This window comes from Streptomyces sp. NPDC014870 (assembly GCF_043081505.1).
Lineage (GTDB): Bacteria > Actinomycetota > Actinomycetes > Streptomycetales > Streptomycetaceae > Streptomyces.
In genome coordinates this window covers 168,183-223,279 of record NZ_JBIBWQ010000009.1, presented here as the reverse complement: position 1 = coordinate 223,279, position 55,097 = coordinate 168,183, and the positions used below count along the sequence as shown (strand labels likewise).

The 55,097-nt window shown below is 71.3% G+C and carries 54 protein-coding genes and 1 pseudogene (1 of these 55 only partly in view); 27 read left to right on the top strand and 28 right to left on the bottom strand.

What is annotated here, in order from left to right:
• Positions 1–180 carry the end of an esterase/lipase family protein gene (locus ACF09C_RS25765; RefSeq protein WP_392094693.1) on the top strand. 582 nt of this gene lie to the left of the window's left edge, so only the last 180 of its 762 coding nucleotides appear in the window; its start codon lies beyond the left edge, outside the window; the stop codon is at positions 178–180.
• A 6-nt stretch (positions 181–186) separates the two neighbouring features.
• On the opposite strand, the gene ACF09C_RS25760 is transcribed toward ACF09C_RS25765, so the two are convergent.
• On the bottom strand, positions 187–2,241 hold the full coding sequence (locus ACF09C_RS25760; protein WP_392094691.1) for a HelD family protein: 2,055 nt from the start codon (positions 2,239–2,241) through the stop codon (positions 187–189).
• A gap of 247 nt (positions 2,242–2,488) precedes the next feature.
• Here ACF09C_RS25760 and ACF09C_RS25755 point away from each other — a divergent pair, with 247 nt between their 5' ends.
• Positions 2,489–2,680 (top strand): hypothetical protein, encoded by a 192-nt coding sequence (locus ACF09C_RS25755; RefSeq protein WP_392094690.1) that lies wholly within the window; start codon positions 2,489–2,491, stop codon positions 2,678–2,680.
• Between the two features lie 136 nt (positions 2,681–2,816).
• Positions 2,817–4,157 (top strand): hypothetical protein, encoded by a 1,341-nt coding sequence (locus ACF09C_RS25750; protein WP_392094688.1) that lies wholly within the window; start codon positions 2,817–2,819, stop codon positions 4,155–4,157.
• 72 nt (positions 4,158–4,229) lie between these two features.
• On the opposite strand, the gene ACF09C_RS25745 is transcribed toward ACF09C_RS25750, so the two are convergent.
• The gene (locus tag ACF09C_RS25745) at positions 4,230–5,870 is read right to left on the bottom strand and encodes a DNA repair helicase XPB (protein ID WP_392094686.1); all 1,641 of its coding nucleotides are present in this window, start codon (positions 5,868–5,870) and stop codon (positions 4,230–4,232) included.
• A 27-nt stretch (positions 5,871–5,897) separates the two neighbouring features.
• Between ACF09C_RS25745 and ACF09C_RS25740 the strand changes: the two genes are divergently transcribed.
• Together ACF09C_RS25740 and ACF09C_RS25735 are read left to right on the top strand one after the other, a co-directional pair.
• Positions 5,898–7,538, top strand: a complete 1,641-nt coding sequence (locus tag ACF09C_RS25740) for a recombinase family protein (RefSeq protein WP_392094685.1) — start codon at positions 5,898–5,900, stop codon at positions 7,536–7,538.
• A gap of 494 nt (positions 7,539–8,032) precedes the next feature.
• Positions 8,033–8,173: a hypothetical protein gene (locus ACF09C_RS25735; RefSeq protein ID WP_392094683.1), complete on the top strand. Its 141-nt coding sequence runs from the start codon at positions 8,033–8,035 to the stop codon at positions 8,171–8,173.
• A 60-nt stretch (positions 8,174–8,233) separates the two neighbouring features.
• Here ACF09C_RS25735 and ACF09C_RS25730 read toward each other — a convergent pair whose 3' ends face one another.
• Both ACF09C_RS25730 and ACF09C_RS25725 read right to left on the bottom strand, forming a co-directional pair.
• Positions 8,234–8,704, bottom strand: coding sequence for an NUDIX domain-containing protein (locus ACF09C_RS25730; RefSeq protein WP_392094681.1), 471 nt, complete (start codon positions 8,702–8,704; stop codon positions 8,234–8,236).
• Between the two features lie 5 nt (positions 8,705–8,709).
• Positions 8,710–9,450: a helix-turn-helix domain-containing protein gene (locus ACF09C_RS25725; RefSeq protein ID WP_392094679.1), complete on the bottom strand. Its 741-nt coding sequence runs from the start codon at positions 9,448–9,450 to the stop codon at positions 8,710–8,712.
• 115 nt (positions 9,451–9,565) lie between these two features.
• Here ACF09C_RS25725 and ACF09C_RS25720 point away from each other — a divergent pair, with 115 nt between their 5' ends.
• Complete coding sequence (locus tag ACF09C_RS25720; protein WP_031132883.1) at positions 9,566–9,760, top strand: hypothetical protein; 195 nt, start codon at positions 9,566–9,568, stop codon at positions 9,758–9,760.
• A 416-nt stretch (positions 9,761–10,176) separates the two neighbouring features.
• Here ACF09C_RS25720 and ACF09C_RS25715 read toward each other — a convergent pair whose 3' ends face one another.
• Complete coding sequence (locus tag ACF09C_RS25715) at positions 10,177–12,789, bottom strand: helicase-associated domain-containing protein (protein ID WP_392094678.1); 2,613 nt, start codon at positions 12,787–12,789, stop codon at positions 10,177–10,179.
• A gap of 62 nt (positions 12,790–12,851) precedes the next feature.
• Between ACF09C_RS25715 and ACF09C_RS25710 the strand changes: the two genes are divergently transcribed.
• On the top strand, positions 12,852–13,859 hold the full coding sequence (locus ACF09C_RS25710) for a hypothetical protein (RefSeq protein ID WP_392094676.1): 1,008 nt from the start codon (positions 12,852–12,854) through the stop codon (positions 13,857–13,859).
• A 102-nt stretch (positions 13,860–13,961) separates the two neighbouring features.
• Here ACF09C_RS25710 and ACF09C_RS25705 read toward each other — a convergent pair whose 3' ends face one another.
• From ACF09C_RS25705 to ACF09C_RS25695, 3 genes are read right to left on the bottom strand one after another with little or no spacing between them, the layout of a single operon-like run.
• Positions 13,962–14,765: an ABC transporter ATP-binding protein gene (locus ACF09C_RS25705; RefSeq protein ID WP_392094674.1), complete on the bottom strand. Its 804-nt coding sequence runs from the start codon at positions 14,763–14,765 to the stop codon at positions 13,962–13,964.
• Complete coding sequence (locus ACF09C_RS25700; protein WP_392094672.1) at positions 14,762–15,853, bottom strand: FecCD family ABC transporter permease; 1,092 nt, start codon at positions 15,851–15,853, stop codon at positions 14,762–14,764. Before ACF09C_RS25700 ends, ACF09C_RS25705 begins: the two co-directional genes overlap by 4 nt.
• Positions 15,850–16,854 carry a FecCD family ABC transporter permease gene (locus tag ACF09C_RS25695; RefSeq protein ID WP_392094671.1) on the bottom strand — a complete coding sequence of 335 codons (1,005 nt, stop codon included), beginning with the start codon at positions 16,852–16,854 and terminating at the stop codon, positions 15,850–15,852. The genes ACF09C_RS25700 and ACF09C_RS25695 overlap by 4 nt, the downstream gene beginning before the upstream one ends.
• Positions 16,855–17,016: 162 nt before the next feature.
• Here ACF09C_RS25695 and ACF09C_RS25690 point away from each other — a divergent pair, with 162 nt between their 5' ends.
• Positions 17,017–17,643 carry an HAD family hydrolase gene (locus ACF09C_RS25690; protein WP_392094669.1) on the top strand — a complete coding sequence of 209 codons (627 nt, stop codon included), beginning with the start codon at positions 17,017–17,019 and terminating at the stop codon, positions 17,641–17,643.
• Between the two features lie 30 nt (positions 17,644–17,673).
• Here ACF09C_RS25690 and ACF09C_RS25685 read toward each other — a convergent pair whose 3' ends face one another.
• Entirely contained in the window at positions 17,674–17,943 is a 270-nt protein-coding gene (locus ACF09C_RS25685; RefSeq protein WP_392094667.1) for a hypothetical protein, read from the bottom strand.
• 163 nt (positions 17,944–18,106) lie between these two features.
• Here ACF09C_RS25685 and ACF09C_RS25680 point away from each other — a divergent pair, with 163 nt between their 5' ends.
• Positions 18,107–18,490, top strand: a complete 384-nt coding sequence (locus ACF09C_RS25680) for a cold-shock protein (RefSeq protein ID WP_308354918.1) — start codon at positions 18,107–18,109, stop codon at positions 18,488–18,490.
• Positions 18,491–18,522: 32 nt separating this feature from the next.
• On the opposite strand, the gene ACF09C_RS25675 is transcribed toward ACF09C_RS25680, so the two are convergent.
• The 4 genes from ACF09C_RS25675 to ACF09C_RS25660 form a co-directional block, all read right to left on the bottom strand.
• Positions 18,523–19,374, bottom strand: coding sequence for a 1,4-dihydroxy-6-naphthoate synthase (locus tag ACF09C_RS25675; RefSeq protein ID WP_392094665.1), 852 nt, complete (start codon positions 19,372–19,374; stop codon positions 18,523–18,525).
• Positions 19,371–20,180, bottom strand: coding sequence for a futalosine hydrolase (locus ACF09C_RS25670; protein WP_392094663.1), 810 nt, complete (start codon positions 20,178–20,180; stop codon positions 19,371–19,373). The genes ACF09C_RS25675 and ACF09C_RS25670 overlap by 4 nt, the downstream gene beginning before the upstream one ends.
• Before the next feature lie 7 nt (positions 20,181–20,187).
• Positions 20,188–20,670, bottom strand: coding sequence for a DUF2771 domain-containing protein (locus ACF09C_RS25665; RefSeq protein WP_362411493.1), 483 nt, complete (start codon positions 20,668–20,670; stop codon positions 20,188–20,190).
• A gap of 137 nt (positions 20,671–20,807) precedes the next feature.
• Complete coding sequence (locus ACF09C_RS25660; RefSeq protein ID WP_392094661.1) at positions 20,808–22,235, bottom strand: MFS transporter; 1,428 nt, start codon at positions 22,233–22,235, stop codon at positions 20,808–20,810.
• Positions 22,236–22,562: 327 nt separating this feature from the next.
• Between ACF09C_RS25660 and ACF09C_RS25655 the strand changes: the two genes are divergently transcribed.
• A complete protein-coding gene (locus tag ACF09C_RS25655) occupies positions 22,563–23,483 on the top strand; it encodes a DUF3027 domain-containing protein (protein WP_392094660.1) in 921 nt (306 codons plus the stop codon).
• Positions 23,484–23,749: 266 nt separating this feature from the next.
• Entirely contained in the window at positions 23,750–26,905 is a 3,156-nt protein-coding gene (locus ACF09C_RS25650; protein ID WP_392094658.1) for a sacsin N-terminal ATP-binding-like domain-containing protein, read from the top strand.
• Between the two features lie 37 nt (positions 26,906–26,942).
• On the opposite strand, the gene ACF09C_RS25645 is transcribed toward ACF09C_RS25650, so the two are convergent.
• Together ACF09C_RS25645 and ACF09C_RS25640 are read right to left on the bottom strand one after the other, a co-directional pair.
• Positions 26,943–27,515: a dihydrofolate reductase family protein gene (locus ACF09C_RS25645; protein ID WP_392094656.1), complete on the bottom strand. Its 573-nt coding sequence runs from the start codon at positions 27,513–27,515 to the stop codon at positions 26,943–26,945.
• A 198-nt stretch (positions 27,516–27,713) separates the two neighbouring features.
• Complete coding sequence (locus ACF09C_RS25640; RefSeq protein WP_392094654.1) at positions 27,714–28,268, bottom strand: dihydrofolate reductase family protein; 555 nt, start codon at positions 28,266–28,268, stop codon at positions 27,714–27,716.
• Between the two features lie 119 nt (positions 28,269–28,387).
• On the opposite strand from ACF09C_RS25640, the gene ACF09C_RS25635 reads away from it, so the two are divergent.
• The 3 genes from ACF09C_RS25635 to ACF09C_RS25625 are packed head-to-tail and all read left to right on the top strand — an operon-like array spanning position 28,388 to position 32,419.
• Positions 28,388–29,344: a LysR family transcriptional regulator gene (locus ACF09C_RS25635; RefSeq protein WP_392094652.1), complete on the top strand. Its 957-nt coding sequence runs from the start codon at positions 28,388–28,390 to the stop codon at positions 29,342–29,344.
• Positions 29,345–29,393: 49 nt separating this feature from the next.
• Positions 29,394–30,683: a glycosyltransferase 87 family protein gene (locus ACF09C_RS25630; RefSeq protein ID WP_392094650.1), complete on the top strand. Its 1,290-nt coding sequence runs from the start codon at positions 29,394–29,396 to the stop codon at positions 30,681–30,683.
• Positions 30,684–30,718: 35 nt separating this feature from the next.
• On the top strand, positions 30,719–32,419 hold the full coding sequence (locus ACF09C_RS25625; RefSeq protein WP_392094649.1) for an FG-GAP repeat domain-containing protein: 1,701 nt from the start codon (positions 30,719–30,721) through the stop codon (positions 32,417–32,419).
• A 57-nt stretch (positions 32,420–32,476) separates the two neighbouring features.
• Here the strand turns inward: ACF09C_RS25625 and ACF09C_RS25620 are convergent, their stop codons facing one another.
• Positions 32,477–34,891 carry an HAD-IC family P-type ATPase gene (locus ACF09C_RS25620; RefSeq protein ID WP_392094647.1) on the bottom strand — a complete coding sequence of 805 codons (2,415 nt, stop codon included), beginning with the start codon at positions 34,889–34,891 and terminating at the stop codon, positions 32,477–32,479.
• A 124-nt stretch (positions 34,892–35,015) separates the two neighbouring features.
• Positions 35,016–35,297 carry a DUF2530 domain-containing protein gene (locus ACF09C_RS25615; RefSeq protein ID WP_392094645.1) on the bottom strand — a complete coding sequence of 94 codons (282 nt, stop codon included), beginning with the start codon at positions 35,295–35,297 and terminating at the stop codon, positions 35,016–35,018.
• Positions 35,298–35,437: 140 nt separating this feature from the next.
• On the opposite strand from ACF09C_RS25615, the gene ACF09C_RS25610 reads away from it, so the two are divergent.
• The gene (locus ACF09C_RS25610; RefSeq protein WP_392094643.1) at positions 35,438–36,889 is read left to right on the top strand and encodes an NCS2 family permease; all 1,452 of its coding nucleotides are present in this window, start codon (positions 35,438–35,440) and stop codon (positions 36,887–36,889) included.
• A gap of 3 nt (positions 36,890–36,892) precedes the next feature.
• Here ACF09C_RS25610 and ACF09C_RS25605 read toward each other — a convergent pair whose 3' ends face one another.
• A complete protein-coding gene (locus ACF09C_RS25605; RefSeq protein WP_392094642.1) occupies positions 36,893–37,102 on the bottom strand; it encodes a ribbon-helix-helix protein, CopG family in 210 nt (69 codons plus the stop codon).
• A 132-nt stretch (positions 37,103–37,234) separates the two neighbouring features.
• Here ACF09C_RS25605 and ACF09C_RS25600 point away from each other — a divergent pair, with 132 nt between their 5' ends.
• Positions 37,235–37,678 carry a MarR family winged helix-turn-helix transcriptional regulator gene (locus ACF09C_RS25600; RefSeq protein WP_392094640.1) on the top strand — a complete coding sequence of 148 codons (444 nt, stop codon included), beginning with the start codon at positions 37,235–37,237 and terminating at the stop codon, positions 37,676–37,678.
• A gap of 27 nt (positions 37,679–37,705) precedes the next feature.
• Positions 37,706–39,043 carry an MFS transporter gene (locus tag ACF09C_RS25595; RefSeq protein WP_392094639.1) on the top strand — a complete coding sequence of 446 codons (1,338 nt, stop codon included), beginning with the start codon at positions 37,706–37,708 and terminating at the stop codon, positions 39,041–39,043.
• A 137-nt stretch (positions 39,044–39,180) separates the two neighbouring features.
• Here ACF09C_RS25595 and ACF09C_RS25590 read toward each other — a convergent pair whose 3' ends face one another.
• Positions 39,181–39,690 (bottom strand): GNAT family N-acetyltransferase, encoded by a 510-nt coding sequence (locus tag ACF09C_RS25590; protein WP_392094637.1) that lies wholly within the window; start codon positions 39,688–39,690, stop codon positions 39,181–39,183.
• Positions 39,691–39,847: 157 nt separating this feature from the next.
• Here ACF09C_RS25590 and ACF09C_RS25585 point away from each other — a divergent pair, with 157 nt between their 5' ends.
• Together ACF09C_RS25585 and thpR are read left to right on the top strand one after the other, a co-directional pair.
• Positions 39,848–42,007 carry a hypothetical protein gene (locus ACF09C_RS25585; RefSeq protein ID WP_392094636.1) on the top strand — a complete coding sequence of 720 codons (2,160 nt, stop codon included), beginning with the start codon at positions 39,848–39,850 and terminating at the stop codon, positions 42,005–42,007.
• A 71-nt stretch (positions 42,008–42,078) separates the two neighbouring features.
• A complete protein-coding gene (thpR, locus tag ACF09C_RS25580) occupies positions 42,079–42,660 on the top strand; it encodes an RNA 2',3'-cyclic phosphodiesterase (RefSeq protein WP_392094634.1) in 582 nt (193 codons plus the stop codon).
• Positions 42,661–42,807: 147 nt separating this feature from the next.
• Here the strand turns inward: thpR and ACF09C_RS25575 are convergent, their stop codons facing one another.
• A complete protein-coding gene (locus ACF09C_RS25575) occupies positions 42,808–43,716 on the bottom strand; it encodes an aldo/keto reductase (protein ID WP_392094970.1) in 909 nt (302 codons plus the stop codon).
• Between the two features lie 16 nt (positions 43,717–43,732).
• On the opposite strand from ACF09C_RS25575, the gene ACF09C_RS25570 reads away from it, so the two are divergent.
• Positions 43,733–45,382 (top strand): recombinase family protein, encoded by a 1,650-nt coding sequence (locus ACF09C_RS25570; protein WP_392094632.1) that lies wholly within the window; start codon positions 43,733–43,735, stop codon positions 45,380–45,382.
• A gap of 998 nt (positions 45,383–46,380) precedes the next feature.
• On the opposite strand, the gene ACF09C_RS25565 is transcribed toward ACF09C_RS25570, so the two are convergent.
• Positions 46,381–46,842 carry a DUF2199 domain-containing protein gene (locus ACF09C_RS25565; RefSeq protein WP_392094968.1) on the bottom strand — a complete coding sequence of 154 codons (462 nt, stop codon included), beginning with the start codon at positions 46,840–46,842 and terminating at the stop codon, positions 46,381–46,383.
• A gap of 236 nt (positions 46,843–47,078) precedes the next feature.
• Here ACF09C_RS25565 and ACF09C_RS25560 point away from each other — a divergent pair, with 236 nt between their 5' ends.
• Entirely contained in the window at positions 47,079–47,666 is a 588-nt protein-coding gene (locus ACF09C_RS25560; protein WP_392094631.1) for a recombinase family protein, read from the top strand.
• Between the two features lie 300 nt (positions 47,667–47,966).
• Here the strand turns inward: ACF09C_RS25560 and ACF09C_RS25555 are convergent, their stop codons facing one another.
• The 4 genes from ACF09C_RS25555 to ACF09C_RS25540 form a co-directional block, all read right to left on the bottom strand.
• Positions 47,967–48,170, bottom strand: coding sequence for a hypothetical protein (locus tag ACF09C_RS25555; RefSeq protein WP_351974893.1), 204 nt, complete (start codon positions 48,168–48,170; stop codon positions 47,967–47,969).
• 88 nt (positions 48,171–48,258) lie between these two features.
• Complete coding sequence (locus ACF09C_RS25550) at positions 48,259–49,092, bottom strand: helix-turn-helix domain-containing protein (RefSeq protein ID WP_392094629.1); 834 nt, start codon at positions 49,090–49,092, stop codon at positions 48,259–48,261.
• A complete protein-coding gene (locus ACF09C_RS25545) occupies positions 49,089–49,613 on the bottom strand; it encodes a DUF6879 family protein (protein WP_361095792.1) in 525 nt (174 codons plus the stop codon). Before ACF09C_RS25545 ends, ACF09C_RS25550 begins: the two co-directional genes overlap by 4 nt.
• Positions 49,597–49,803, bottom strand: coding sequence for a hypothetical protein (locus ACF09C_RS25540; RefSeq protein ID WP_392094628.1), 207 nt, complete (start codon positions 49,801–49,803; stop codon positions 49,597–49,599). The genes ACF09C_RS25545 and ACF09C_RS25540 overlap by 17 nt, the downstream gene beginning before the upstream one ends.
• Positions 49,804–49,972: 169 nt before the next feature.
• On the opposite strand from ACF09C_RS25540, the gene ACF09C_RS25535 reads away from it, so the two are divergent.
• The gene (locus ACF09C_RS25535) at positions 49,973–50,962 is read left to right on the top strand and encodes an aldo/keto reductase (protein ID WP_392094626.1); all 990 of its coding nucleotides are present in this window, start codon (positions 49,973–49,975) and stop codon (positions 50,960–50,962) included.
• Between the two features lie 84 nt (positions 50,963–51,046).
• Here ACF09C_RS25535 and ACF09C_RS25530 read toward each other — a convergent pair.
• A pseudogene (locus ACF09C_RS25530) lies at positions 51,047–51,196 on the bottom strand (aldo/keto reductase); the annotation flags it as partial.
• A 166-nt stretch (positions 51,197–51,362) separates the two neighbouring features.
• On the opposite strand from ACF09C_RS25530, the gene ACF09C_RS25525 reads away from it, so the two are divergent.
• The 4 genes from ACF09C_RS25525 to ACF09C_RS25510 all read left to right on the top strand — a co-directional run bounded on the left by ACF09C_RS25525 (position 51,363) and on the right by ACF09C_RS25510 (position 53,161).
• Positions 51,363–51,569, top strand: a complete 207-nt coding sequence (locus ACF09C_RS25525) for a hypothetical protein (protein ID WP_392094624.1) — start codon at positions 51,363–51,365, stop codon at positions 51,567–51,569.
• The gene (locus ACF09C_RS25520; protein WP_392094622.1) at positions 51,553–52,065 is read left to right on the top strand and encodes a DUF6879 family protein; all 513 of its coding nucleotides are present in this window, start codon (positions 51,553–51,555) and stop codon (positions 52,063–52,065) included. The genes ACF09C_RS25525 and ACF09C_RS25520 overlap by 17 nt, the downstream gene beginning before the upstream one ends.
• Positions 52,062–52,895: a helix-turn-helix domain-containing protein gene (locus ACF09C_RS25515; RefSeq protein ID WP_392094620.1), complete on the top strand. Its 834-nt coding sequence runs from the start codon at positions 52,062–52,064 to the stop codon at positions 52,893–52,895. Before ACF09C_RS25520 ends, ACF09C_RS25515 begins: the two co-directional genes overlap by 4 nt.
• 62 nt (positions 52,896–52,957) lie before the next feature.
• Complete coding sequence (locus tag ACF09C_RS25510; RefSeq protein WP_392094618.1) at positions 52,958–53,161, top strand: hypothetical protein; 204 nt, start codon at positions 52,958–52,960, stop codon at positions 53,159–53,161.
• Positions 53,162–53,413: 252 nt separating this feature from the next.
• Here ACF09C_RS25510 and ACF09C_RS25505 read toward each other — a convergent pair whose 3' ends face one another.
• The gene (locus tag ACF09C_RS25505; protein WP_392094616.1) at positions 53,414–54,046 is read right to left on the bottom strand and encodes a MarR family winged helix-turn-helix transcriptional regulator; all 633 of its coding nucleotides are present in this window, start codon (positions 54,044–54,046) and stop codon (positions 53,414–53,416) included.
• A 25-nt stretch (positions 54,047–54,071) separates the two neighbouring features.
• On the opposite strand from ACF09C_RS25505, the gene ACF09C_RS25500 reads away from it, so the two are divergent.
• Complete coding sequence (locus ACF09C_RS25500) at positions 54,072–54,542, top strand: carboxymuconolactone decarboxylase family protein (RefSeq protein ID WP_392094614.1); 471 nt, start codon at positions 54,072–54,074, stop codon at positions 54,540–54,542.
• 3 nt (positions 54,543–54,545) lie between these two features.
• Here ACF09C_RS25500 and ACF09C_RS25495 read toward each other — a convergent pair whose 3' ends face one another.
• Positions 54,546–55,073 carry a hypothetical protein gene (locus ACF09C_RS25495; RefSeq protein ID WP_392094612.1) on the bottom strand — a complete coding sequence of 176 codons (528 nt, stop codon included), beginning with the start codon at positions 55,071–55,073 and terminating at the stop codon, positions 54,546–54,548.
• Positions 55,074–55,097 lie beyond the last annotated feature (24 nt).

Here is a 55,097-nt window from a genome sequence, read left to right as displayed (position 1 = left end):
GAGACCCCGGGCGCCGTGCGGTACGCCACGTGGTGGTCGAACTGCGACGAGGTCATCAACCCCGACAACAGCGTCCCGCTGACCGGCGCCGCCAACAACGCCGCCGGCTGCCTCGACCACAACGCGCTGCTCGGCGACGACGGGGTGTCCCAGGGCGTCAGGGCCTTCCTCGCGTCGTAGGTTCCGCTAGCCGGCCAACTGCTGCGGCAGCGGCGAGGAGTGAAGGACGGTCAGGCCGGACACCGCGCGCGTCAGCGCCACGTACAACCGCCGCAGCCCCGTCCGCTCGTCCGGCTCGCCGTCCACGACGGCCGCCGGGTCGTCCAGGACCACGTAGTCGTATTCGAGGCCCTTGGCGAGCGAGGCGGGGACGAGGGTCAGGCGGGACTCGGCCGTCGTCTCCTCGCCGGGCGAGAGGTAGGCGTGACCGGCGGCGGTCAGCGCCTCGGCGAGCGGCGCGATCCGGGCGTCGGCGGCGATCAGGCCGATGGACCCCTCGTGTTCCAGGGCCTCCCCGCAGGCCGCGACGACCGCCGCGTCCAGGGCCTCGGGGGTGGCGGCCTCCCGGATCGACAGCGACCCGGGGTTCTCCCGTACGGACTCCACGGCCGCGAGCCCCGGCGACATGTGCGGCAGCAGCCGCGACGCGTACGCGATGACCTCGCGCGGCACGCGGAAACCGGCGGTCAGCTCCTCCACCACGGCCTCCGGCTTGCCCAGGTGGCCGAGGGCCTGCGCCCAACTCCCGGTCGCCCAGGGCGTAGTGCCCTGCGCCAGGTCGCCCAGGACGGTCGCCGAACCGGTCGTGCAGCGGCGGCCGACGGCCCGGTACTGCATCGGCGACAGGTCCTGCGCCTCGTCCAGGACCACGTGCCCGAGCGAGTGCGTCCGCTCCACCAGGTCCTTCGCCTCGTCGATCAGGACCGCGTCGGCCGCCGACCACTTCGCCGACTTCACGCTCCGGGCGGGCTTCGCCCACAGGAGCAGCTTCTGCTCGTCCTCGCTCAGGACGCCCTCGGCGTGCGCCGCCAGGAACTCGGGGTCGCTCAGCAGGCGCAGCACCAACTTCGCCGGGTCGACCGCCGGCCAGCACTCCTTCACGACCGCCTTGACCGCCGCGTTGCGGGCGACGGCGTTCTGCACCCGGTCGTCGGGGGCCTCGCCGGCCTCCTCCATGCGCACCAGGACCGCGTGCGCGATGCGCTGCGGCAGGGCCTCGCGGGCCGCCCCGTACCGGATGTCCCGGTCGAGCAACTCCCGGACCATCTCATCAAGTTCGTACGCGGGCACCCGCCAGCGCCGGGAGCCGCGGACCACCATCAGCGGCTCGGTGGGGAGGCTGACGTGTGAGCGGACCGCCCGGCGCAGCACCTCCGCCATCCGGGCGTCGCCCTTCACGACGGCGGTGGCCGCCTCGTCCGTGCCGCGCACCTCGACGTGCGCGACGAGGTCGTCGACGGTCGCCTGCTGCACCTCCAGCTCGCCGAGGGCGGGCAGCACCTGCTCGATGTAGTGGAGGAAGGAGCGGTTCGGCCCGATGACGAGGGTGCCGGTGCGGGCGAGCCGCTCCCGGTGGGCGTACAGCAGGTACGCGACCCGGTGCAGGCCCACGGCGGTCTTTCCGGTGCCGGGGCCGCCCTGGACGCAGACGGTGCCGGACAGGTCGGAGCGGACGATCTCGTCCTGCTCGGGCTGGATGGTCGCGACGATGTCCCGCATCGGGCCGACACGCGGGCGCTCGATCTCCGCCTGGAGCAGGCGGCTGGTGTGCTCCAGCTCGGCCGGGTCGGACAGGTGCTCGTCCTCGTACGCGGTGAGCTCGCCGCCCGTGTACCCGAAGCGCCGGCGCAGCCCGACGTCCTGCGGGTTCTTCTTGGAGGCCTGGTAGTACGGCTGGGAGACGGGCGCACGCCAGTCGATCACCATCGGGTCACCGGCGGCGTCGTGGACGTGGCGGCGGCCGATGTAGAAACGCTGCCCCTCCTGCGTGGTGTGCAGGTAGTCGAGCCGCCCGAAGAAGAGCGGGGTGTGGGACAGGTCGGCGAGCGCCTTGATCCGGTCCTCGATCTGGCGGCCGAGGACGACGGCGTTGACCCAGTTCGCTGTGACGTCCTTGATGTCGAGCGCCTCGACGTCCTCGCGCATCGCGCGCAGCGCGGCGCGCGAGTCGGCGAGGTGGGCGCGCTCGCGCGCGAGCGGGTCGACGGGCGCGGGCGGGTCGACGGGCGCGGGCGTGGACATGCGGAAGCCTCCGGGTGTGCGTGAGCGGGTGCGTGAGCGTGACGGGGCGGCCGCCGGTTTCCGACCGGCTGGCAGCGCGCTCCACGGAGGGAGGCGGGGAAGTCGGAGATTGTAGCTCCGTGGGGCGGGCGGGGCGACCGAATATTCCGGGGGCGGGGGCCCGTAGGGGTGGTGTCCGACCTGAGGGGGACGAGGGTTCCATCCCCAGCCTGATGTGTTCGGAATGTCCGGATTCCATCATGGAGACATGACCACCGCGACCTTCACCCCAGACCGCACGATCCCCCGCTCCCGCCGTCTCGGCCTCGCGCTGCGGGCGATACGCGCCTACGGCTCGGCGGCCGTCGGCGTGGTCGTCCTCGGCGACCACGGCCCGTACGGAGAGCGCACGGGCGTCCGCGACCCCCGGCCGCGCTTCGTCGGCCGGACGCAGGACTGAGACGCCCGTCCCGACGATCTTCTGACGCGCCCGTCCCGACGATCTTCCCGGCCCCCGGAGCACAACCCTTCCCCGCACTCGCAGGTCTCCTCATCGCACCGCCGTCTCCCCACGGAGCAGAGGAACAGAGGAGATCATGGGAATGCCTTTCGCCGGCCGCGTCGCGCGGCTCGGTGCGTGCCTCACCGCCGCCGGCCTTGTCACGGTCGGCCTGACCGCCACCCCGGCCGCCGCCGACAGCGACCAGCTCTGGATCGTGGCGCCGTGGGAAGTGGCCCTGCCCAAGGCCGTCGCGGGCGGGCAGGCCCCGGCCGCGACCGTCGCCCTCGGCCTCTACCACGACAACGCCGAGTACCGCGTGACCGACGGCCGGCTCACCGTCGACGCCTCCGAGCTGACCGGCATCGCCGACATCACCTGGCCCGAGAACTGCGCGCCGACCGGCGTCACCGCCGTCTGCTCGATCCCCGAGGTCCCGCTCACGGGCGAGTCCCCGGTGCAGCTGAAGCTGCACGCGGCCACCGGCGCCGAGAACGGCGTCAGCGGCCGGATCAACTTCGCCGCGACGGCCACGACGACCTCCGCGGAGGGCACCCTCAGGGCCGAGAACTGGAGCACCGTCCGGGTCGCCTCCGGCCCCGACCTCGTCCTGAGCCGGATCCCCGCCGTCACCGGCGTCGCCCCGGGCTCCACCGTGGCCGTGCCGTTCTCCGTGGTCAACAACGGCAACGAGGCCGCGAACGGCGTCCAGGTCACCCTGTACGCCACGCGCGGCCTCGACATCGGCGCCGTCGCCCCGCAGTGCACGAGCACGCCCGAGGGCGGGAGCCTGCCGGCGCCGATCACCAAGGTGGACTGCCTCTTCGACGACGTCGTCGAGCCGGGCGGCGCCTTCACCCTGCCGGCCCCGCTGCACGCGAAGGTCGCCCGGTACGCCCTCGCCGAGCGGGTCGACATCGGCGTCACGGCCCGCGGCGGCTCCGAGGACCTGGCGCCCGAGAACAACGGCGAGGTCGCCTCGATCGGCGTCACCAACACGGCCGACTTCGCCGTCCCCGGCGTCCGGGCGAGCGCCGCCGCGGGCGAGACGGTGACCGCCGCGCTGACCTTCCGCAACCGCGGCCCGGCCTGGGTCGCCAACCTGGGCTCCGGCGACCCCGTCGGCGCGGTCGACCTGACCGTGCCCAGGGGCGCCACCGTCACCTCCGTACCGGAGGGCTGCGACCCCCGCACGGCGGACGGCGGCTGGTGGGAGGCCGAGACCCGGACCGGCGCCCCGCGCTACGTCTGCAACCTGCCGATCTGGGTGGCCGAGAAGCAGGTGGTGACCTTCCCGTTCCAGCTGCGGATCGACACGGTGATCACGGGCGCCAAGGGCGCGATCACGCTCAAGCCGCCGTACGGCGACGGGCCGCTGCCGTTCGACCCGAACGTGCGGAACAACCAGTCGAAGCTGGTCCTCAACCCGTCCGTCTGACACACGACAACCAGGCGGTCCGACACACGCCGAAGGGGCCCCGTCCGACCCGGACGGGGCCCCGCTCCGTTCTCAGCCGCCCGCGAGCAACTCGTCCGCGTCGACGATCCGGTACGCGTACCCCTGCTCGGCCAGGAAGCGCTGGCGGTGCGCCGCGAAGTCCTGGTCGATCGTGTCGCGCGCGACGACCGAGTAGAAGTGCGCCTGGTGGCCGTCGGCCTTCGGGCGCAGCACCCGCCCGAGCCGCTGCGCCTCCTCCTGCCGGGACCCGAAGGTGCCGGAGACCTGGATGGCGACGGTGGCCTCGGGCAGGTCGATGGAGAAGTTGGCGACCTTCGAGACGACGAGGACGCTGATCTCGCCCTCCCGGAAGGCGTCGAAGAGCTTCTCGCGCTGAGCGTTCGGCGTCTCGCCCTTGATGACGGGCGCGCCGAGATGCTCGCCGAGCTCGTCGAGCTGGTCGATGTACTGGCCGATGACGAGGATCTGCTGCCCGGCGAACTTCCGCACCAGCGCCTCGGTCACCTTCCGCTTGGTGGCCGTGGTGGCGCAGAAGCGGTACTTCTCCTCCTGCTCGGCGGTCGCGTAGGCGAGCCGCTCGGAGTCCGTGAGGTTGACGCGGACCTCGACGCAGTCGGCGGGCGCGATGTACCCCTGCGCCTCGATCTCCTTCCAGGGCGCGTCGAAGCGCTTGGGCCCGATGAGGGAGAAGACGTCCGACTCGCGTCCGTCCTCGCGCACGAGCGTCGCGGTGAGCCCGAGCCGCCGCCGCGCCTGCAGGTCGGCGGTGAACTTGAAGACGGGCGCGGGCAGCAGGTGCACCTCGTCGTAGACGATGAGGCCCCAGTCGCGGGAGTCGAAGAGCTCCAGGTGCGGATAGATGCCCTTCCGCTTCGTCGTCAGCACCTGGTACGTGGCGATGGTGACCGGCCGGATCTCCTTCTTCGTACCGGAGTACTCACCGATCTCGTCCTCGGTGAGCGAGGTCCGCTTCACCAGCTCGTGCTTCCACTGCCGCGCGGAGACGGTGTTGGTGACGAGGATGAGCGTCGTGGCCTTCGCCTGGGCCATGGCCCCGGCCCCGACCAGCGTCTTCCCCGCGCCGCAGGGCAGCACGACGACCCCGGAGCCGCCGTGCCAGAAGCCCTCGACGGCCTGCTTCTGGTACGGGCGCAGGGCCCAGCCGTCCTCGGCGAGGTCGATCCGGTGGGCCTCGCCGTCGACGTACCCGGCGAGGTCCTCGGCCGGCCAGCCCAGCTTCAGCAGCGTCTGCTTGATCTGCCCGCGCTCGGAGGGGTGCACGGCGACGGTGTCGTCGTCGATGCGCGCGCCGACGAGCGGCTGCACCTTCTTGGACCGGAGGATCTCCTCCAGGACGGGCCGGTCGGTGCTGGTCAGGACGAGCCCGTGGGTGGGGTGCTTGGAGAGCGTGAGCCGCCCGTACCGGGCCATCGTCTCGGCGACGTCCACGAGCAGCGCGTGCGGCACGGGGTACCGCGAGAACTCCACGAGCGCGTCGACGACCTGCTCGGCGTCGTGCCCGGCCGCCCGGGCGTTCCACAGCCCGAGCGGGGTGACGCGGTACGTGTGGATGTGCTCGGGCGCCCGCTCCAGCTCCGCGAACGGCGCGATGGCCCGCCGACAGGCATCGGCCTGCTCGTGGTCGACCTCCAGCAGGAGCGTCTTGTCGCTCTGGACGATCAGGCAGGACACACATACCTCCAGGGATAGGATCGCGTTGTGACAGGCACCACATCTGCGCCTGCCACGGCAAGGGCCATGCCCCGTGCCCGTCGCCCGAAGGGCGTCCCGGCCAACGCGTCGGGAATGCGCGCGGCCATCTATGTCCGCCTTTCGCGGGAAACAGAAAACTCTACCTCGCCCGAGCGTCAGCGCGCGGCCTGTGAGGCTCTGTGCGCGGCCCGTGGCTGGCAGGTCATAGCCGTGGACGAGGACATCGACGTCTCGGGCTACTCGCGCGGCCTGGACCGTCCCGGGCTTCAGCGGATCCTGGCCCGTCTCGCCGAGTTCGACGTGATCGTGTTTTTCAAGATCGACCGCCTGGCCCGCTCCACGGTGGACTTCGCGGAGATCATGAAGGTCACCCAGGCGGAGAGCGTGGCTCTCGCGTCCGCCAGTGAGCCGCTGGACCTCACGTCGTCCATGGGCCGTGCCATGGCCAAGGTGATCGCGGTCTTCGCGGAGCTGGAGTCCGACACGATCGGCATGCGTGTCTCCAGCGCCCACGAGCACCTACGCCGGGAGGGCCGCTATACGGGCGGCAGAGTGCCGTACGGGTACCGGGTGGCCCCCAACCCCGATGGTGCGGGGAAGGTCCTGGAGATCAACCCCGAGGAAGCGAAGACGATTCACGAGATCGTGGAACGGGTCCTCAGCAAGGACTCGCTACTCAAGATCGCGGTGGATCTCTCGGAGTCCGACAAGCCGTCGCCTGGCCACTCCTCGCGGCAGACCACGGGCAAGCGCAGCGACTCCAAGCGGTGGTACCCATCCACCTTGCGAAGCCTCCTCGGCAACCCTCAGTTGCTGGGGCAGGTGATCGAGGACGGCAAGCCGATCCTGATGACGGACGGGCTGCCGCTGGTCAACCGCACGCCGATCCTGGACATGGACACCTGGCAGGCGTTGCAGGACGAACTGAGCCGGCGAGCCAATCCGGGCGACCGGCGACGCGAGGGAACGGCGCTGCTGCGGGGGATCGTCTACTGCGCGGTGTGCCACAACCGCATGTACACGTACGTCGCCAAGGGCCGCATCCGCTATCGGTGCATCGGCCGGCTGAAGGCCCGGCAGGCAGGCGCGGAGCTGACTTGCTACGGCGTGAGCATCGCCGGTGAGGGCATGGAACAGCACGTCACGGCGCTGTTCCTGGAGAAGTTCGGTGCCTTCCCCGTGGTGCGCATGGTGGAGCACGTGGGCGAGGACTTCCGCCCGCAGATCCGGCAGGCCAGGGAAGCGCTGGAGGACCTGGAGAAGGACCGGTACGACCGTGGCCTGTTCAAGGGTGAGGAGGGTGCCACGAGGTATGCGGCTCAGCACGCCAAGCTGGAGGAACGCTTGGCTTCGCTGAACGAGAAGCAGCGCACCGCGAAGCCTGCAGGCGTGGAGGCGGTTCCGACCGGCCGGACTCACGCACAGCTCTGGAAGGACGCGGACACGGCGGGCAAGCGCGATCTGCTGCTGAACGCGGGGGCGTACGTCGAGGTCGGCATGTCCCGCAAGGGCGGCCCGAGACTGGACACTTCCCGCCTCGCGGTCTACTTCGGCGAGGACGGCGAGATCCGCCGGGCGGACGCCGACGGCAAGGACGTCGAAGCGGTCGTACAGCGCGCAGCGGCTCAGACGCTTGAGCTGTTCTGAGCTCTCCTGGCGACTGTTCGCGGCCCGTTGCTGGGGAAGCCCTGGCGGCGGGCCGTCCGCGCTCCCAGGGGGTGCCGCCGGTTTGCTGCTCTCTCAGCGGCAGGATGATGACGGAATGACGGTTCTCCCTACTTTTTTGATTGCACATAGAAAAATAAGAGAAAAACAGACCAAGGGCTCGATCCGTCATGGCGCCATCGCAGCCCTGCGCCGCTGAGGGTGAGCCACGAACGCTGCGCGTGTGGGAGTGGGCGGTCGGAAGCCAGAGCCGCATCCGTTTGCGTGCGAGGGGGGTGGGCGGTGGCCCCCTTCAACCCTTGACCAGCGCATGTGGGAGCGGAAACTCTCGCGTGGCTGATCAGGGGGTTTCCGTGGGCAGTTATCCCCTGCCCCGGGGGTTGGGCATCCGTGCCGGGTAGGGTCACGGCACCAGGGAGAATCTGCCCGAGAGTCTGGACCGCGACATCCTGGAGCAAAGGATCATCTCTGCGCTCATGACGATCCGCGAAGCATTGGACTGCACGCTTCATGAAGCGATCGACATCTTCGCGCAGCGATACGAGGAGCTTCGTCGTGATCGTCCGGACTACTTCACTCTGAGGCGGGAGGACTACGGCCAGGGCTTCTACTCCTGATGAACTGCTGGCCGGTGCACGTAGTCGGCTGGGGGAGTGACGCCACCGCGACCGGTAGCCCTATCCCAGGTGCGGGGCGGCGCGGTGCTCCAGGAAGTGCCGGATACGCAGCCGTTGCGTGTGATGCATCGGAAGCGAATCGAGTTCTTCTGGCGCCACGAAGCGGAGTTCCGTGCTCTCGTCGGAGATGGCCAGGGTGCCGCCGACGACCCGGGCGGTGAAGCAGACGTTGAACTGCCGGCGTACCTCTCCGTCGCTGTACGCGATGACATGGCGGGGATCGGTGTATGTGCCGATGAGTCCCGTGATCTCGACGTCCAGGCCGGTCTCTTCCTTGACCTCTCGCACGGCCGCGCCGGGCAGGGAATCGTCCATGTCCATGGCTCCGCCCGGCAACGCCCACAAGTCGTTGTCCCGGCGCCGTTGGAGAAGTACGCGGCCGTCCTCATCGGTGACGACGGCAGAGGCTGCCACGACCAGGCTGTTCGGCCGGGGGGCATTGGGATCGTCGTAGTACTCGGTTCGGGCCACGGTGCTCAGCCTTCCACGGGGTGGGCCGTTTCCCATACGGCGTCGAAGCTCCCCGCGTAGGTGTCGAACATGCCCCCGTCGCCGTGGCGCCGGAGGTGCCACACGGGCGCACCGTAGGCGTTGACGCCCCACACGTGCGCGTTGACCAGCATCTGATCGTCGGCGCGGTACAGGCTGTTGTAGAGGGTCGTTCCATGGGTGCGCAGCTCGATTCCCGGTACGTCCGCGAGAGGCCGGTAATGCAGGAGCGCGAGTCGGCAGCGGGACTCGATGCCGTGGCCGAACTTCTCTTCCCGTCCGCGCTGCTGGACGTTGGGGTCGTCGGCGTCACCCACCGCGATGCGGATCGTGCAGCCTTCGTCGGCCCGTTCACGCAGGAGGTCGCTGAGGCGGGGGTATGCCTCGTGCAGGAAGACGGCCGCGTACACCAGCACGTCGATCCGCTGCCGCGCCTGGGAGAGGAGATCGACGAAGACCGACACGGGGAGATCCGCCCGCTGTCCGTACAGAGCGACGAGTTCGGGGCTGACAGCACGTGCGGCACGCGCCTGCCGCAGTGCCGGCCACAGGGCATGCACGTCTTCCCCGAGCGCTTCCGCTGCCGCCAGCGCCGTTGCCCGGCGCGGAGTACGCCCGAGATTGACCCACCGTTCCACGGACTTGGGGTCGACACCTGTGACGCCAGCCAAGGCCGCATGTGTCCAGCCACCTGCCTCCATGACGGTTCGAAGTCGCTCGTTGGACATGCTGCGCCCCTCGGATTTCGGACGTTCCCAGGGACGTTCTACACGTGGTAGGACGTCCCAAAGTGGGAAACGTACGAGGTTCCTTCGTCCTGACGACCGGCGCGACCATCGCGCCATGAGTGAGCCCACGCGATACAGCGCTACGCCTGTCGAACTGCCGCTGAACCTGGATCGGGAACCGGACCCTGTCGACGGGTGCGCGGGATGCATCGAGCTGGCCAACGTGCGCTCCCGCGCCCGTGCCGGGGGCGACATGGCCACGGTGTCCGACTGCAACGTCTTCATGCGGCGGCACCCCGAGGGGCACTGATGGTCACCGCAGAGGACATCGGGCGACGCGTGGAAGATGGCGCGGGACGGGTCGGCATCCTGCGCGACGTGATTCCGGACTACGAGGACCCCGCCGGCCTGCCGGGCGAGCGCCGGAAGCGCCCTACAGCGTTCCTGTGGCCAGAGGGCGGGGGCTGTGAGTGGCTGGTCCCGCCCGAGAGCGTGAAGCGCGCTTAGCGCGCTCTTTTCCAGGTGGGCCTATCCGCTACCTGCCCCAACGTGCTAGGTATGTGCACCCAGCTTGATCGTATGGACGATGAGTGGACCGTTCACGGACGTGCATCCCCTTCCGCGTGGCCGAACATCCAGTGTGCCTGACGTCGGACGGGTCCGGAGGAGCTCGGTCCGACGGCCTTTCGGCCGGTTTTTGTCGGCTCGAGGGCCCGGCGGCGCTTCCTAGACCTGGTCCTCCGCCAGTTCCGCGACGCCCGTGATGCGGTGCAGGGGGTACGTGCGGACCTCGTCCGCCGTGTGGTCGTAGCCCGTCACGAAGCCGCCCTCGACGCGGACGGGGGCGATCACGCGCTGGCTGGCGGCGCCCTCGGCGTTGACGTAGCCGATCCAGACGGCCGTGCCGGTCAGCGCGGCGGCCTGGACCGTGGCCAGGGTCTCGGCGGGGGAGGTGCGGGGCAGTTCGCCGGGGGCGCGGGGCGGGGCTCCGGCGGGCCCGGGGGTTTCCGGGCGTTCCTTGCGGACGGCCGTCGCGGCCAGGTCGCCCGCCCGGATCGCGCGGACCGCCGCGCCGAGCAGGGTCGCGTCGGGGGACGGCGGGCCGTCGGGGACGGGGGCGGGGGCGGTGCGGGCGCCGGTGCGGTACGCGTCGGCCCGGGTGATCAGGACGTCCCCGGCGGCGGACTCGGCGGCCGGGGCGTACCCCATCGATCGCAGCCCGTCGAGCAGCGCCGCCGGGTCCGTCTGCGCCGCGAGGACCGTCGGCGCGAGGCGGCGCAGCCGCAGGGACGCGGAGCGCTTGTCGGCCAGGATCTCGCCGAGGACGGTGTCGTCGTCGCACCGCACGTACGCGGACGCGGCGCCGATCCGGAGGTGGCCGTGCCTGCGCGCCACGTCGTCGATCAGATACGAGAGCGGCTGCGGCACCGGCGTCCGGGAGTGGGCGGTCAGGAAGTCGTGCAGGTCGGACGCGCCGCGCCCGGCGTCGAGCGCGCGCCGCACCGAGCCGGGCGTGAACCGGTAGACCGTCGCGCCGCCCTTCGACTCGACGTCCGCGAGCACGGAGAGCGTGTCGGCGAGCGCTCGACGCAGCGGGCCCGGCGCGACCGCGGTGAGGTCGGCCTGCAGGAGGACGTGGTCGACGGCCTCCGGGAGCAGCGGCGCCAGCAGCGTCGCCGCGCGCGAGGCGGCCACGGACAGCTCGACCCCGTGCTCGGCCACCGGCTCCGGCGCGGCCTCGGCGAGCGGCAGGTTGAGCAGGGCTCGCGCGGGCGAGGCGAGCGCCCCCCGTCCGGTGATCCCGAGCATCTCGGCCTCGGTGAGGGTCCAGTGCGCGAGGCGGGAGCGGAGGTCGCCGACGGAGCCGGTGGCGTTCGACGGAGCGGTCGCCCCCGCCGAGCCTCCCACGCCCCCCGCGCCCGCCGCGCTCGTCGTCCCCGCCGCGCCGCGCAGCGGGCGCTCCCACCGCAGCCGGGTCAGCAGCGCCTCCGGGTCCGCCGCCGCGCCCGGCGGCAGGGTCGCCTGCAGGGTGAGGACCCGGCGCCGCACCTCGGGCGCGGGGCCCCGGTCGAGGTCCGGGCCGAGCGCCGAGAGGGTGCGGCCCTTCGCGTCCTGGCCGCCGACCAGGCCCGCCGTCCTCGTCCCCATGAGCCATGCCGTGGCGAGCCGGGCCCAGCGCTCGGCGGGCGGCAGGTCGAGCCAGTCGTCGTACGCGGGCGTCGGCGCGTACCGCTCGTCCGCCTCGCCGTCCGAGGCGAGCAGCCCCGCTCCGTACGCCAGCTCCAGCCAGAACGCCGCGACCGGCTCGGTCACGTCGAGGGCGGCGGCGGTCCGCTTGAGGTCCCGTACGGACATCCCGCCCGCCCGGAGCACCGCAGGGCCGCCCTGGTCCCAGCTCTTCAGCAGCTCCTCGACCGTCGACAGCGCCGCGTACGCCTGCCCGGCCGCCGCGTTGTCCACAACCTGGGGACGGTATTCGCGCAGGACCGTGAGTTCGGGCGCGTCCGGCTCCGGCGCGCGGTGCGCCCGGCCGCCGCGCAGATGGAGCGCCGCCTCGCGGGGCAGCACGACCGTCCGCGGCGAGGCGGGCAGCAGCAGACCCCGGTCGCGCAGCCACCGCACCGGCGGCGCCGGGTTCGCCGTCACCTCGCCGTACGGCGGACCCCACACGAGCCGGTCGAGGACGGCGAGCGCCTCGGGCGGCGCGGTGTCGAGCAGCGCGCTCATCCGGTCCCGGTCGGTGAACAGGCCGGTGAGCGCCGCCACGGCCGAGACCGGGTCGTGCGTCGCGGGCAGCCCGGCGGCGGCGATGATCTCCTGGATCCGGCCCGGGGACATGCCGGCCGTCGCCTCCGAGACGGTCGGCCCGAGACCGGTCGGCGACGGGTGCTGCGCGGAGGGCGCGAGCAGCTCGCGGGCGGTCCGTACGAGCCGCAGCCGGTCGTCCTCGCCCCAGACCAGGGCCTGGTCCCGCAGCACCCGCATGGCACGCGGCAGGGCCTTCTCGATGCCCGGGTCGCCGTCGTCGCCGGAGAGCAGGGCGAGGAGCACGTCGTACGGAGCGGGGTCCGGGGCGACGGCGAGCGCCTCCGCGGTCTGCAGGGTGAACCGGTCGAGCCGTTCGAGCGCGCGGACCACGGAGCCGCGGGTGCCGGCCCGGGTGGCGAGCTGGGTCAGGTCGTTCGGCACCGGGGAGAGTAGATCCGGGCGGGCGCGCAGCAGCGCGGCGAGCCCCTCGTCGCCCCGCGCGCGCAGCGCCTCCGCGAGCGTGCGCGGCGCGGCGGCGGCGTCAGTTCCTCCGGGCACGTGCGCCTCCCGATCGAGCTCACCGATCCCCATCCGGACCACGTTAGCCCCTGCGCGGGCGCTAACGTCGGGGCGTACCGGCTGTGGAGGGGACTGTGGGGATCGAGAGCGACCAGTTGGTCTTCGACTATCTGAGCCGGGTGGGCGATCTGGCGCAGCGGCGTCAGCTGCCGTCGGGGGACCGGATGAGGCTCGTGTCGTCGCTGCGGGGCGAGATCGACCGCCGGCGTGCCACGTTCGGCCAGGAGAGTCCGGCGGCGATACGAAGCCTCCTCGACGAACTGGGCTCACCGGACGAGGTCGTGGACCGGGCGGCGGGCCTGCCGGCGCAGCAGGCCGGGGGAGGAGCCGGGGCAGCCACCGCCGGACGCCTGCGGAAGCGCAGACCACCGGTCCCGAAACCGCGCCCAGAGCCGGAGCCGGAATCCGGGCCCGGACTCGGCCGCGAGGCGTGGCCGACGCCTCCGCACCTGGCGGGCATGGACGAGATCGGTACGGCGGACACGGCCACGGACCCGGACTGGTGGCGCCTGGACGACCTCGACGCCGAGGAGCCGCTGCCGGGGGACGACCTGGTGCCCGGGTTCCGCGGCGGGGTGGAGATCCCGGACCTGCTGAAGCCGCCGCCGGGCGAGGACGACGAGGACGACGAGGACGCCTTCGACGAGACGGAGGAGGCCGAGGAGGAGGGAACGAAGCGCCCCCTGTGGCGCCGGGTCCTCCGCCCGCGACGCCCCGCGGAGGGGGAGGCGACCACCGGCTTCCGCCCCGGCAGCCCGGGCCTGGTCCTGGCCGCGCTCCTCCTCCTGGGCGGCGCGATCTTCGGCAACCTGATCGCCCTCGCCCTCGGCTGGCTCCTGGCCTACGCCTCACGCCGCCTCTCCCGTACGGAGAGCCAGTGGGCGGTCGTCATCCTCCCCGGCCTGGCGGCAGCGGCCGGCGTGGTCTGGCTCTGGGGCCGCGTGGAAGGCCGCTGGGGCACCCCGGTCGCCGAAGGCGGCGAGGCGATGGGCGCCGCGATCTCGGAAACCTGGCCCTGGACCCTGAAGGCGGCGGCGATCGCCTCGGCGGCCTACCTCCTCTGGCGGGCCCGCCGCCACTGACCCGGCCCGGGTCCGGGGCTCTGCACCGCGCCCACGGAGGTGGTGGCGGGCGCCCGGCGCGGAGCTATGCCCGGCACCCCCGCCGCGCCGACCCCGACTCCGTCACACCCGCTCCGTCACCGCTCCCCACGGCGCCCCCGGCACCACCAGTGGTGAGCCCGTCACCGGGTCCGGGACGACGACCGAGTCGAGGCCGAAGACGTCGCGGACCAGGTCCGCCGTGACGATCTGCGACGGCGGGCCCTCCGCCACGACCGCGCCCGACTTCATCGCGACCAGGTGGTCGGCGTAGCGGGCCGCCTGGTTCAGGTCGTGCAGGACGACGACGACCGTCCGGCCGCGGGTCACGTTCAGACGCCGCACCAGGTCGAGGACCTCGACCTGGTGGGCGATGTCCAGGTACGTCGTCGGCTCGTCGAGCAGCAGCAGCTCCGTCTCCTGCGCGAGGGCCATCGCGATCCAGACCCGCTGCCGCTGACCGCCCGACAGCTCGTCCACCGAACGGTCGGCCAACGTGGCGACGTCCGTCGAGGCCATCGCCTCCACGACCGCCCGCTCGTCCTCCTCCGACCACTGCTTCCACCACGCCTGGTGCGGCTGCCGCCCCCGCGACACCAGGTCGGCGACCGTGATCGCCTCCGGTGCGACCGGCGTCTGCGGCAGCAAGCCGATCGACTGCGCGATCCGCTTCGTCGGCAGCTTCGCGAGCGACTCCCCGTCGAGCAGCACCGCCCCGCCCGCCGGCTTCAGGAGCCGCCCGAGCGCCCGCAGCGTCGTCGACTTCCCGCACGCGTTCGGGCCGACGATCACGGTCACCTTGCCGTCCGGTACGGCGAGGTCCAGCTCCTTCACGACCGTGCGGTCCTCGTACGCGAGCGTCAGCTCACGCGCGGTCAGCCGGCTCACGATGTCGTTCCTCCTACGCTTCGGCTCCGGATGATGAGCCAGATCAGGTACGGGGCGCCCACCGCCGCCGTCAGGACGCCCACGGGCAGTTCCACCGGTGCGAACAGGCGACGGCCCAGAAGGTCCGCGAGGACCACCACGAACGCGCCCGTCAGCGCCGAGGACAGCAGCGGGATCTGGGCGATGGGGGTCCCCCCTGCTCGAGCGGAGCCGAGAGCTTGGGGGAGCGTCATCCGCCGGGCGATCTGCGGCGCGAGCAGCGCCACGAAGTCCACCGGCCCCGCCACCCCCGTCGCCACCGACGCGAGGACGACGCCCACCACGACCAGGCCCAGCCGGACCCGCCCCAGCGAGACGCCCAGCGCCGTCGCCGTGTCGTCGTCCAGGGACACCGTGCGCTGGGCCCGCGCCGCCCACAGGATCGCGGGGAGCAGCAGGAGCAGCGTCCAGCGGATCGGGGCCGCCTCGTCCCAGCCGCGCCCGTTGAGCGAGCCGGTCATCCAGACCTGGGCCTGCTGGGCGACCAGGTAGTCGCCCTTGGTCATGAACAGGGTGATCAGCGACCGCAGCGCGATGGCGAAGCCGATCCCGATGAGCACGAACCGCGTCGCGTGCAGCCCGCCGCGCCAGGCGACGACGTACACCAGCGCCGCGGCCGCGATCCCGCCGGCGATCGAGAGGTAGGGCAGGACGGTGTACGAGGTGAGGCCGAACGTCATCGCGCCGACCGTCACCGCGCCCGCGCCCTGGCTGATGCCGATGATGTCGGGGCTGGCGAGCGGGTTGCGGGCGACGGTCTGGATGAGGGCGCCCGCGATCCCGAACGCGGCGCCGACCATCAGCCCGACCGCGAGCCGCGGCATCCGCAGCTCCTCGACGACGAACGCGGACCGGGAGTCCTGCCCGACGAGCACCTTCAGGACCTCGCCCGGTGCCACGAACTTCTCGCCTACGCAGAGGTAGGCGACCGCGACGGCCGCCAGCAGCACCGCGAGGCCCACGGCGACGGCCGCCGAGCGCCGGTGCAGCAGGAACGAGCCGCGCCCGGCGCGCACGACCCCGTATCCCGAAGGAACCACCGCCGTCATGCCGGCACCGCCTTCCGGCGTACGAGCGTCACCAGGAACGGCACCCCGATGAGCGCCGTCATCACCCCTGCGGGCACCTCGCCCGGCGGGAAGAGCACCCGGCCGATCACATCCGCCACCAGCAGCATCACGGGCCCCACGAGCGCCGCCATCGGCAGCACCCAGCGGTGGTCGCCGCCCACGATCGCGCGGGCGATGTGCGGGACCGCGAGGCCGACGAACGCGATCGGTCCGGCCGCCGCGACCGCCGCGCCGGTCAGCACGGTAGCCCCGACACCGCCCACGATCCGTACCGTCGCGACCCGCTGGCCGAGCCCCTTCGCCACGTCCTCGCCGAGCGCGAGCGCGTCCAGGCCCCGGGCGACGCAGAGCACGAGCACCGCGCCGAGCAGCAGGAAGGGCCAGATCTGGCCGACGACCTCGGCGTCCCGCCCGTCGAGTGAGCCGATCTGCCAGAACCGGAACTCGTCGAGCGCCGAGGCCCGGGTGGTGAGCACCCCGGTCGTCACGGAGAGCAGCAGCGCGTTGATCGCGGCGCCGCCCAGCGCGAGCTTTACCGGGGTCGCCCCGCCGCGCCCGCTGGAGGCGATCGCGTACACCGCGACCGAGGCGAGCGCGGCGCCGACGAAGGCGAAGCCCACGTACCCGGAGAGCGAGTGCACGCCCGCGAAGGCGATCGCGAGGACCACGCCCACCGAGGCGCCCTGGCTGATGCCGAGGATGCCGGGGTCGGCGATCGGGTTGCGGGTGATGCCCTGCAGGGCCGTGCCGGCCAGCGCGAGCGCGGCGCCGACCATGAGGCCGATGAGCGTCCTCGGCACCCGCATCTGCCGTACGACCTCGGCGTCGGCGCTCGTCCCGCCGTGCAGCAGCGCGTCGAGCACCGTGGACGGCGCGATGGCCCGGGCGCCCACGGCAAGGCTCAGCAGGACGGCGACGAGGAGCGCGGCGACGGCGACGGCGACGGCCAGAACCCGTCTGGAGCGGAAGGCGGCGGTCATCGAGGCCCATCAGGAGGTGCGAGGTGCGAGCGAGCCCTGCCCGGGGAGGGCGCGGCTTCAGTGGTTCGGCGGTTCAGCGGTGGTTGAGCGGCTCAGCAGCTCAGCAGCTCAGCGGCTCAGTCTAAGCAGCAGCCCGAAGCCCGATTCGAACGTGTGGGCACAATGTCCTCCATGGCTACCCCTGGCATCCCCACCGTCGGCTTCGACCTCGACATGACCCTGATCGACTCCCGCCCCGGCATCAAGGCCACCTACCAGGCCTTCTCCGCGCAGGTCGGGGTGGCGATCGACGCCGACCTCGCCGTGTCGCGGCTCGGCCCGCCGCTGGAGCACGAGCTGGCGCACTGGTTCCCCGCGGCGGAGATCCCGGAGCGGGTCACCCAGTACCGCGCGCTCTACCCGACGTACGCGATCGAGCCCTCGCTCGCGCTGCCCGGTGCCAGGGATGCGATTCAAGCCGTTCGTGAGGTGGGCGGCCGGGCCATCGTCGTCACGGCCAAGAACGAGCCGCACGCCAAGCTGCACCTCTCCCACCTCGGCATCGACCCCGACGCCGTCATCGGCGGGCTCTGGGCCGAGGGGAAGGCCGAGGCCCTGCGCGAGTTCGGCGCGGGGGTGTACGTCGGCGACCACACCGGCGACGTGCGCGGCGCGGCGCACGCGGGCGCCCTGTCGGTGGCCGTGGCCACCGGACCCTGCGACGCGAACGAGCTGCGTGCGGCCGGCGCGGACGTCGTCCTGACCGATCTGACGGAGTTCCGTGCCTGGTGGGAGGCGTACCGGGGCTGACCGGGGAGTGAGGGGGAACCCGCCCCCGGGCTAGCTGCCGGCCGCGCCCGCCGCCTTCGCCTGGCGGCGCTGGGCGGCGATCGAGCGCAGCACACCGGCGCCCGCCACGAGGAATCCGACGCCCATCAGCATGCACACGCCGTACGCGATCGGCGGGAACGGGTCGGTGCCGAGGAAGAGCGGCGCGACCGTGACCAGGGTGGCCACCGCACCGATGATGAAGACGATCGCACCGGCGCGGACGAGACCGTCACCGGGCGCGCGGTCGTCCGAGGGGGCCGCGGGGGTTTCACTACGCATTCGGCCAGGGTAGTTCCCAGGCCGTATGAACAAACCGGCGACGTCTTGTCACCAGCCGGAAGCCCATTAGCCTTGGTCCCGGCGGGTCCGCAGACCCGCCGTACTGCTATCTCAGAGCCGGATTCCCGGCGCATTCCCATCGAGTACGAGGACGAGGACAGACGTGCCTACCGGCAAGGTCAAATGGTTCAACAGCGAGAAGGGCTTCGGCTTTCTCTCCCGGGACGACGGCGGCGACGTCTTCGTCCACTCGTCGGTGCTCCCTGCCGGAGTCGACGCCCTCAAGCCGGGGCAGCGTGTGGAGTTCGGGGTGGTCGCGGGCCAGCGCGGCGACCAGGCGCTCTCCGTGACGGTCCTCGATCCGACCCCTTCCGTCGCCGCGGCGCAGCGCCGTAAGCCCGACGAACTGGCGTCCATCGTCCAGGACCTGACGACGCTCCTGGAGAACATCACGCCCATGCTGGAGCGGGGCCGCTACCCCGACAAGGCACAGGGAGCGAAGATCGCGGGCCTCCTGCGCGCGGTCGCGGACCAGCTCGACGTCTAGGAACCCCCGCCAGGGGAGCGGCCAGGACCCCGTCAGGGGAACGACAGCGCGTCCGGGCCGAGGGGCGGCACCAGCCCCTCGGCCGCCGCGCGCGTGAGCAGGCCGCGCACGGCCGCGTAGCCGGCCTCGCCTAGATCGGCCGTGAACTCGTTGACGTAGAGCCCGATGTGCTGATCGGCCACCTTCGGGTCCATCTCCTGCGCGTGCTCGCGTACGTACGGCCGGGAGACCTCCGGGTCGTCCCAGGCCATCCGGACCGACGCACGGGCCGCGTCGGCGAGGCTCCGGAGCACGTCGGGGCCGAGCGAGCGGCGGGCGATGATCGCGCCGAGCGGGATCGGGAGGCCGGTGGTGTCCTCCCAGTGCGCGCCCATGTCGGCGAGGGCGTGCAGACCGTAGTTCTGGTACGTGAACCGGGCCTCGTGGATGACGAGCCCCGCGTCGACCTTCCCGTCCCGCACGGCGGGCATGATCTCGTGGAACGGCATGACGACGACGTCGCCGACCTCGCCCGTCACGACGTCCGCCGCCCACAGCCGGAACAGCAGGTACGCGGTCGAGCGCTCGCTCGGCACCGCGACCGTCTTCCCGGTGAGGTCCACGCCCGGCTCCCGGGTCAGCACCAGCGGGCCGCAGCCGCGCCCGAGCGCGCCGCCGCAGGGCAGCAGGGCGTACTCGTCGAGGACCCACGGCAGGACGGCGTACGAGACCTTCAGGACGTCGTAGTCGCCCGTGCCGCGCTCCGCCCAGCCGTTGGTGAGGTCGATGTCGGCGAAGGTCACGTCGAGGCGCGGCGCGCCGGGGACGCGGCCGTGGGCCCAGGCGTCGAAGACGAAGGTGTCGTTCGGGCAGGGCGAGTACGCGATCTTCAGCTTGGGGGTCATCGGAGGGGCTCCACGAGGACGGAGTGGCTGAGCAGCTGGAACGTGCACCGCAGCGCCTCCAGGGCCTCGCCGATGCGCCAGGCGGCGCGGTCGCGGGGGCCGACGGCGTTGGAGACCGCCCGGATCTCGACGACGGGCACGCCGTGGGCGGCGGCGGCCTCGGCCACGCCGAAGCCCTCCATCGCCTCGGCGGCGGCGCCGGGGTGGAGGGCGGCGAGCTCGGCGGCGCGCCCGGCGGTGCCGGTGACGGTGGAGACGGTCAGGACCGGGGCGACGGTGTGCGGCGGCCGGCCCGGCTCGCCGGGCGCGAGGGCGCCGGAGACGCGCCGGGTGAGGGCCTGGGCGACCGGGTGGGAGGACCGCCCGAAGCCGAGTTCCTCGACGGTCAGATAGCCGTCGGGAGTCCGCGCGCCCAGGTCGGCGGCGACGATCGCGTCGGAGACGACGACGGAGCCGATCGGCGCGAGGGGCTGGAACCCGCCGGCGATCCCGGCGGAGACGACGAGCCCGTACGGCTCGCCCGTGCTCGCCGCCGTCGCGAGCGCGGTGGCGGTGGCGGCGGCGACCGAGGCGGGCCCGACACCGCCGACGAGGACGTCGACGACGGCCCCCGCCGGGTGGCGCCGACGGCGGAGCGCGTACCCGCCGGGGAGCGCCGGGTCGAGCGGTCCGGGTCCTGGCCGTGGCCCGGGAACCGGTCCGGATTCCGGGTGCGGCCCGGGTTCCGGGCCGCCGAAGGGAAGGCCGCGTACGACGGAGTCCGCCTCCGCCGCCACGGCCGTCACGATCAGGGTCCGGAGGGTCACCGGAGGATCAGGAGTCCTTCTTCAGCTCGAAGTGCCAGATGCCGGTCAGCTTCTTGCCGTCGTTCTCGACGATGGTGACCTGGGTCTGGTCGGTCGCCTCGCCGGTCTGGGAGGAGAAGAAGGCGCTGGCCGGGATGGTCCGGTACGTCTTCTTGTACGGCTCCGGCTCGGCGTTCTGGCCGCCGAGGAAGATGGTCCAGCCGTTCTCCGCGATCGACGGGTCGACGCCGAAGCGGACCTTGTCGTCCGTGGCGACCGTGATGGACTTCTCGGCCTTCCGGTTGAGGCACTCCTGGATCTGCGACTCCTTGATGGCGTCGCCGTCGTTGTAGCAGGCGGCCTCGGAGTGGATCGACTTGGTCCCCACCGTCAGCGTCGCGAGCGGAGTCGGCTTTTCGCCGCAGGCGGTGAGGGTGAGGAGCCCGACGGAGACGGCCCCGAGGGCGGCGGCGGCCCGGCGGCGCGAGCCGGTGAAGAACGCTACGGTCATGGCCCGAAGGCTATCGGGCCCACCGAACTCCGCCACGCGGGGGTGCGGCGCGCCGCGTTTTCCGCCCCAAGGGAGGGCGACGAGCGCACACCGGGCCGCCGCCTCACGCATCCGCGCCCGGCCCGGGACGCCGCGTCTCACGTATCCGCGCCCGGCCCGGGCCCGGGGGCAGGCGGCCCCGCTTCCGTCTCGGGGCCCGCCCCCGCCTCCGCCGTCTTCCGGGGCTCCGTCCTCGCCGCTGTCACGAGGCCGCGGACCGCGAGCAGCGCGCCCAGGCCCAGGATGCCCGCGGCCACCGACATGCCCACCGGGCCGCTCAGCGGCAGCGAGATGCCGATCGCGCCGCCCACCACCCACGACATCTGCAGCAGGGTCTCCGAACGGGCGAACGCCGAGGTCCGCACCACCTCCGGCACGTCCCGCTGGATCAGCGCGTCGAGGGACAGCTTCGACAGGGCCTGCGTCAGGCCCGCCACCGCGCCCAGCACGGCGACCATCAGCCCGCTGAAGAAGACCGCCGCGAGGATCGCCGCCCCGCACACCGTCATGATCATCGTGGCGATGATCACCTCCGGCGCGTGCCCGCGCTCCTTCAGGAGCGAGCCGACCGCCGTCCCGCACGCGTTGCCCACCCCCGCCGCCACCGCCACCATCGCGAGCGACACCGCCGCGCTCTGCCCGGAGAGCGGGTGCTCGCGCAGCAGGAACGCCAGGAAGAAGATCAGGAACCCGGAGAGCATCCGCTGCGCCGCGTTCGCCTGGAGCCCGTGCAGCACCGAGGGGCCCACCGTCCGCAGGCTCGGTTTCTTCTCGCCGTGGGTCAGCAGGTGCGCCCGCCGTTCACCCTTCGCCGAGTCGACCTTGTGCGGCATCCGGAACGCCCAGTACCCGCCGAGCAGGAACAGCGCGCACGCCCCGTACAGCGGGTACGGCGGCCCGATCTGCTGGAGCCCCGCGCCGATCGGCGCCGCGATCCCGGTCGCGAGCAAGCCCGCGAGGGTGACCCGGGAGTTCGCCTTGACCAGCGAGAACCCGTGCGGCAGGAGCCGGGGCACGACCGCGCTGCGGACGACTCCGTACGCCTTCGACGCCACCAGGACGCCCAGCGCCGCCGGGTACAGCTCCAGGCCGCCGGTGGCCACCGCGCCCGACATGGTGATCGCGAGGACGGCCCGGGCCCACATCGCCGCCGCCATCGCGGCGCGCCGCCCGTGCGGCAGCCGGTCCAGGATCGGGCCGACCACGGGGGCCAGCAGGGTGAACGGGAGCATCGTGATGCCCAGGTACAGCGCGACCCGGCCGCGGGCCTCGTCCGTCGGCACGGAGAAGAACACCGTGGAGGCGAGCGCGACCGTGATCATGACATCGCCGGCCCCGTTCACGGCGTGCAGCTCGATCAGTTTCCCGAGCCCCGACTCGCCCGCGCCGTGCGCGTGGGTCGCCTTGCGGATCCCGCGCGCCGTGCCGGTGAACGGCAGATGAAGGGCGCGCCCGACCGTCCGGCCCACTCGGCGGAGCGGCCCGGCAAGATCGTGGGATCGTGCGGACGACCGTGCGGCTGCCACTCCGTCATAGTGCCCCACGCCCCTGACTTGTGAACCGTGGCACGGCGGTCGGCGGTCCACGATCCGGGCCACTTGGGGCGGGCAGGTGGGCGGCGGGCGGCGGAGGGGGTAGCGTGCGTAGCGCGCCACCGGCGGAAGATCTCGGCCGCGCGCCTCTTCGGCATCCCGCAGAATGGATGACGATAGGTGTGCCCGAGAGACGCGAGACGAGGTCGGGCGCGGACGTCGATGCGGCCCTCTGGTCCGCTCCGCCCGCCGCCCGGGGCTCTTCGCTCCCGCTCCTCGGCCGGCGCACCCGTGAGACGGCGTAGGAGAGAAGCGAGACCTGTGAGTGCTGCGACGACGCGAAGCCGTACCCCGCGTACCCCGCGTACCCCCGACCGCCTGTGCGCCGAGGCGGTAGACCTGGCGAGGGAGGCCGCCGAAGAGGCCGCCGCCCCCGGCATCGTCGGTGCCCATGTGGAGACCGTCGCCGAGGGCGACCGGGTCGTCACGCACTTCTTCGAGTGCAAGGAGCCCGGCTACCGGGGCTGGCGCTGGGCCGTGACGGTCACCCGGGCCTCCCGGGCAAAGAACGTCACCCTTGACGAAACCGTCCTGCTGCCCGGCTCCGACGCGCTCCTCGCCCCCGAGTGGGTGCCGTGGAGCGAGCGGCTCCGGCCGGGCGACATGGGCCCGGGGGACCTGCTGCCGACGGAGCAGGACGACCTGCGGCTCGAACCCGGGTACTCGGGCGAGGACGCGCCGCCGCCGAACTCGCCGGTCTCGGACGAGATGGTGGACCACCTCGACGTCGAGGACGCCGAGATCACCTCCCGTACGCCGTCCCGTGGCGCGATCTCGTCGGTCGCCGAGGAACTCGGCATGCGGCGCGCGCGGGTGCTTTCGCGGTACGGGCTGCACGTGGCGGCGGACCGCTGGGACGAGGCGTTCGGGGCGAAGACCCCGATGGCGCAGGCCGCGCCCGCGGCGTGCGACACCTGCGCGTTCCTGGTGCCGCTGGCCGGCTCCCTGAAGCAGGCGTTCGGCGTCTGCGCGAACGAGTTCTCGCCGGCCGACGGGCGCGTGGTGTCGCTCTCGTACGGCTGCGGCGGGCACTCGGAGGCGGCGATCATGCCGAAGCCGCCGCGTCCGGCGCCGCCGGTCCTGGACTCGATGGGCGCCGACGCGTTCCCGCTCCGGCCGGCGAAGGACTCCGGCTCGACGACGGAACCGGACGGCACGTCCGAGGACCTCGGCCACTCGTAGCCTCCGGGGCGCCACCCAGGGACGCCTCCGGTTGGCGCCGTCCGGTGACCCCTGCCCGCGCGCGGCCCAGGGACCCTTTCACGGGCGCCACCCACTGACGGCGCCCCCGCGAGACACCGCTCACCTGGGGCGATTACGGACAGCCGGGGCGGGAAGGCGCACGGGCCGAGGGTCACGTCCACGTGGGCGGGCCCACAGGGAGGCGCGGCGCGTCGGCACCCGGGCGCGCGGTACCTTCGGGCACCCGGCATCATCCCGCCCGCAGAGTGGAGTCAGACGTGAGCGTCAGCGTCAGGACGTCGACCGACGGAGCCGACCCCTTCGGCACCGCCCGGCTGCGGAGAGGCGTGCTCGATGCCTGGGGGGCCGGGCCGGCCCGGTTCCGGGAGGACGCCAACGCAGAGGAGGACCTCGCCCTCGGCGGCTACCGCGACCGTCTCGTCGTCGAGCTCGCCCAGAACGCCGCCGACGCCGCCCACCGCGCGGGTGTCACCGGACGGCTCCGGCTCACGCTCCACGACGCGGGACCGGACGCGCCCGCCGTCCTCGCCGCCGCCAACACCGGCGCCCCGCTCGACGCGACCGGCGTCGAGTCGCTCTCCACCCTCCGCGCCTCCGCCAAGCGGAGCGAGTACGACACGAACGCCGTCGGCCGCTTCGGCGTCGGCTTCGCCGCCGTCCTCGCCGTCTCCGACGAGCCCGCTGTCCTCGGCCGGCACGGCGGCGTCCGCTGGTCCCTCGCGGAGGCCCGCGAACTGGCCGCCGACGCCGCCCGGCACAGCCCCGGTCTCGGGGACGAACTGCGCCGCCGCGACGGCCACGTACCGCTGCTGCGCCTCCCCCTGCCCGCCGAGGGCACCGCCCCCGACGGTTACGACACCGTCGTCGTCCTCCCGCTCCGGGACTCCGCCGCCGTCGGTCTCGCCACGCGGCTCCTCGCCTCCATCGACGACGCGCTGCTGCTCACCCTCCCCGGTCTCGCCGAGGTCGTCGTCGACACCCCGGAGGGGGTCAGGACGCTGCGCCGCTCCGAGGCGGACGGCTACGTCCACATCGACGACTCCGCGACCGGCACCCACCGCTGGCGGACCGTCACCCAGGGCGGACCCCTCGACCCCGCGCTCCTGAAGGGCCGGCCGGTCGAGGAGCGGCTGCGTCCGCACTGGTCGGTGACCTGGGCCGCGCCCGTGGACGCCGAGGGCGCCCCGCTGTTCCCCCGTACCGCGCCGGTCGTGCACGCCCCCACGCCCACCGACGAGCCGCTCGGGCTGCCCGCCCTGCTCATCGCCTCCCTCCCGCTGGACACCGCACGGCGCCACCCGGCCCCCGGCCCGCTCACCGACTTCCTGGTCGAGCGCGCCGCCGAGGCGTACGCCGAACTCCTCGCCGACTGGCAGCCGGTGGGGACCGCCACCATCGACCTCGTGCCCGGGCCGCTCGGCAAGGGCACCCTCGACGGGGCGCTGCGCGAGGCGATCCTCCAGCGGCTGCCGCGCGTCGCGTTCCTGGCGCCCGAGGCGCCCTCGGAGGAGGTGCCCGCGCTGCGGGCGGTCGAGGCGGAGGTCGTGGAGGGCGCGGGGCACGAGACCGTCGCCGTCCTCGCGGAGGTCTTCCCGACCCTGCTGCCCGCCGGTCTCGAACGGCGGGTGGAGCTGCGCACGCTGGGCGTCGGCCGGGTCCCGCTGACCGAGGCGATCGACCGGCTCGCCGGGGTGGACCGGGCGCCGTCGTGGTGGTGGCGTCTTTACGACTCGCTGGCCGGCGTGGACCCCGACCGGCTCACCGGACTTCCCGTGCCCCTGGCCGTCCCCGCCGACGCCCCCGAGGACGCCAGGATCCGTACGACCATCGGCCCCCGGCACGTCCTGCTGCCCCAGGAGGGCACCTCCGCCGACCTCACCCGCCTCGGTCTCAAGGTCGCCCACCCGGACGCCGCCCACCCTCTTCTGGAGAAGCTGGGCGCGCTCCCGGCCACGCCCCGCGCGGTCCTGACGACCCCCCAGGTGCGGGCGGCGGTCGCCGGTTCGCTCGACGCGGGGGAGATCTGGGACGAGGACGCGGACGCGCTGGACGCCGACGAGCTGGCCGAGACGGTGCTCGCGCTCGTCCGGGACGCGGAGCTGAAGCCGGGCGACGAGCCGTGGCTCGGCGCGCTCGCCCTCCCGGACGAGGACGGGGAGCTGGCGCCCGCCGGTGAACTGGTCCTGCCCGGCAGCCCCTTCGCCGCCGTGATGCGCGAGGACGAACTCGCCCTCTGCGACGCCGAGCTGGCCGAGCGCTGGGGCGAGCAGCCGCTCGCCGCGTGCGGGGTGCTCGCCGGCTTCGCCCTGGTCCGGGCCACCGACCTGGTCCTCGACCCGGACGAGCTGGAGCCCCGCGACGGGGACTTCGCCGAGCCCGACGACGCCGGGCTGCTCGACGCCGTCGACGTCTGGTGCGAGGACGTCCTCGACCGCCTCGTGGAGACGCCGGTGCCGCCGGTGGCGACCGAGATCGTGGCCGTACGGGACCTGGACCTGGTCGACGACGACGCCTGGCCGCAGGCGCTCGCGCTGCTCGCCCAGCCGCCGCTGCGGGACGCGCTCACCCAGCCCGTACGGGTCCTGATGCCGGACGGCACGACCGAGACCGTGCGGTCGTACACCGCCTGGTGGCTGCGCGACCACCCGGTCCTGGACGGCCGCCGCCCGGCCGGTCTGCGGGCCGCGGGCACGGACCCGCTCCTGATCGGCCTGTACGACTCCGCCGACGCGACCGGCTTCGAGGACGAGCAGGTCCTGCGGGCCCTGGGCGTCCGCACCTCGGTGCCGGCGCTCCTCGACGAGCCGGGCGGCGCCGCCGAACTCCTCGGCCGGCTGGCCGACCCGGACCGGGAGGTCTCGGGCGCCCAGCTCCACGCCCTCTACACGGCCCTCGCCGACCTGGACCCCGAGCAGGTCACCCTCCCCGACGAGCTGCGCGCGGTCGTGGACGGCGAACTCGTCGTGGTCGACGCGGCCGAGGCCCTGGTCGCCGACGCCCCCGACCTGCTGCCCCTGGCGGGCGGCCTGCCCCTGCTCCCGGTCGCCCCGTCCCGCGCGGCGGAGCTCGCGGAGCTGTTCCAGGTCCGGCGGCTGAGCGAGTCCGTCGAGGCGGAGGTGACGACGGTCGGCGAGGAGCACGAGGTCCCGGCCTCGGTCCACGCCCTCCTCGGCCCGTCGACCCCGGACGCGTACGTCGAGCACGAGGAGCTCCGCGCGGCGGGCGTCGAACTGGACTGGCGCCGGACCCCGGACGGCACGATCCACGCCGCCACCCTGGAGGGCGTCGCCGCAGGCCTCGCCTGGGCGGCGGGCCAGTGGCCCCGCCGCTTCGAGGTGGCGGCCCTCCTGGAGGACCCGTCGAGGACGGCGGAGCTGGCGAGGGACCGGTGGTTCGACTAGAGCCCGTCCGTCAGGCCCGTCAGGCCCCTCAGGCCCTTCAGCGGACGACGTCGAGGATCTGCTTCTGCAGGCCGTTGGCGTAGACCTCGTGCTCGACGAGCTTCAGCTGCTGGGTGTCCTTGTCGGTGGTGCTGAAGAGGCGCTTGCCCGCGCCGAGCAGGAGCGGGAAGACGAGCAGGTGGTAGCGGTCGATCAGGCCGGCGTCCGAGAGGGCCTGGTTGAGGGTCGCGCTGCCGTGGACGATGATCGGGCCGCCCTCGGTCTCCTTGAGGGCGGCGACCTCGTCGAGCGAGCGCAGGATGGTGGTCTCGCTCCAGTTGGTGACGAGGTCGTCGTCGGTGAGGGTGGTGGAGACGACGTACTTCGGCATCACCTTGTAGTCGGCGAACTCCGCCATGTCGGGCCACACCCCGCTGAAGGCCTCGTAGCTGGTCCGGCCGAGGAGGATCGCGGTGGCCTCCTTCTGCTCGTCGCCCTTGAGGGCGTAGGCCTCGGGGACGAAGTCGATGTCCTTGAACGTCCATCCGGAGTTGCGGTAGCCGGGCTCGCCGCCGGGGCCCTCCACGACGCCGTCGAGGGAGATGAAGGCGGAGCTGATCAGGGTGCGCATGGTGGGTTCCTCGGTGTCTCGTGGCCGGTCGGCTGAAGGAGCTGCTGTCTCTGACGTGGTGCCTGAACTGCCTGTGTGAACTGTCTATCTGAATGACTGTCGGTGTGGGCGAAACTCATCGGTGGCCCGCGCTTGACTCCGGGTCGCGCGCGGCGGCATAGTGACGAACATGGAACGAGACGAAACGTCTCGTCTCGTTTATTCGGGGGAGGGGGACGCCGGTGCGTAGACGAGCACCACGACGCCCGTGTCGAGGACCTCGGTGCGCAGGTGCTTCAGGCGGCCCCGGAAGCCGTCGGCGGCGAGGCTTCCGCCACCCGCGATCACGGGGTGCACCCAGAAGTGGATCTCGTCCAGGAGGCCGTGTGCCCACAGGGTCCTGGCGACGGGGCCGAAGCCGTACATGAGGATGTCGCCGCCCGGCCCCTCCTTCAGTGCGGCGAGCGCCTCGACGGCCCCGGCCCGGGGCAGGACCGTCGTCGGGCCCCACCCGCCCCCGGTCAGGGACGAGGAGACGACGTACTTGTCGATGGCGTTCATCCGGTCGGCGAAGGCGTCGGCACCGGCGCGCTCCGACCACGCGGACGCGAAGTTCACGTAGGTCTCACGCCCCATCAGCAGGGCGTCGGCGGCGAACAGCAGCTTGTCGGCGTACCGCTCCAGGTCGTCGCTCCAGTGCTCGAAGGACCACTGGTCCAGCTTCTCGATGTCGCCGTCGAGGGAGAGATAGGTCGAGTTGATGATCTTGCGCATGGGGGTTCCGCTCCTGGGGCTTCGGGATCACCCCAGCATCGAGACGCGCGAACCGGCCGACAAGAACGGAAGCGAGCACGCTGCGTTGAGCGTGGCTACACGACGAGGAGACCCCCCGCATGCTCGAACGGCTTGAGCTGGAGGCGTTCCTCGTGCTGGCCGAGGAGCTGCACTTCGGCAGGACCGCCGAGCGGCTGCACGTCACGACCAGCCGGATCAGCCAGACCGTGAAGAGGCTGGAACGCCGGGTCGGAGCACCGCTGTTCATCCGCAACAGCCGCCGGGTGACCCTGACCGAGCTGGGCACGCGGCTCCGTGACGATCTGCTGCCCGCGTACGAGCAGATCGGCCACGGACTCGCGCGGGCCGTCGCCGCCGCCGGCCGCGGGAGCCGGACCCGCGGCGTGCTGCGGGTCGGCTGGTCCACGCCGTGGTGCGGGAACCTCGTGGTGCGGGCCGCCGAGGTGTTCCGCGCGCGGCACCCGGACTGCGCGGTCGAACTCCGGGAGATCCAGCTCCGCGACCCCCTCGGCGGCATGCGCGCCGGCACGATCGACGTGCAGCTGACCGAGTTCCCGGTCGTCGAGACGGACATCACCACCGGGCGGCCGGTGTTCACGGAACCCCGTGCGCTCATGGTCCCCGCGGACCATCCGTTCGCCTTCGAGGCGTCGGTCTCCCTGGAGGACCTCGCGGACACGGTGCTCGTCACTCTCGCCGACGCCCGCGTCCCCCGCTACTGGATGGACCGTCACTTTCCCCGCCGTACCCCGGCCGGCCGCCCCGTCCCTCAGGGACCCGCGGCGCTCTACTGGCCCGAGATCCCCGTGTACGTCGCCGCCGGCGCGGGCGTCAGCGCCGTCGCCGCCCGCGCGGAGCGGTTCCACGCCCGCCCGGGCCTGACCTTCGTACCGTTACGGGACGCCTCGACCGTCGACTACGGGCCGATGTGGCCCACGGCGGGCCGCAACCCGCTGCTCGCCCCCTTCCTGGACGTCCTCGGCGAACTCGCGCCGCCGACGGCGGCCACCTGGCCCTGTGGGTGCCCGCCCGACGGGGGACGCGGGCGGGCGTGAGCGGTGCGTCCGTGGAGCCGGGGGCCGTCGCGGCCTACATTCCCGGTCCATGACGCAGCAGAAGACCGGCCTCCTGGGCGGCGTGGCTCCCGCCCCGGACGCGAACCCGGCCACCGGTTCCGCCCGGTCCCGGGCTCTGCGGCCGTGGCACTCGCGCACCGTGCTCGCGGCGGTCTGGGCACTGACCCGGATCGTCATGGTGTACCTGCTGGTCCAGGACGACATCGGGGTCAGCAACGTCTCCTCCGAGGTGGAGTTCCTCTACCCGCGCTGGTCCCAGCAGCTCGCGGACGGCTCCTACCCGGTCGGTGACGTCACCTGGCAGTACCCGCCGGGCGCGGGCCTGCTGTTCCTGTCGCCGTCGCTCCTGCCGTTCCTCGACTACTTCGCGGCGTTCCTCGCGCTCACCCTCCTCGCCGACGCGGTCGTCGCGGTCGCGCTGGCCCGCCCCGGCCGCGGGCTCGCGGGCGCCTGGCTGTGGACCGCCGGGCTGCCGCTGCTCCTCAACCTGCCGCACGGCCGGTTCGACATCCAGGTGACCGCCCTCGCCGTCCTCGCGCTCCTCGCCGGGCGCCGCAGCCCGCGCCTCGGCGGGGCGTTCGCCGCGATCGGCGCGCTGGTCAAGGTGTGGCCGCTGCTCACCCTGATCGGGCTCGAACGGGGCCGTACCACCAAGGACGCCTGGGTCGCGGCCGCCGCGACCGCCGCGGCCCTCCTGACCGTCCTGGCCCTCGCCTTCCGGCACAGCTTCGACTTCCTGCAGCAGCAGGGCGCCCGGGGCGTCCAGATCGAGTCGCTGGGCGGCACCGTGCTGTCGCTGATGCGGGCGTCGGGGCTGCCCATCTGGGTCGAGACGCGGTACGGCGCGCTGGAGTTCGCCGGTGAGCAGGTGGCGAGCATGGCGCAGCTGTCGCTGGCGCTGACGGCGGCGGCCTTCGGCTGGCTGATGCTCTGGCGGGGCCGGGCCTCGCGCTGGACGGACGCGACCCCCTTCGACGCGGCGCTCACAGCGGTCCTGCTGTTCACCGTCACCAGCCGCGTGATCAGCCCCCAGTACATGGTCTGGCTCCTGGGCCTGGCCGCCGTCTGCCTCACCTCCCGCCGCACCACCCAGCGCCCGGTGGCCTGCCTCCTGCTGGCCGCGACGGCCATGACGGCACTCGCCTTCCCGACGTACTACCTGGAGGTCATGCAGGGCTCCGCCCTGGGCAACACGCTGATGGTCCTGCGCAACGGGCTGCTGCTGGCGGCGGCGGCGGTGTCCTGCCGGCGGCTGTGGACGGCGACGACCGAGGGAGCAGGGGCACCCACCGGCGAACCGCGTGGCGGCGGGTCCTAGGATCTGGCCCTCACGTACTTCCCTGGGGGGAAAGCATGTCCACTTCTTCGCGTCGGCGTTCGCGCGCCCGGCTCGTCGCCGCCTGCACGGGTCTCGCGGCCATGGCCGGTCTGATGCTCGCGCAGCCCGCGGCGGCCGAGGACCCCGCCCCGCCGGCTCCGGCGAAGGCCCTGCCGAGGCTGGACCTGTCGGGGGACGGCAAGGGCGAGATGGTGTACCGCCCGTTCGCCGGCGCGCTGCAGGTGCGCAACACCATGACGAGCTCCTTGGCGTGGGAGTTCCACCTCCAGGAGGACCTTCCGGGAGCGGTCTCCTTCAAGGACTACATCCCGGTCGGTGACCAGGACGGCGACGGTGCCCCGGAGATCCTTGCGCTCACGGCCGACGGCGCGCTCCACCTGGTGCGCACCCGGCCGAACAGGAACGACGGCGTCGTCGCCGCGAACAGCCAGGTCGGGTGGGGCTGGCAGATCTACAACAAGGTGCTGTCGCCGGGCGATCTGAGCGGGGACACCCGGCCGGACCTGCTGGCCCGCACGCCTGCCGGGGAGCTGTACTTCTACCCCTCCACCGGCAACACGGCCGCGCCGTTCGGCCCGCGCGTCAGGGTCGCCACCGGCTGGCAGGTCTACGACCAGCTGGTCGGTGTCACCGACGGCAACGGAGACGGCGTCGGCGATGTCGTCACCCGCAACCCCTACGGGGAGCTGTTCTTCCACTCCGGCGTCCCGGGCGCGTCCCCCTCGTTCCTGTCGCCCCTGCGAGTCGGTCATGGCTGGGGGATCTACAACCAGATCGCCGGCGGCGACGACATGGACGGCGACGGCATCGGCGACCTCGCGGGCCGGACGACCGACGGGATGCTCTACGTCTACAAGGGGCTCGGCCAGGGCGGGTTCGCACCGCGCGCCCTGAGCGCCTGGGGTTACGGTTGGCACAACGCGGACGTGCTCTTCGGCGCCGGTGGCAACCCCGGCTACGGCAAGACCCGTATCCAGGGTCTCGGGACGGACGGCAAGCTCTACTCGTACCAGGCGGTCGGCGACGGCACGCTGGCACAGCGGCGCGCGGTCCCTTCGCCGTACTTCTGCTCCATCTCGTCCGGGACGAAGTCGATCGTCCTCGCCTCCGACCTCGTGCTCGACGGCCGCCCCGACCTGCTCGCCCTGTGCAAGGACGGTTACCTCACGGGCGGATCCGAGGCGCAGTCCACCATCGGCGGGGGTTGGGGCGTCTACAACGCCCTCGTCGGTCCCGGAGACCTCACCGGTGACGGCAAGGGCGACCTGATCGCCCGCGACGCGTCCGGCACCCTCTACCTGTACCGCTCGATCGGCGACCCGCGCGATCCCTTCACTGCCTTCGCCACGAGGGTCAAGGTCGGCGGTGGCTGGAACGCGTACGACCGGATCGTCGGTGCCGGTGACTACACCGGAGACGGGCGGGCCGACATCGTCGCCCGTACGCCGTCGGGCGTGCTGTACGTGTACGCCGGTACGGGCTCCGCGGCCACCCCGTTCGCCTCCCGGGTCGAGGTGGGCCGCGGCTGGCAGATCTACGGCAAGCTCGCCGCGATCGGGGACGCCGACGGTGACGGCCGCGGCGAGCTGCTCGCGGTCGACCGTGACGGCAAGCTGTACCGCTACGGGTCGAACGGCAGCGCGCCGGGCATCGGCCTCTTCCGGCCCCGGGCCCTGGTCGGCGGCGGCTGGAACATCTACCGCGAGCTCCACTGAGACAGCGGCCGCGCCGGGTGGACCGTCAGGACCTCAGGACATCGGGCCGTCAGGCCCTCACGCCGGGAACCTGTGGTCCACCCAGCGGAACGTGAACTCGATCAGTGCCGCGCCCGCCGCCGCGATCGCGACCGCTGTCCACGGCATCGTCACGCCGACCAGCTTCAGGGCGAAGAAGTCCTGGAGCCAGGGCACGACGAGGACCAGGAGGAACGCGCCGCCCATGGTGGCGACCAGGGCGAGGCGCCACCAGGTGTAGGGGCGGGCGATGATCGCCAGGACCCACATGGAGACCAGGAAGAGGGTCAGCGTCGCCGCGCTCGTCTCGGCGTCCAGGGCGCCGGGGCCGCTGTAGTACGAGCGGGCCACCAGGTACGTGGCGAAGGTGGCCGCCGCCGCGACGATGCCGCCGGGGATCGCGTACCGCATCACCCGTTTCACGAAGTGCGGCTTCGCGCGCTCCTTGTTGGGGGCCAGCGCCAGGAAGAAGGCCGGGACGCCGATCGTGAGGGTGGACAGGAGCGTCAGGTGCCTCGGCAGGAAGGGGTACTCGACCTGGCTGCACACCACCAGGACGGCGAGGAGGACGGAGTAGACCGTCTTCGTCAGGAAGAGGGTCGCGACCCGGGTGATGTTGCCGATGACCCGGCGGCCCTCCGCGACCACCGAGGGCAGCGTCGCGAAGGAGTTGTTCAGCAGGACGATCTGGGCGACCGCGCGCGTCGCCTCCGAGCCCGAGCCCATCGAGACGCCGATGTCGGCGTCCTTGAGCGCGAGCACGTCGTTGACGCCGTCGCCGGTCATGGCGACCGTGTGGCCGTGGGACTGGAGCGCGCCGACCATGTCCCGCTTCTGCTGCGGGGTGACCCGGCCGAAGACGGTGTTGCGGTCGAGTTCGTCGGCCATCGCGGCCTGCTCGGTGGGGAGCCGGCGGGCGTCCACCGTGTGCTCGGCGCCGGGCAGTCCCAGCTTGCCCGCGACCGCGCCGACGGAGACCGCGTTGTCGCCGGAGATGACCTTCGCGGCGACGTTCTGGTCGGCGAAGTAGGCGAGCGTGTCCGCCGCGTCGGGGCGCAGCCGCTGTTCGAGGACGACGAGGGCCGTCGGGCGCGCGTCGGCGGCGACCTCGGGGGAGTCGAGCTCGCGCGCGGTGCGGGCGAGGAGCAGGACGCGGAGCCCCTGCTCGTTGAGGTGGTCGATCTCGTCGAGGGTCGGGTCGCCTGCCTTCAGGAGCACGTCGGGCGCGCCGAGCAGCCAGGTCGATGAGTCGCCGTTGCCCTCGCTGAAGGCGGCGCCGCTGTACTTGCGGGCGGAGGAGAACGGCAGCGACTCGGTGCAGCGCCACTCCTCCGCGTCCGGGTAGGCGTCGATGATGGCCTGCAGGGAGGCGTTGGGGCGCGGGTCGGACTCGCCGAGGGCGCCGAGGACCTTCCGTACGTACGACTCGTCGCTGCCGTTGAGCGCGCGCAGTTCGGTGACGTCCATGCCGCCCTCGGTCAGCGTGCCCGTCTTGTCGAGGCAGACGACGTCGACGCGCGCGAGGCCCTCGATGGCGGGCAGCTCCTGCACGAGGCACTGCTTGCGGCCGAGCCGGATCACGCCGATCGCGAAGGCGACGGAGGTGAGGAGGACGAGCCCCTCGGGGATCATCGGCACGATGCCGCCGACGGTCCTGGCCACGGACTCCTTGAAGTCGGTGTCCTTGACGACGAGCTGGCTGATGATGAGGCCGATCGCGGTCGGGACCATCATCCACGTCACGTACTTGAGGATCGTGGAGATGCCGGAGCGCAGCTCGGAGTGGACGAGGGTGAAGCGGGAGGCCTCCTCGGCGAGCTGGGCGGCGTACGCCTCGCGCCCGACCTTGGTGGCGGTGAACGCGCCGCCGCCCGCGACCACGAACGAGCCCGACATCATCGTGTCGCCGGGCTTCTTCACCACCGGGTCGGCCTCGCCGGTCAGCAGCGACTCGTCGACCTCCAGGTTGTCGACCTCGGCCACCTCGCCGTCGACGACGACCTTGTCGCCGGGGCCGAGCTCGATGAGGTCGCCGAGGACGATCTCGGAGGTGGAGACCTCGGTGGCGGCTCCGTCGCGGCGGACGGTGGGTTTGGCCTCGCCGATGACGGCGAGCCCGTCGAGGGTCTTCTTGGCGCGCAGTTCCTGGATGATGCCGATGCCGGTGTTGGCGATGATCACGAAGCCGAAGAGGCTGTCCTGGATCGGCGCGACGAACAGCATGATCACCCAGAGCACGCCGATGATCGCGTTGAAGCGGGTGAAGACGTTGCCGCGGACGATGTCGACGGTGGAGCGCGAGCTGCGGACGGGGACGTCGTTGACCTCGCCGCGCGCGACGCGTTCGGCGACTTCCGCGGAGGTCAGTCCGGCGACCCGGTGGACGACGGGGACGGGTGGTTCGTCCGCGGTGTGCTCGCCGCCGCCGGTGTCGATCTTCGCCCGCTGAGTCATGGTTCCGACGGTACGACCGGAAGCGAGCGTTCACCTGCCGGGCAGGGTGAACATCAGACCGCGGGAGGACCGAAATCGTCCCGGGGTACTACGAGGGCCCGGGACGCCACGGGATCCCGGGCCACTACGGCTGGGACGGCTCCTGCGGCGCGGACGCCTTCGCCGCCTCCGCGCGCTTGATCGCCGCGTCCCGCTTCCGTACGTACCAGATGCCGATCAGCCCGAGGCCGCCACCGGCCAGGCACGTCCAGACCCACCAGGTCAGGTCCCGGTCGTCGAACCAGCCGTAGAAGGGGACCTGGACGAGGAAGAGCACGAACCAGAGGATCGTGCCGCCCGTGATGGTGCCGACGACCGGGCCCTCCAGGGGCTCGGGCGCCTCGTGCTTGGGGGTCCACTTCGCCATGCGGTCAGTCTAGGCGCCGATTCCGAGGGTCTACGCGCGGAGATGGACGCTCGCTCGTTCATGTGTTCATACTGAAACGGTTTGCTTCTGGCGGGTTTCCTTCGTATGAACCGCCAATCACGACCCCCACGAGGAACCCCATGAGCACCACGGCCACCGCCAAGGCCATGCCCCCCGCCCCGGAGGACGGCACCCCCTCCTCCGGCGGACTCGACCGCTTCTTCAAGATCTCCGAGCGCGGCTCCACCGTCGCCCGCGAGGTCCGCGGCGGTTTCGCCACCTTCTTCGCGATGGCCTACATCATCGTGCTGAACCCGATCATCCTCGGCAGCGCCAAGGACATGTACGGGCACCAGCTCGACAGCGGCCAGCTGGTCACCGCGACCGTGCTCACCGCGGCCTTCTCCACGCTCCTCATGGGCGTCATCGGCAACGTCCCGATCGCTCTGGCCGCCGGCCTCGGCGTCAACACGGTCGTCGCGCTGCAGCTCGCGCCCCGGATGTCCTGGCCGGACGCCATGGGCATGGTCGTCCTCGCCGGCCTCGTCGTGATGCTGCTCGTCGCGACCGGTCTGCGCGAGCGCGTGATGAACGCCGTCCCGGTCGGCCTGCGCAAGGGCATCGCGATCGGCATCGGCCTCTTCATCATGCTCATCGGCCTCGTCGACTCGGGCTTCGTCTCCCGTATCCCCGACGCCGCGCACACCACCGTCCCGCTCCAGCTGGGCGCCGACGGGCACCTCAACGGCTGGCCGGTCCTGGTCTTCATCCTCGGCACGCTGCTCACGCTCGCGCTGATCATCCGCAAGGTGCCGGGCGCCATCCTCATCTCGATCGTCGTGATGACGATCGTGGCGATGGTGATCAACGCCGTGGCGGAGATCCCGTCCTGGGGTCTGACCACCCCGACCTGGCCCGGTAACCCGGTGGCCTCGCCCGACTTCGGGCTCGTCGGCCAGGTGAGCCTCCTCGGCGGCTTCGAGAAGGTCGGGATGCTCACCGGCGTCCTCTTCGTCTTCACCGTGCTGCTGTCCTGCTTCTTCGACGCGATGGGCACCATCCTCGGTGTCGGCGACGAGGCGAAGCTGACGGACAAGGACGGCAACTTCCCGGGCATCAACAAGGTCCTCCTCGTCGACGGCCTGGCGGTCGCCTCCGGCGGCGCGACCTCGTCCTCCGCCACCACCTGCTTCGTGGAGTCCACGGCGGGTGTCGGCGAGGGAGCCCGTACCGGCCTCGCCTCGGTGGTCACCGGCGCGCTGTTCTCGGTGGCGCTGTTCCTCACGCCGCTCGCCACGATGGTCCCGTCCCAGGCGGCGACGCCCGCGCTGCTCGCGGTCGGCTTCCTGATCCTGGCCGGTTCGATCAAGGAGATCGACTGGAGCGACTTCACCATCGCGGTGCCGGCGTTCCTGGCGATGGTGATGATGCCGTTCACGTACTCCATCACCAACGGCATCGGCATCGGCTTCATCGCGTTCAGCGTGCTGCGGCTCGCGACCGGCCGGGGCCGCGAGGTCCCGGTGGCGATGTACGTGGTGTCGGCGGTCTTCGTCTTCTACTACGCGATGCCGGCGCTCGGCCTCACGTAGTTCTCAGGCGGTAGGAGCGGTGTCCGCGGGCTTCTCGAGCCCGTAGAACTTCTCCGTCTCGTCGACGGCCGACTTGAACCGTTCGTCGAAGTCATCGCGGATGAGCGTCCGGACCACGTAGTCCTGGACGCTCATTCCGCGTTTGGCGGCGTGTCCCTTGAGACGGTCGAGCAGCTCACCGTCGATGCGCAGGCTGAGCACGGTCGATCCCATGCCCGTCAGGGTCGCGGCACGGACAGGCCCGGTGCGTCACTTTCCGAATACATCTCACTCGTTTGGGTGACAGATTCGGTCGTCGGCATTCCGAATGGTATTTAGAGCGTCTAATGAGTTACGCTAAGGACTATGCCTGACCTGTCCCACGGCACCGCCGACGACGCCGCCGCCGTGAACGCGCTCCGCTCCGCCGTCATGCGCCTCAGCCGACGACTCAAGCACCAGCGCGTCGACGAGTCGCTGAGCCCCACCGAGATGTCGGTGCTCGGCACCCTGGCCCTCTGCGGCTCCGCCACCCCCGGTGAGCTGGCCCGCAAGGAGCACGTCCAGCCGCCGTCGATGACCCGCATCGTCGCGCTGCTCGAAGCCAAGGGGCTGGTCAGTCTTGAGCCTCACCCCGACGACCGCAGGCAGAAGGTCGTCAGCCAGACCGAGCAGGCCGAAGCCATGCTCGAAGAGTCCCGCCGCAAGCGGAACGCCTGGCTGGCCTCCCTCGCCGAGGGCCTGGACGAGGACGAATGGGCCAAGCTGCGCGCGGCCGCCCCCGTCCTGGAGAAGCTCGCACACCTCTGACACTCGACGCCGAGGAGGCGACGCACTTTGAGTACGGGACCCGGAGCAGACTCCGCACCCGTCCACAAACCCGCAACCACCAACCGCGGTCGGGGGGAAACCTTCTCCTCGCTCCGCATCCGCAACTACCGGCTGTTCTTCACCGGTGCCATCGTCTCCAACACCGGCACCTGGATGGCCCGCATCACCCAGGACTGGCTGGTCCTGAGCCTCACCGGCTCCGCCGCCGCCGTCGGCATCACGACGGCGCTGCAGTTCCTCCCGATGCTGCTCTTCGGTCTCTACGGCGGCGTCATCGCCGACCGCTACCCGAAGCGGCACATCCTCCTCGTCAGCCAGGCCGCCCTCGGCCTCTGCGGACTCACGCTCGCCGTCCTGACGCTCTCCGGCCACATCCACGTCTGGCACGTCTACCTGGTCGCGTTCCTGCTCGGCATGGTCACCGTCGTCGACAACCCGACGCGGCAGTCCTTCGTCTCCGAGATGGTCGGCCCCGACCAGCTGCGCAACGCCGTCTCGCTGAACTCCGCGAACTTCCAGTCCGCCCGGCTCGTCGGCCCCGCCGTCGCCGGTCTGCTGATCGCCACGGTCGGCAGCGGCTGGGCCTTCCTCCTCAACGGCCTGTTCTTCCTCGCCCCGCTCACCGGCCTGCTGATGATGCGTCCGGCGGAGTTCCACAAGGTGGAGCGCGCGCCGAGAGGCAAGGGCCAGCTGAGAGAGGGACTCCGTTACGTCGCCGGGAGACCGGAGCTGATCTGGCCGATCGTCCTCGTGGGCTTCATCGGCACCTTCGGCTTCAACTTCCCGATCTTCCTCACCGCGTTCTCCGAGGAGATCTTCCACGTCGGCGCGGGCACGTACGGCTTCCTGAACACGCTCCTGGCGGCCGGCTCCCTCGCGGGCGCGCTCTACGCGGCCCGGCGCGGCTCCACCCGGCTGCGGACGCTGGTGGTCGCGGCGGTCGTCTTCGCCGTACTGGAGATCGCGGCGGCGCTGTCACCCGCCTTCTGGCTGTTCGCGCTGCTGCTCGTGCCGATCGGCATGTTCGGCCTCACGGTCAACATCACCGCCAACTCGGCCGTCCAGCTCGCCACCGACCCGGTGATGCGGGGCCGCGTCATGAGCCTCTACATGATGGTCTTCGCGGGCGGTACGCCGATCGGCGCGCCGCTGCTCGGCTGGATCACGGACACCTACGGCCCGAGAGTCGGCTTCGCGACGGGCGGCCTGGTCTCCCTCGTGGCGGCCGGCACGATCGGCCTGATCCTGGCCAGGGTCGGCGGCCTGCGGATGGACCTGGGCTGGCACCACGGCCACCCGCGCGTCCGCTTCGTGCCGCGCGAGCGGCTGGCGACGGCGGCGTAGCCCTCGGGCGGGCGGCGGGGCCGGGTAGGGGCGGGCCCGGGTCCGGGCTGCGGGGGTCTTCCCGCTTCCCGGTCGGGCACCGCCCGCCCCGGTCAGGCGTCTCCCGCCCGCCCCCACCCCCGCCCCCGCCCCCGCCCTCACACCCGCTGTTCCAGCACCTGCCCCGGCCAGCCGTCGCCCACCGTGAAGGACTCCGTCCGCGTGAAGCCCTGGCGCTCGTAGTACGCCACCAGGCGCCCCTCGCTGCCCGCGAAACAGTCCACGCGCAGCAGCGAGAGGCCCTGGCGGCGGGTCTCCGCCACGGCGTGCGCGAGCAGCGCCGCGCCCACGCCGCGGCCGTGGAACCTCCCGTCGGTCGCCAGGATGTGGACGTACACCTCGGGCTCGTCGGCCGGTGCGACGTACGGCGCCGGGTGCGGGGTCAGGGTGAGCGTGCCCGCCGGTACGCCGCCGATCTCCGCGATCCACGGAGTGCCCTCGGCCACGATCTCCTCGACCCGCCGCACCGACTTCTCGCTGCCGGACCACGGCCGGGTGCCCCACTGGTCGGTGATCCCCTTGCCGTTCAGCCAGACGACCGCGCTGTCGAGCAGCGCGAGTATCGCGGGGACGTCCTCCGCCCCGCCCTTCCTGATGGTGATCTCCATCCGGCCGAGCGTAGTCGTACAACCCTTCGGTGAACTCGGCCGTCAGGAAGGGGGAATCCATGTCGTTGGGGAGGAATACACCTTGCGTTCAGCTCTGTCGCGTCGTGTCTCGATTTCGGTAGGGGTCGTCCTTGCGGTCGCGGCCCCACTCGTCTCCGTGCCCGCCACGGCCACGGCCACGGCCGCCACCACCGCCACCACCGCCGTCACGGCCGCCACCGCTCCGATCAAGGTCCCCTTCCTGGCGTCGGGCGGACAGGTGATCGGTGCCGGGAAGACCGGGTTCCTCACCCGGGACGCGGACGGTGTCGAGCGGTGGACGCGGTACGCGGACGGCGTGTCGACAGTCGTCGGCTCCCAGGAGCTCGGCGTCACCGGCTCGGCCTCGGACGTCGTGTGGGTCACCAAGGCCCGGTTCTCCCGGTTCGGCACCGAGTCGGCGACGGCGTACGACATGGCGACCGGCGCGGCCCCCGTCACCTTCGGCGGGTTCGCGGGGCAGGCACGGGACGCGGTGGGCACCGCGCTCTTCGACGAGGACATGGACGGCGGCATCCACCTCGTCACCCCGGCGGAGGGCCGCCCCGTGGCCGGGCTGGAGAAGCCGAACCACGTCTCCTCCTCCTTCTACGTCGCCGACAGCCTGCCGGGGGCCGCTCTCGCGGTCCGTAAGCTCGAGACCTCGGACAGCGCGGACCTGGTGGTCGTCGACATCGCGGGCGCCCGTGTCAGCGAGAGGTACCTCACGACCCCGAATGCCTCCGTGTCGGGTGCCTCGATCACGCCGGACCGCGTCGTGTGGGTGGAGCGGAAGGACGGGAAGTCCGTCCTCGCCGCCGCCGAGCGCGGCTCGACCGAGGTGACCCGGGTGCCGCTGCCCGACGCCGGCATCTCGCCGGTCGACGGCGGCCTCCTCGGGGACTGGCTCGTGTCGAACGCCGAGGGCGGGCTCACCGTCGACCCGCTCGCAGGCGGGGCCCCGGTCCGAATCCTGGACCACGCCGAGAGCGTCCGGAAGTCGGCCGACGGCTCGTTCCTGGCGCTCGGGACCACGCCGGACCGCGGGCCGGGCGTCTACCGGATCGCCCTCGGGGCGGACGGGAAGCCCGCCGCCCAGCTGATCGCCTCCACGGGCGAGCCGCCGGCGCCCACGACCCCGGTCAGCTTCGTGAGCGCGTCCGTCCCGGCCACCCTCAACCTCGACGGTGTCGCCAAGACCCCTCTGAGCTGGAAGTTCTCCACCAGCAAGGTCGACCTCAAGATCGAGTTCCGCTACCGGCCCGCGCTGGGCGAAGGCTCGGAGTCGTTCGTCATGAACCTCCGCCCCCGCACCACCGGCACGGGCGTCCTCCCCGACGGTTCCCTGGGCATCGACTGGGCCGGGGAGACCGGGTACTTCGGCGAGAACGTGAAGGCGGCGCCCAACGGCACGTACGACTGGACCGTGACGGCCAGGCCCTGGAACGGAATGCCGGCCGTCGAGGCCACCGGAGCCTTCGAGGTGAAGCGTTCGCCGCATGCGCACGACTACACCGCCAACGGCTCGGCGGACCTGTTCGCGCGCCGGGCCGAGGGGGAACTCGTCGCCTTCGACACCCGCTGGGACGACGCCACGGGGCGGCTCGTCACCGGCCAGCAGCACAACGGGGTCGTCTGGTGGGGCGACTGGAACACCTACGACCGCGTCGAGGCCACCGGAGACGTCGCGGGCAACCAGGTCTTCGACACCGTCGCCCGCGACAAGGCCGGAGTCCTGTGGCTGCACGAGGGCGACAACGTTCGGTCGGGCCACCTGCCCAAGCGCGTCGGCGGCGGCTGGGGCATCTACCAGCACCTCGCGGGCGGCAGCGATCTGACCGGCGACGGGCGGGCGGACCTGGTCGCCGTGGAGAAGGCGGGTGACCTGTACCTGTACGAGGGGACCGGGACCGCGTCCGCGCCGTTCAAGCCGCGCAAGAAGATCGGCTTCGGCTGGGGCATCTACAACGAGCTGGTCGCCGGGGGCAACATCGCCGGTGCCCCGGCCGGCGACCTCATCGCCCGGGACGCGTCCGGTGTGCTCTGGCTGTACCTGGGCAAGGGGGACGGCACCTACGCGCCCCGCGTCAAGATCGGCGGAGGCTGGAACGAGTACCGGGACATCGTCGGGATCGGCGACGCGAACAAGGACGGCCGCCCCGACCTGTACGCGCGGAGCACGTCCGGCAAGGCGTACTTCTACGCCGGTACGGGCAGCTGGCGGGCGCCCTTCGCGCCCCGGGCCGCGACGACGGTCGGTGTTCCCGAGGCCGGCCTGACGTACAACAAGGTGTTCTGACACCCGGTGGGCCCGGGGCGAACGGCGGTCACCGCCCTCCGACGTCCGCCCCGGCCTGCCAGACTTCCCGCATGAGGCTTTTCGCGGCCGTTCTGCCGCCCGAGGAACAGCTGACCGAACTCTCCAGGGTCCTGGACCGGCTGGACCGTCTGCCCGGGACCGAAGCGCTGCGCTGGACCTCCCGGCCCGGCTGGCACTTCACGCTCGCGTTCATGGGCGAGGTCGACGAGGAGCTGCTCCCCGACCTCCGCGCGCGGCTCGCCCGCGCCGCGCACCGCACGGACCCGTTCGGCCTGCGGCTGCACGGCGGCGGGCACTTCGGCCGGGCGGTGCTGTGGACGGGCGCCGCCGGGGACCTGGACGGGATGCGGCTGCTCGCCGAGCGGGCCGACGCCGCCGCCCGCCGCGCGGGCGTCCCCATGGACGAGCACCGCCGCTACCAGGCCCACCTGACGGTCGCCCGCTCCCGCGACGGCGTCGACCTGCGCCCGTACGTGGACGCGATGGCCGAGTTCGAGGGCACCCGCTGGCAGGTCTCCGAGCTGGCGCTCGTCCGCAGCAACCTCCCGACCGGCGGTGTACCGGGCGAGCAGCCCCGCTACGAGACGGTCGGCAGCTGGCCCCTGGGCGGGACGGGGGAGTCGTCGGGTTAACCTCGATACGTGGACCCGAAGACCCGTAACCGGATCATGGCCGGTGTGCTCGTGCTGATGTTCGCGATCGTCGCGGTGTCGTCGGTGCTCGGCCAGTAGCCGATCAGGCCTCGGCCTCGGCCTCGGCCGAGCACCGACGACTGCCGCCTACCAGGCGAAGGCCTCCGGCGAGGGGCCGGGGCCGGGGAAGACCTCGTCGAGCCCGGCCAGCACCTCCTCGCTCAGTTCGAGCTCGACCGCCCGCAGCGCGCCCTCCAGCTGCTCCGCCGTGCGCGGTCCGACGATGGGGCCGGTCACCTGGGGCCGGGTGAGCAGCCAGGCGAGCCCCACTTCACCGGGTACGAGACCGTGCTTGTCGAGCAGGTCCTCGTACGCCTGGATCCGGGCGCGCGCGGCCGGGTCGGCGAGGACCTCGGCGGCCCGCCCGCTCGCGCGCCGGCCACCCTCCTCCTGCTTCTTGATGACGCCGCCGAGCAGCCCGCCGTGCAGCGGGGACCAGGGGATGACACCGAGGCCGTACTCCTGCGCGGCCGGCAGCACCTCCATCTCGGCGCGCCGCTCGTACAGGTTGTACAGGCACTGCTCGCTGACGAGACCGACCATGCCGCGCCGGGCGGCGGCCTCGTTGGCCTGGGCGATCTTGTAGCCGGGGAAGTTGGAGGAGGCGGCGTAGAGGATCTTGCCCTGCTGGATCAGGACGTCGATCGCCTGCCAGATCTCCTCGAAGGGGGTCAGGCGGTCGATGTGGTGGAACTGGTAGACGTCGATGTAGTCGGTGCCGAGCCGCTTGAGCGAGGCGTCGACGGCGCGGCGGATGTTCAGGGCGGAGAGCTTGTCCTCGTTGGGCCAGGTGTCGGCCTCGCGGGACATCGAGCCGTAGACCTTGGTGGCGAGGACCGTCTTCTCCCGCCGGCCGCCGCCCTGGGCGAACCAGCTGCCGATGATCTCCTCGGTACGGCCCTTGTTCTCACCCCAGCCGTACACATTGGCCGTACCGAACAATCCATTTTGACGCCACGCCCGCCGGGCTCTAGCGTCGATCCCCAAGCACCACAGGGGATGGGGAGAGCAAGTGGCACGAGTCCTGGGAGTAGTCCGCCTGTCGAAGGTGTCGGACGAGACCACATCGCCGGAGCGCCAGCGCCGATCGATTCAACGATGGGCCGACCAGGAAGGGCACGTCGTCGTCGGGTGGGTCGAGGACATCGACGTGTCGGGCGGTGTCGAGCCGTGGAAGCGGCCCGAGTTCGGCAAGTGGCTGCCGTCCACCATCGGCAAAGAGGTCAGCTCGATCGAGCACCGGATCGCGATGGAGGAGTCCCGCGCCGCCGAGTACGACATCATCTGCGCGCTGAAGCTCGACCGCCTGTCGCGGCGCGTCCTGCACGTGCACACCCTCGTGGAGTGGTGCGAGAAGCACGGCAAGGAGGTTGCCACCGTCGAGGACGGGATCAACCTGAACACGCAGATGGGCAAGCTGTTGTTCAGCCTGATCGCGTCATTCGCGGAAGGGGAGCTCGAAGCCATCAAGGCCCGGGCCAAGTCCTCGTACAACCACCTGGTGAAGGAGGGCCGCTGGCGCGGTGGCCGGATTCCCTATGGCTACCGGGCGGAGAAGCAGGACACCGGTGACGGCTGGCGACTGGTCCCGGACGACTACGGAACGGACACCGCCGGGACACTGCGCGAGATCGTCCGTCGGCTCATCGAGGGCGAGTCGGCGAACAGCATCGCCCAGTGGCTCAACGAGGACCCGACCAAGACCCCGGCGTCTCTCGACGCCCAGCTGATCAGGAACGGCAAGCCCCCGAAGGGTGGGCGGTGGACCGCCGCGAACACAGCCAAGGTGGTGCGCTCCCTGAACGTTCTCGGTCAGATGGAGGTGACGGAGGAAGTCGTCGTCGACGGCAAGAAGACGAAGCGAACCCGCATCGTCCGTGACGCGGAAGGGCGTCCTCTCCAGCGGGCGGAGCCACTGATCACCCAGGAGGAGTGGGAGCTGGCGAACAAGAAGCTGGACGAGAACACCAGCAAACGCAACGGCAACAGGAAGGGCGGCTCTCCTCTTCTCAGGGTCGCGTTCTGCACCTGCGGTGAGCCCGCGTACCTCGGCCCGGGGCGGAACTGGCCGTACTACCGGTGCGCCTCGCGAACCACGCACAAGCCGTGCCCCACAGGCAGCAAGGGCATCGCAGCGCACGTCCTGGAGGGGGCGGTCGAGGAGGTCTTCCTGCGCGCGGCCGGCGATGTCGAGATCGTGCGGAAGGTCTTCCGCCCGGGTGTGGACTTCACACGGGACATCGAAGAGGTGAACCGTGCTCTGGCAGAACTCCGGGAGGACCGCGAAGCCGGTCTCTACTCCAGCGAGCTGGGCAAACAGGAGTACCGGGAGACGTACAAGCGGCTGGACGCGAGGCGGGAGCAACTCATGGCCCAGCCCACCCGCCCCGACACATGGGAAGAGATCCCGACGGGCGAAACCTACCGGGAACGCTGGGCGAAGCTGTCGACCCAGCACGAGAAGGGCAGGGAACTCCGGGCAGCCGGCATCAAGGCGGTCATCCACGCCGAGAAGATCCCGCCCATGACTGCCGTGCAGGCCATGTCTCCGGAGGGACATGACGGCATGTGGCAGGAGGGGAAGGGCCGCGTGCAGATCCTCATCCCGATGGACTTCAAGCGCCGCGTGCGCGACTTGGCGGCGGTACACAGCGAAAGCTGACCGCCTCGCCGCCTTACGACAGGAGAGCCCCACCCCGGGCCCTCCTTCGCTCTGTAGGATTCCTGGCAGGTCGCCGCCGTCGCTCCCGACTGCACGAGACCGAGTCCAGGCGCGAAGCCTTGGGCGCCCTGTGAAGAGACTGGCCAGCCGTGGCCGGTCCACCCCCGCGAAGAAAGGGAGGCACATGTCCCGCCGTCCGGCGGGGGTCACTGGCGCACCTGCGTGTGCCTCACAGGAAGGAGCCACACTCGGTGGCTATCAGCTTCGGCCATGACCGCCCGTGGGGCGGAGTCTCCCAGCATGAGTACCGGCGCATGGCACAGCACCCAGGACATCCCCTCGCCTACCGCGTGCACTTCGCCGCCCTCGGATGGGCCGACCGGCGAGGGCACGCAAGCTTCGGCCCGGGCAAGCTGGCCACGTTGCTGGGCAAGGAGGGCAAGTCCCTGTCCGACCAGAGCAGCCGCAACGCGGTGGCCCGCGCTAAAGAGCTGGACCTTGTGTCACCCCGCTCCGGGGCCGCCTGCCTCGTGCTTCCGCCTCACCTGTTCCAGAAAGGCAAGGGCGCGCCGGTTCCCTGCCGACTCCATCAGGACCGGTCAGCACACGCGGTACGTGTAGTCAGAGCACGTCTGGCGTGTACCGGCGGGGCACCTGACCTGCGGAATCGTTCACGTGCTCTCTTATCTGTTTGGCTTCAGTGGCAGTGCGGCCCCGGAAGGGGCCGACAGGAGCAAGCACGCAAGACCAAGGGGGCGCTGTCGCGCCCCGCAGCCACAGCCTTAAGGCTCTGTTCCTTGCGGCCTTCCGCCCCTGCCAGTAATGGCAGAGAAGCGCTGTGACCAGGTCATACGCTCCCGCCGTGGCAGTCTGTGGGCAGGACGGACGGACCCTGAAACCGTGGCGGAATCCCGGCTGCTAAGACATGGCGGTCGAGCAAGGACCCTTCAGGGGGTCATACCCCACCCCTTCGACGCCGACGTGCTCAGCCGTCTGGGTCAGCGGTCCTCGCCGTTGCCGTGGAGGACGGCTTCGGCGATCTCGCGGACGCGGTCGAGAGTGATGCCTGTGCGCTGCTCGACCGCGAGGGGATGACCGGTGGGTTCGAGCTCGATGAAGGGGCGCTGGCCGACCGGGCGGGTGTGAGCGTTCGTCTTCAGGTTGGTGGTACCGGGCGAGTAGATCGGCAGCTCGGTGGTCAGCCAGCCGAAGTACGGCTTCTCGTCTTCGCGGCCGGGCGTGTTCCACATGTCGGCGGCCCGGGAGAAGTTGTCTCGGCTGAGGGAAACCCAGACCCCCCACGAGAACACCTCGTCACTGCCGATGACGGGTATCTCGATCAAGCCCTTGATGAAGTAGTGCTGGGCCTTGATGACACACTGGTCTGAGGAGAGCAGACTGTCGGGTCGGCCTTCGAAGCCCGCGTCCCAGACATCGGGGGCCATGGCGCTGTAGCCCATCGGAAGTTCCGCGTGGTACTCACCGCAGCACGAACAGGTGTAACCGAGATCGCTGATCATGCGCCGGAGCCTAACTTCGCTGCGAAGCACAACGACGAGACAGGGTCTCAAAAACCAAGGTTTGTGAGACGACGGGCAGAGCGCCCCTCGCGAGGGCACAACCCTGTTCAAAACCCGTCTCGAAACTTCCGCGTCGGACTTGATATTTTGAGACGAGTTCTGAGACGTTCCGTGCCATGACGATGAAGACGATCACTGGCCGCCAGCTCATTGGTTACGCCCGCGTCTCGACCGACGACCAGGAAGCGCAGCTTCAGCGCGACGCGCTGACGGCCGCAGGGTGCGCCCGCATCTTCGAGGACAAGGCCAGTGGGAAGAACACCGACCGGCCGGAACTGACGGCCGTACTGGACCACGCCCGACCGGGCGACGTGCTGTGCGTGTGGAAGCTGGACCGGCTCGGCCGGTCGCTCATCGACCTTGTGTCCATCGTCGATGGCCTGCGCGAGCGCGGCATAGGTTTCCGCGTGCTCGATGGTGCTCTCTCGTCCGTCGACACCACGTCGGCCGATGGCCGCCTGTTCTTCCAGATCATCGCGGCCATGGCGGAGTTCGAGCGATCGCTCATCAAGGACCGCACGCGGGCCGGGCTGGAAGCGGCCAAGGCGCAGGGCCGGACCGGCGGCCGGCCGTCCGTGGTGGACGAGGACGTGCTCACCGTGGCTCGTGCCAGGAAGGCCAAGGGGGAGAGCGTCAGCGCCATCGCCAAGGCCCTCGGCGTCTCCCGAGCCACGCTGTACCGACACCTGGGAGAGAACGCCTGAGACAGGCGCACAGCAGTGCAGACAGGCCCTCGGCCCTACGTCGGGGGCCGTTTGTCGTACATGGACGTACAACAACGCCTTACTCAGCCCGCACCACCATGGCGAACGACGTACAGATCCGCCGGAAGCCGCGATGGTTGCTCAGGCCGGTGTGACTCATGCACTCGACGTCGACCGCTGCACTGTCCGTCGATGGCTCCGCCTTCCACTTGCAGTGCAGGCACTCCGCTTCGAAGGTCACGTCCGTGTCCGGATGCTGCGCGATTCGGTGCGTCACGAACCGCAGGACCGTGCGCGGCATCACTCGGCCCCGTGGTCTTCTCGGAGGTGCGTGCGGAGCACGACGTTCGCGTCCGTCGCCTTCGAGTAGTCGCCGACCGATCGGGCGTTGGCTCGGGTCACGGCGACGCCGAGGCACTGCCGACAGCCCGCGACGGGGTTCGGGTCTCCCTCCGGAAGGGTCAGGTTCACCGGCCCTGCCATCGTCGTCTTGGGTGTGCTCATCCGTGCGACCTCCCGACTGTTCGCCTGCCGAAGGATGATCCCCCGGGGTGCGCACGGGATGGCGCTTCAGTCGCGTAGTCGACTGAAGTCATGCACGGCAAGCGGCGGACCACTCGGCGAGCCGTGCCCGAAGGTCTTCGCCGAAGAGTGCGTATTCCTCGTACCCGGCGAACTCCTTCAAATACGCCTGAACATCTCGACCGTCGCGGAGTACGAGACTTCCCGCCGTCGTCTCGATGGTGACCAACGCGGCGTCGTAGACGGTGAACGTACTCAGAGGAGTTCGAGGCGTCGGTGTCCCTACAGGGATCACCCCGATCTGAACGTTCGGGAGGTAGGACAGGGACGCCAGCCGGTCCATCTGCTCGGCCAGTGCCAGCGGGGAGACGACCGGCCAGCGAACCGCCTGCTCGGTCAGAACGAACGTGAACCGTTTCGAGGCGTCGTAGAGGACGGCTTGCCGTCCCAGCTTCCCCGCCACTGCCTTGCTCGTGTCGGCCGTCGAGTGGGCCAGGCTCGCCCGTACGTACTCAGGTGTCGCGAGCAGGCCGGTGACCATCGAGAGCAGGAAGTAGCGCATATGGGTAGAGGACGCTTCGAGCGACTTCAGCTCGGCTTGTCTCGTACCGAGCCCTTTGCGCCGAAGCTCTCGGACGTTCCGCCACTCGGTGTTCGCCATCCTGGCGAGGGCGGAGACCTCGGCGACCAGTTCCGGCGGAGCGTCCAGCGCTCGCAAGATCTGCTCGACGTCGACCAGGGACGGCCGTGTCCGGCCGTTCTCGATGCGAGACACCTTCGACTGGGACATGTTGCAGCGTGCTGCGAGCCGGTCCCCTGAGAGGCCGGCTCGCTTACGCAAGTCCCGAAGCAGTGAGGCGAGTTCGATACCGGAGTCGCCAAGCTGCTCAGCTTCGAACGTCACTCCGTCACGCGCTCCGCGTACTCCAGGAAGGGAACCGACTCGGCAACGGCGATGCGCTGCCACTCGATGAACGGCGCAAGGTCACCCTCGTACAGCTCCCGACTGATCTGCGTGCCGTCGCCCGCGTAGTGCATCAGGACGACGGTCGAGCGGTCGAACATCCAGAAGTCCTCAACGTCCGGCAACGGGTTGTCTCGCTCGGTCACGTCAAGGATGCGGATGTCCTCCCCGGCGAGCACGTGCGGGGCGTAGTACCGCGAGAACTCGAAGCGCAGGTACTCGGAGAGCGGTCGTGTCAGGACGTGCACTCGCCCCTTGCTCCTGCCCTCCCCTCGCAGCCGCTTCAGGTCTTCCGTGTACGCGGACGAGTAGGCGTGCGGGTCGACGCGCTTGCCCGCCCGGAAGGCTTCGAGCTCTTCCGCCTCCTGCGGTACGAGGTACTGGGGCAGGGTCTCCAGTCGCCACGCTTCCGACCGGAAGCCCCGGAGCATCGCCCGCCACTCGTCACCATCCAAGAGCACGAACGGCCTCCCGGAGAACGCTCTCGGGGATCTCCACGAGCCCATCCCCCTGCGGGGGAGTAAAGGCGTCGGACACGTCGCCCTGAACCACGATGGAGCCGGAAGCGGTGCGGTAGACGTTCGGGCAGTCGTCCTCTCCACACGTGCCGTTGCCGTTGCCGGTGAGCCGAGTCAGTTCTTCGCGTGCCATGCGGAACTCCCTTGACCTGTCAGCCCGGTCGGGCCGCCCGAGACGACCGTACGGGGACCGCTCGCAGCCGTCCATGCACGGACGTGACTCATGCGCGTTGTCGCATAAATGGGCGGCTGAGTGGTCGGCCCTTGCTTGGAGTGGGCTCGAAGCAGTTGGCTTGTGCCTCATGAAGTACACGCAGCTCGGACGCACCGGACTCAAGGTCAGCCGACTCGTCCTCGGCACGATGAACTTCGGACCGCAAACAGACGAACCGACAAGCCACGGCATCCTGGATGCCGCGCTCGACGCAGGTCTGAACTTCGTAGACACGGCCAACGTGTATGGGTGGGGTGAGAACAAGGGCCGCACCGAGGAGATCATCGGGACGTGGTTCGCCCAGGGCGGTGGCCGGCGAGAGAAGACGGTCCTCGCCACCAAGGTCTACGGCTCCATGTCACGTGAGGGCGAGACCTGGCCCAACGAGGACCGGCTGTCGGCCTTGAACATCCGGCGGGCCGTCGACGCCAGCCTCAAGCGGCTCGGTACCGACTACATCGATCTGTACCAGTTCCACCACGTCGACCGTGCCACTCCCTTCGAGGAGGTCTGGCAGGCCGTCGACGTGCTGATCCAGCAGGGGAAGATCCTGTACGCGGGCTCCTCGAACTTCCCCGGGTACAAGATCGCCCAGGCCAACGAGACCGCCGCCCGCCGCGGCATGGTCGGCCTCGTCAGTGAGCAGTGCCTGTACAACCTCTACGAGCGGCGCGCGGAGATGGAGGTGATCCCGGCCGCGCAGGACTACGGCCTCGGGGTCATCCCCTGGTCCCCGCTGCACGGCGGCCTGCTCGGCGGCGTCCTCAAGAAGGAGACCGAGGGCAAGCGGCGTACGGAGGGCCGCGCGGCAGAAACGCTCGCCGACCCGACCGTGCGGGCGAAGTTCCAGGCATACGAGGACCTGCTCGACAAGCACGGCCTGGAGCCCGGCGAAGTCGGGCTGGCATGGCTGCTGACCCGGCCCGGCGTCACCGGCCCGATCGTCGGCCCGCGCACGGTGGAGCAGTTGGAGAGCGCGTTGCGCGCCCTGGAGCTGGAGCTGAGTGACGAACTTCTGACTGGTCTGGACGAGATCTTCCCCGGCCCGGGGCCGTCGCCGGAAGCCTTTGCCTGGTGATCGAGTAGCGGCTGGAAGCACGGCCGTCGCCCGCTCCGATGGGGCGGCGGCCGCAGTGTCACACAGGCGTCAAAATGACTACTTAGCCGTGTCGAAGAAGTTGATGCCCGCGGCGAGCGCGGCGTCCATGATCGCGTGGCTGTCGGCCTCGTCCGTCTGCGGACCGAAGTTCATCGTGCCGAGGACGAGTCGGCTGACCTTGAGTCCGGTGCGTCCGAGCTGCGTGTACTTCATGGTCCCCAAGCCAATCCCTTGGAGCCCGCTCCAGGCAAGAGGGTTCCTCGGGGAGTCTGTTTATGCGACAACGCGCATAGTCGCGTCCGCGCATGGACGGTGGGTGACTGCTCTCCGTACGGTCTTGTGGCCGGCCCTGCTCAGGGCCGTGAACCAGGGGGTTCAGATGGCTCGTGAGGAACTGACCCGACTCACCGGCAACGGGAACGGCGAGTGCGGACAGGGCGACTGCCCCAACGTGTACCGCACAGCCTCCGGTTCGTTCATCGTGCAGGGTGACCTGTCCGATGCCTTCACACCGCCCTGTGGTGAGGGGCTTGTTGAGATTCCTGAGAGCGTCTTGAGGGAGGCCGTACATGCTCTTGGATGGTGACGACTGGCGGGCGATGTTCCGTGACTTCGAGAGCGAGGCATGGCGGCTTGAGACCCTTCCGCAGTACCTCGTTCCGCAGGAGGCGGAGGAGTTCGCTGCTTTCAGGAACGGCGCTCGCTTCCCCGGGCCCTACGAAGACGCCTGGACGGACCTGATCCGTAAGCACGCTGCTACCGGCGGCGGTATCGGGCGCGTGCACATCGTGCGCCGTCCGCTCTCGGAGTACCTACGGTTCGAGTTCGAGCGGTACTACCGGCACCAGGCGCCCATCGGGGAAGACATCCGCATTCTCGATGTGACCGACAAGCCCGATCCGCTGCCGGACGTCCAGGACTTCTGGATGTTCGACAGGTCCACGGTCGTGCTGATGCACTATGAGGAGGACGGACGGCAGATCTCCCGCGAACTGTACGAGGGCGATCCCGCCCCCTTCGTCGAGTACCAGCGCATCGCCGTGGAGGCGTCGGTTCCGTTCCTGGAGTACGTATACGCGTGACGTTCGAGCCTGAGCGGATGGGCCAGTCCAGCCGGGAGCTGGCCCATATGCTCCGCGAACTCCGCAGGCGGTCCGGGCTCTCCGGAGCCCGGGTCGCGGCCCGCTGCAACATGTCCCAGTCCAAGATCAGCCGGATCGAGAACGGCAACGTCCGGCCATCGCTGGTGGACGTGGAACAGATCCTGAGAGCGATCGACGCGCCGGCCGAACTGGTCGCGGAAGCCTCTGCCCTGGCACGCATGGCGAACACCGACTGGCAGGACGCCCGCTCGCTCCGGCGCAAGGGGCTGGACAAGAAGCAGTTCGAACTCGCCGGTCTGGAGGCGGCCGGCACCGAACTCCGTTACCTTCTCCCGTCGATGATCACGGGTCTGCTGTCGACCCCGGAATACATCCGGGCCAGCCTGGCACACGTACCCGGCGACCACTCGAAGGCCGTGGCGAAGAAGCTGGAGCGGCAAGAAGTCCTCTACGACCGCTCGAAGCAGTTCACGTTTCTTCTCACCGAGCAGGCCGTGCGCTGGCCCCTTGTGCCTCCGGACGCGCTGGCCGTGCAGATCGACCGGCTCGTGTCATTGACGTACCTTTCGAACCTGCGCTTGGGCGTCATCCCTCTCGGTCCGGTGCCGGCTCCAACCCCACTGAGCACCTTCACGGTCTATGACGACCGCATGGTGACGGTCGAGGTGTCCACGGGTGTCCTGGTCCTACGCGATCCGAGAGACGTGCGCGCTCATCTCCAGGAGTTCGCCGGGTACCAGGATCTGGCTCTCTTCGGGGACGACGCCCGGGAGTGCCTCACCTCGTGGGCGGCGGCCTGCCGTTCTTGATCTTTACCCCACAACGCGACTGAACCGCGGTCCGGCGCCCGTTCCGCGGAAGCATCGAGGGCATGAGCAATCCGAAGACGACGATGGCGGGACCGGTGCAGGTGCCCCTCCCCCCGGAGCAGCCCGGCGCGGTCCCGGGCTGTCGTGAGTGTCTGGGGCTCGCGGTGAAGCGGGCCAACGCGTGGTCCAAGGGGGACTACTCGAAGGTGTCGGACGCGAACGTATCGCTGCGGGCGCACCTGCGGCACGAGCACGGGGGGTGCTGATGGCGGGTACGGTCCTGCGGTACGTGGAGCACCGGATCACGCGGCATCCGGACACAGACGTCACGTTCGAGGCGGAGTGCCTGCGGTGTGGCTGGGTGGCGGAGCCGTCGGCCGATGGTGCGGCGGTGGACGTGGAGTGCATGAGTCACACCGGTCTGAGCGGACATGGCGGCTTCCGGAGGGTGTGCACCTCCTTCGCCGTGGTGGTGCGGGCGGGCGGGGAAGGGCGGTGCCCGTCGCGCTGAGGGCGGGTCACGCGCCGCCGAGCCAGCTCGGGGCGTCGAGGCGGTAGGTGGTTTCCGGGGGGACGACCTGGCGGAGGGCGGTCTCCATGTCCCGTACGCGGGCGGCGCCGAGGGTCTTCGTCCACTCCGCGCGCAGGTCGTCGAAGATCGCGGCCGAGCGGGCGAGCGCGTCGAGGCCGTGCGGGGTCAGGTGGACGAGCTTGCGGCGGGCGTCGGTGGGGTCGTCGGCGCGTTCGGCGTAGCCGACGGCGAGGAGGCGGTCGACGGTCTTGCCTGCGGCCTGCTTGGAGACGCCGAGCCGGCGGCCGATGTCGCTGGCGGTGGCGCCCCGGGGGCCGCCGGCGGCGATGGCCTGGAGGGCGAAGCCGTGCGCGGGGCGGAGGTCGGGGTGGCCCTGGCGGGCGAGTTCGGCGTGCAGCCGGTCGATGAGGGTGCGGAAGCCGGCGAAGAGGAGCAGGGGGAGTTCGAAGCCCGGTGTCGCGTCGGTCGCGGGTTCCGCCGTGCTCTCCGCTGGGGGCGCCCCCTTGTCCGGGCCCGCGCCCTTCTCTGAGCCCGCGCCCCTGCCTGAGCCCGCGCCCTTGCCCGGATCGACAACCTGGTTTACGTTTCCTGCGTCCACTTGGTCAACCATGTTGTCCATTCTAGAGCTTTCCTCGGGAGTCGCCTTGTTCGTCGATCACACCCTTGAGTCCGCTCCCGCCGCCTCCCGTCCCTCCATGGAGCGGGTCGCCGGTGCCTGGGGGCGTCTGCCGCAGGCCGTGGCCCGAATGGCCGAGTCCCCGCACGCGCTGGACGGTTTCCTGCGGCTGAGCGCGATGTTCGAGGACACGAACCTCGACCCGCACGCGCGCGAGACGGTCGTCCTGACGGTCGCCGTGCGGAACCAGTGCCACCTCTGCATCCGGCTGCACGAGGCGAAGCTCGCCGCGCTGGGGCCGGACCCCGAGCCCGAACGGCTGGAGGCGATACGGCGGTTCACGCACCAGATCCTCGCCGCTGCCGGAGCTGTCAGCGACGAGGATCTGGAGGAGTTCTTCGGTTGGGGTTACACCCGCCAGAACGCCCTGGAGGTCGTCCTCGGCATCGGTGCCTACACGCTGTCGACGTTCGCGAACCGGCTGACCCGCTCGGCGTGAGCCTCACGTCAGGGCGAGCGTGACGAGGACGAGCGCCGAGCCGAGCGTGGCCAGGGCGAAGCGGGTCAGGACCACCGGGCGCATCCACGTCGGGAGCGCGGTTTTGGCGGCGGCGATGACGGCCTTGGCGTCGAGGGCGCGGACCGCCGCGTCCTCGGACCGGGCGAAGGCCGCCTCGGTGTAGCGGACGGCGAAGACCTGGCCTGCGGTGATGAAGCCGACGACGAGGAGGACGAGCGGCTCGACGACGAAGGAGAGCGTCCGGCCGAGGTCGCTGCCGGCGAGGTTGAGCGCGCCGAGGACGGTCATCGTCACGCCGATGCCGAGCGCGACGGCGAACTCCCAGACCTTCTCCTTGAACGCTATGCCGTGCCGGGCGAGGACGTCGGCCCCCTGGCCCTGGCGGGCCAGCTCGGCCTCGGCGGCCCGCTGGGCGGCGCCGCCGCGGAACCAGGCGACGACCGGGATGACGAAGAAGGTGGCGGCGAGGAGGAGTTGGAGGGCGACGGGGAGGGCCGTGGAGAGCTGCATGGTGGTGATCCTCGGTTCGCGGAA

What these genes read in the sequence shown, in the direction of transcription:
- ACF09C_RS25645 (WP_392094656.1), bottom strand. Translation starts at nt 27,515, where the DNA reads ATGCGCACCCTGATCAGCTCCGCCTTCATCTCCCTCGACGGCGTCGTG.
- ACF09C_RS25760 (WP_392094691.1), bottom strand. Translation starts at nt 2,241, where the DNA reads ATGTCCACGCCCGCGCCCGTCGACCCGCCCGCGCCCGTCGACCCGCTC.
- ACF09C_RS25715 (WP_392094678.1), bottom strand. Translation starts at nt 12,789, where the DNA reads ATGGGGATCGGTGAGCTCGATCGGGAGGCGCACGTGCCCGGAGGAACT.
- ACF09C_RS25750 (WP_392094688.1), top strand. Translation starts at nt 2,817, where the DNA reads ATGGGAATGCCTTTCGCCGGCCGCGTCGCGCGGCTCGGTGCGTGCCTC.
- ACF09C_RS25590 (WP_392094637.1), bottom strand. Translation starts at nt 39,690, where the DNA reads ATGGAGATCACCATCAGGAAGGGCGGGGCGGAGGACGTCCCCGCGATA.
- ACF09C_RS25620 (WP_392094647.1), bottom strand. Translation starts at nt 34,891, where the DNA reads ATGACTCAGCGGGCGAAGATCGACACCGGCGGCGGCGAGCACACCGCG.
- ACF09C_RS25565 (WP_392094968.1), bottom strand. Translation starts at nt 46,842, where the DNA reads ATGGGCTACAGCGCCATGGCCCCCGATGTCTGGGACGCGGGCTTCGAA.
- ACF09C_RS25665 (WP_362411493.1), bottom strand. Translation starts at nt 20,670, where the DNA reads ATGACCGTAGCGTTCTTCACCGGCTCGCGCCGCCGGGCCGCCGCCGCC.
- ACF09C_RS25540 (WP_392094628.1), bottom strand. Translation starts at nt 49,803, where the DNA reads ATGGCACGCGAAGAACTGACTCGGCTCACCGGCAACGGCAACGGCACG.
- ACF09C_RS25675 (WP_392094665.1), bottom strand. Translation starts at nt 19,374, where the DNA reads ATGACCCCCAAGCTGAAGATCGCGTACTCGCCCTGCCCGAACGACACC.
- ACF09C_RS25625 (WP_392094649.1), top strand. Translation starts at nt 30,719, where the DNA reads ATGTCCACTTCTTCGCGTCGGCGTTCGCGCGCCCGGCTCGTCGCCGCC.
- ACF09C_RS25600 (WP_392094640.1), top strand. Translation starts at nt 37,235, where the DNA reads ATGCCTGACCTGTCCCACGGCACCGCCGACGACGCCGCCGCCGTGAAC.
- ACF09C_RS25700 (WP_392094672.1), bottom strand. Translation starts at nt 15,853, where the DNA reads ATGACGGCGGTGGTTCCTTCGGGATACGGGGTCGTGCGCGCCGGGCGC.
- ACF09C_RS25690 (WP_392094669.1), top strand. Translation starts at nt 17,017, where the DNA reads ATGTCCTCCATGGCTACCCCTGGCATCCCCACCGTCGGCTTCGACCTC.
- ACF09C_RS25560 (WP_392094631.1), top strand. Translation starts at nt 47,079, where the DNA reads ATGACGATGAAGACGATCACTGGCCGCCAGCTCATTGGTTACGCCCGC.
- ACF09C_RS25725 (WP_392094679.1), bottom strand. Translation starts at nt 9,450, where the DNA reads ATGTCCAACGAGCGACTTCGAACCGTCATGGAGGCAGGTGGCTGGACA.
- ACF09C_RS25755 (WP_392094690.1), top strand. Translation starts at nt 2,489, where the DNA reads ATGACCACCGCGACCTTCACCCCAGACCGCACGATCCCCCGCTCCCGC.
- thpR (WP_392094634.1), top strand. Translation starts at nt 42,079, where the DNA reads ATGAGGCTTTTCGCGGCCGTTCTGCCGCCCGAGGAACAGCTGACCGAA.
- ACF09C_RS25640 (WP_392094654.1), bottom strand. Translation starts at nt 28,268, where the DNA reads ATGCGCAAGATCATCAACTCGACCTATCTCTCCCTCGACGGCGACATC.
- ACF09C_RS25505 (WP_392094616.1), bottom strand. Translation starts at nt 54,046, where the DNA reads ATGGACAACATGGTTGACCAAGTGGACGCAGGAAACGTAAACCAGGTT.
- ACF09C_RS25510 (WP_392094618.1), top strand. Translation starts at nt 52,958, where the DNA reads ATGAGCAATCCGAAGACGACGATGGCGGGACCGGTGCAGGTGCCCCTC.
- ACF09C_RS25525 (WP_392094624.1), top strand. Translation starts at nt 51,363, where the DNA reads ATGGCTCGTGAGGAACTGACCCGACTCACCGGCAACGGGAACGGCGAG.
- ACF09C_RS25605 (WP_392094642.1), bottom strand. Translation starts at nt 37,102, where the DNA reads ATGGGATCGACCGTGCTCAGCCTGCGCATCGACGGTGAGCTGCTCGAC.
- ACF09C_RS25615 (WP_392094645.1), bottom strand. Translation starts at nt 35,297, where the DNA reads ATGGCGAAGTGGACCCCCAAGCACGAGGCGCCCGAGCCCCTGGAGGGC.
- ACF09C_RS25685 (WP_392094667.1), bottom strand. Translation starts at nt 17,943, where the DNA reads ATGCGTAGTGAAACCCCCGCGGCCCCCTCGGACGACCGCGCGCCCGGT.
- ACF09C_RS25535 (WP_392094626.1), top strand. Translation starts at nt 49,973, where the DNA reads ATGAAGTACACGCAGCTCGGACGCACCGGACTCAAGGTCAGCCGACTC.
- ACF09C_RS25495 (WP_392094612.1), bottom strand. Translation starts at nt 55,073, where the DNA reads ATGCAGCTCTCCACGGCCCTCCCCGTCGCCCTCCAACTCCTCCTCGCC.
- ACF09C_RS25610 (WP_392094643.1), top strand. Translation starts at nt 35,438, where the DNA reads ATGAGCACCACGGCCACCGCCAAGGCCATGCCCCCCGCCCCGGAGGAC.
- ACF09C_RS25635 (WP_392094652.1), top strand. Translation starts at nt 28,388, where the DNA reads ATGCTCGAACGGCTTGAGCTGGAGGCGTTCCTCGTGCTGGCCGAGGAG.
- ACF09C_RS25520 (WP_392094622.1), top strand. Translation starts at nt 51,553, where the DNA reads ATGCTCTTGGATGGTGACGACTGGCGGGCGATGTTCCGTGACTTCGAG.
- ACF09C_RS25695 (WP_392094671.1), bottom strand. Translation starts at nt 16,854, where the DNA reads ATGACCGCCGCCTTCCGCTCCAGACGGGTTCTGGCCGTCGCCGTCGCC.
- ACF09C_RS25630 (WP_392094650.1), top strand. Translation starts at nt 29,394, where the DNA reads ATGACGCAGCAGAAGACCGGCCTCCTGGGCGGCGTGGCTCCCGCCCCG.
- ACF09C_RS25735 (WP_392094683.1), top strand. Translation starts at nt 8,033, where the DNA reads ATGACGATCCGCGAAGCATTGGACTGCACGCTTCATGAAGCGATCGAC.
- ACF09C_RS25555 (WP_351974893.1), bottom strand. Translation starts at nt 48,170, where the DNA reads ATGAGCACACCCAAGACGACGATGGCAGGGCCGGTGAACCTGACCCTT.
- ACF09C_RS25720 (WP_031132883.1), top strand. Translation starts at nt 9,566, where the DNA reads ATGAGTGAGCCCACGCGATACAGCGCTACGCCTGTCGAACTGCCGCTG.